We start from the raw sequence: 54365 nt of genomic DNA, 5'->3' as shown, positions 1-54365 counted from the left end.
TCCCGCACATGACCGTACGCAAGAACCAGGCGAACCTCTCCGCCGACGAGAAGCGGCGTTTCGTCGACGCGCTCCTCCAGCTCAAGCGCAGTGGCCGCTACGACGCCTTCGTCACCACGCACAACGCCTTCATCCTCGGCGACACCGACAACGGCGAACGGACGGGCCATCGTTCGCCGTCGTTCCTGCCCTGGCACCGCAGGTTCCTGCTGGAGTTCGAACGGGCCCTGCAGTCCGTGGACGCCTCGGTCGCCCTGCCGTACTGGGACTGGAGCACCGACCGCTCGCCCCGCTCCGCCCTGTGGGCCCCGGACTTCCTCGGCGGCACCGGCCGCAGTCTGGACGGCCGGGTGACGGACGGCCCCTTCGCGGCGGCCACGGGCGACTGGACGATCAACGTGCGCGTCGACAGCCGTACGTACCTGAGACGTTCGCTCGGCACCGGTGTCCGGGAGCTGCCGACCCGTGCGGAGGTGGAATCGGTGCTCGGGATGGCCACGTACGACATGGCGCCGTGGAACAGCGCCTCGGACGGCTTCCGCAACCATCTCGAAGGCTGGCGCGGGGTCAACCTCCACAATCGTGTGCACGTCTGGGTCGGCGGCCAGATGGCTACCGGCGTCTCCCCCAACGACCCCGTGTTCTGGCTCCACCACGCCTACATAGACAAGCTCTGGGCGGAGTGGCAGCGCCGCCACCCCGGCTCCCGCTACCTGCCGCGGTCCGGCACGCCCGACGTCGTGGACCTGGGCGAGACGATGAAACCGTGGAACGACGTGCGCCCCTCGGACCTCCTGGACCACACCGCGTTCTACACGTTCGACGTCGCCTGAACCGAGGGACCGCCCGGCCGCGGCACTCCCCTGCCGACGCCGGGCACGGTGCGGTGGCCCCGCCTATTCCGGGGCCACCGCGTCGCCCGCGTCACGTCTGCGGGCGTCTCGGCGTTACTGAGCGTCGCTGGTCTCGGACGCGCGGCACTCGGGATGTCCCCAGCTCTGGCCGTTCTTGGCGATGGACTCGCCCGCCGCGTACGAGCGGCCACAGAGGCAGCGGCCGGGGAACTTGGCCTTGATCGTCCGCGCCGGCGCGCCCTGCCGTGCGGCGGGTGCGCCCTGGCGCGGCGTCCTGGCCGGGGCACGGCGCCGGGCGGCGCCCGCGGGCGGGGTGTCGGGGGACGCGGGGGGTTCCGGGGAGCCCAGGTCACTGCCCGCCGGCTGCTGGACGACGGCCGCCTGGCTCGCGGCCCGGTCGGCGAAGTCGTTCAGCCGGTCACCGTCGACCTGGTGGGCGGGGACGTAGCGGAACTCCACGCTGCGGCCGTCGAGGAGCTCGTCGATGCGCGCGACGAGCTCCTGGTTGGCGACCGGCTTGCCGGACGCCGTCTTCCATCCCTTGCGCTTCCAGCCGGGCAGCCAGGTCGTGACGGCCTTCATCGCGTACTGGGAGTCCATCCGGATCTCCAGTGGGACCTCCGGCGCCACCGCCGTCAACAGGCGCTCCAGCGCGGTGAGTTCGGCCACGTTGTTGGTAGCCCTGCCCAGCGGCCCGGCCTCCCAGCGGGTGGGCGTCTCCTCGCCGTCGGCGACGACCCACGCCCATCCGGCCGGTCCCGGGTTTCCCTTCGAAGCCCCGTCACAGGCGGCCACCACGCGTTCAAGCATGGCCCCGATCATGCCACGCCGCGGCGACCGCCCCCCGCACGGGTCGCTGCTCCCGCACCCGGATCCGCGGGCCGGTACCGAGCAGCCGCAGGCCCAGCAGGGTGGCCGTGTGCAGGACGTACTTGCCGTCGCGGTGGCTGGCCACCAGCCCACCGTCGCGCAGCACGCCGATCTGGTAGCTGGCGCTGGGCAGCGCGATCCCCACGGCCTCGGCCACCTCGGAGGTGGTGCGGGCGCTCTGCCCGGCGACCTCGGTCAGTACGGCCGCGCGGGTGCGGCCCAGCAGACGCCGGACTCCGCCGTCCGTGCCGTCCGCGACGGCGAGCGGTGTCTTCGCCACCGGGTAGACGAGCACGGGATCGAGTCCCGGGTCGGCGAGCGCGGTGGGCCTGCGCCAGCAGAAGAAGGAGGGGACGAGGAGCAGTCCGCGGCCCTCCAGATACAGGTCGCGCTCGACGGGGTAGTTCACTTCGAGCACCGGCGCGTTCCAGCGCGCCATCGGGCGCAGCCCTTCGAGCAGCGACTGGGTTCCGCCGTCGAGCAGGGCACGGGAGCGGACGCCGACATCGTTGCCCACCGCCGAGCGGATGTGCGGCCAGTGCGGTTCCAGCAGGGCCCGGAAGTAGACGCCGAGGGCGTTCGCGACCGACTTGAGCGCGTCGCCGCCCGGGCGGCCCAGCGAGGCGGTCCAGGCCGGGACGGGGCGCGACTCGGCCAACCGGGACATCTCACGGACGAGTTGGGCGCGCGGGGTGCGCAGCAGCTGGTCGAGGCCCTCGGACAGTCCGCCGCCGGTGACCGGAGGGGTGAGGAAGTCGGGGATGTAACCGGTGGACGGGATCAGGGTCCGTAAGGGGAGCAGTGCGCGGCCGAGGGTGGCGTCACCGGCGAACCGCTGGGAGACGGAGCGGCGCCAGTGTCCGAATTCGAGTGGTCCCTGGCCGGTCTCCAACCGGCAGACACTGCACATCAGTTCCCACAGGGGATCGGGTTGACGGGCGACTCGGATGTTCTGGAGGTCGTACGAGGTGAAGTGGATGCGGAGCATGCGGTCTCTTTCGCTCGCCATGCCTGTGGGGGGTTCGGCCGCTCGGACGTACCACAGCCACAAGAGGGGACGAATACCGCATGCGCATGGTTGCCCCGGGGCGGAGCGGGCGGGGCCGCTCCGGAGAGAACGCGTCATTCTCGACGCGGCGGTCCGCGCGCCCGCGGCGCGGGCCGTCCGCCGCGCGGCGCGGGCGTGGCGGACCGGGTCACTGGAGCCGCGGCGGAGCGAACGCACCGGCGGCCCGGGGCGTTCCGGAGGCGCCACGGGCCGCCGCACCGGCCGCCGACCTGCGGCGCGGGGTCCCGGACGGCGTGGACCGGCCGGCCCCGGGACGCAGCGGTCCTCGGAGCCGGCCGGCCGGGCCCGCGGCTGTCGATCAGCAGTAGAGGTTGGCGCCCGCGGAGGTGCCCAGGATCTGTACGAACCGCTGGTAGGCGTCCACACGGCTCTGCACCTGCGCGGGGTTCCTGCCGTCGCACTCCAGGGAGCCGTTGATGCTGCGGATGGTCTGGCCGAATCCGGCACTGTTGACCATCGCGTTGTGCGGCGTCATCGTGCCGGGGCCCGACTGCGTGTTCCAGTACCAGAGCCCCGTCTTCCAGGCGACGGAGGCGTCGGTCTGGACGAGGTTGGGATTGTTGAGGAGGTCGATGCCCAACGCGTCGCCCGCGGCCTTGTAGTTGAAGTTCCAGCTGAGCTGGATCGGGCCCCGCCCGTAGTAGGCCGACTGGCCCGCCGGGCAGCCGTAGGGCTGGCTCCAGTCGCAGTAGTGCGGGTAGTTGGCGGTGTTCTGCTCCACCACGTAGACCAGTCCGCCGGTCTCGTGGTTGACGTTGGCGAGGAAGGCCGCGGCCTCCTGCTTCTTGACCGTGTCGCTGCCCGTGTTGGCGAAGCCCGGGTAGGAACTCAGCGCGGCCTTGAGGCCGTTGTAGGTGTAGAAGGAGTTCCGGTTCGGGAACATCTGGTTGAACTGCGCCTCGCTCACGACGAAGCCGGACGGGTTGGTGGAGCCGCCGTCACACGCGTAGGGCTCCCAGTACCAGGTGCTGATGACCGGGTCGTAACCCGGGTTGTCGTGCTCGGCGATGTAGGCCTTGCCGTCGGTGTAGCGGACGATGTTGCCGGTGACGTACGACCTGCCCGGCACCCAGTTCGGGTAGCTCGAACAGGAGGCGGCGGAGGCACCTGCGGCCGGCAGCAGTACGGGTGCGGATGTTCCGACCACGATCGCGGCCAGGAGTGCGGAGAGGCGGCGCTTCGACACAGGATCAGTTCCTTTGCGGTGCCAGGCCGCACCGGAGGCAAGGTCGGAGCCTTGTGCGCACGCGCCGAAGAACTCGGTCACGGCATCCGGGAGGCGGCCACGGTGGGGGGTGTGGGGCCACACTCAACCGCTTTGGTCTGTACCAGTCAAGGGTGTAGACCAGTCGGATCCGACGGCAGCGGTACGGAGGTGCCGCGTGAAGTGCCGTCCGAAGTGCCGTGCGAGGTGTCTTGAGAAGTGCCTTGAGCTGCAGGGAAGTTGGTGATCGTGCCCGGGGCCGGCCGGTGCCGCGCGTCGCGGTGACGGGCCGGGACGCCACCTGCGGGTCGGGCCCGGCCGCTACCGGATGTCCGCCGGCGTCGCCGAGGTGGCGCGGGCCGCCCCCGGGCCGGCCCGCGCACGGCTCAGACCAGGACGCCACCGCCGTCCACGACCACGACGGATCCCGTGCTGTACCCGCCGCGCATCAGGTACAGATAGGCCTCCGCGACCTCCTCGGCGGTGCCCACCCGGCCCACCGGAAGGGACTCCGCCGAAGACCGGAACAGCCCGTCGCGCTCCTCTTCGGCCAGGTCACGCCAGAGCTCCGTGCGGACCACGCCGGGCGACACCGCGTTCACCCGCACCGGCGCCAGCTCCAGCGCGAGGGCCCGCGTCAGCGACTCCATCGCCCCGCACAGACTCGCCGCCACGCTCGTGCCCGGCAGCGGCCGCCGGCCCGCGGTCCCCGTGGTCAGCACCACCGAGCCGCCCGCCCTGATGGAGGCGGCGCCGTGCTTCACCGCCGCATACGCACCCCACAGGCGCGTGTCCAGAAAACGCCGGGCCCGCCCGAGATCCGCCTCCGCGAGGCTCCCCATCAGCAGGGACTCGCCGGCCGTGTAGACGAGGTGGTCGAACTCCCCGACGCGCGCGAAGAACGCTTCGAGCGCCTCCTCGTCGGTGGCGTCGAGCGTGTGCCCCTCGGCCCCTTCCGGCAGCCGCTTCAGCGCCGCGTCCACACCCTCCCGCCGCCGCGAGGCGACGACCACCGCGGCGCCCTCGCGCGCGCTCGCCTCGGCCACCGCGAAACCGATTCCGGCCGTGCCGCCGATGACGACGACGCGCTGCCCTCGCAGGTCCATGACGTTTCCCTTCACCATTGATCCGATGTGATCCGGTCACCGTTGATCCGATGTGATCCAGCCTGCGCCCACCTCCCCGCGGCCGTCCAAGACCTCTTTCGGTGCCGGCGATACCCTGGAGGCATCGCCGTCGGCGGGCTCGTACGACGAAAGGACCGCCATGGACCTCGACCTGCGCAAGGTCCGCTACTTCGTCACGGTCGCGGAGCTGCTGCACTTCGGACGCGCCGCTGAACGGCTGCACATCTCCCAGCCCGTGCTCAGCCGCCAGATCCGGGCGCTGGAGAAGGACCTGGGCGCCGAGCTGTTCGTCCGCGACAGCCACACCGTGACGCTGGCCCCCGCGGGCGTCCAACTCCTGGATGACGCCCGCCTGTTGCTCGCGTCCGCGGATGCCGTCCGGCAGCGCGCCCGGCAGGCCTCCCGCTCCCCCCGGCGCCTGGTCGTGGGCTTCCGCGCCGGGATCGTCGTGACTCCGGCGCTCCGCGCGTTCGGCGCCCTGCACCCGGAGGTGGAGGTCAAGGCGCGCCGGGTCGAATGGGACGACCAGGAGCAGCTGGTCCTGGACGGCTCGGTCGACCTCGCCTATGTCCGCAGGCCGATCCGCGACGAGGGCCTGACGCTGCTCCCGCTGTACACCGAGCCCCGGGTGGCGATGCTGCCGGAGGGCCACCGGCTCGCCGGCAAGCAGGAACTCGCCCTCGCCGACCTGGCCGACGAGAACTGGCTGCGCTACTCCGACCCGCGCCCCGGTGACGTGCCGATCCGCACCATCGAGGAGAAGTTCGAGTCCGTCGCCGCCGGGACGGGCATCACCCTGGTCCCGCGCTCGGTCGCCGAGCAGTACTCGCGGCCGGACATCACCTACGTACCCGTGCCGGACGCCGAGCCCGACCAGGTGCTGCTGGCCTGGGACTCCGGCCGCCGCTCACCCCTGGTCGCCGCGTTCGGCGAGGTCGCAGCGGACTCCGCGCCCCGGGACCGAGCGCGCCCGTCCCCGCCGCCGGGGACCGGTGCGGCGCGGCGTGACATGGCGTGACGCGCCGGGTCAGTTCACCGCCGGGGCCGGACGACGGCGCGCTCCCGCGAGGACCCCTGCTCCGAGGGCGAGCACGAACAGCGTGAGGCCCAGGAAGATCACCGGATTCACCCAGCCCGGCACCAGCTCGCTCCCCACGCCGTCCGACGTCACGCATTGCGCGCTGACCGGCAGTGTCCACCGCGTCAGGACGTGATCGCCCGCCACGCCCTTCGCCGCGCACATCTGGTCCGGGTCCAGTACGTAGAAGCCCGACATCACGCCCCAGGCGTACGCGCCGCACATGGCCGAGCCGGCCATGACCGCGACCAGCGCGCACGTCGAGCCGCTCGGCGGCCGCCACCCGCTGTCGCGCGGCTGCCTGCGAGCCCGTACGGCGAGCCGCACGGCCGCGGCCACGAAGAAGCAGGGAGCCACGATCGGGGCGAAGGCCAGGAACAGGAACAGGAGGCTTGCCATGTCTGCTCAGACAGCGCGGAGCGGAGATCGGTTCCGCCCGCGGCGCGCGCGGTTGACGGACGCCATCGCGGATCCCCCGTGGCAGCCCTCCGCCACGCACGAGGGTCCCCGGCCCGCCTCCGTCCTCGCCCCTCGCCGGGCTCAGGTCACCTCGGTCGCCTCCGGCATCGTGCCCTCGGTCGTTCCGACGTCGATGACCGAGAACGCCGCGCCCTGCGGGTCGCTCAGCGCGGCGAACCGCCCGAACGGACTGGTCATCGGGCCGAAGCGGACGATCGCGCCGCGCTCGGTCGCCTTCGCCACCGCCGCGTCGCAGTCGTCGACGGTGAAGTAGACGTTGACGTACGACGGCACCTCGGGCGGGAACTCGTCCGTCATCCCCATCCGGCCGAGGACGGGGTCCCGACCGAGGTCGTAGACCCTGAAGTCGACCGCGGAGTCCTCCAGCTGCTTCGCGCGGTAGCCGAAGACCGCGGGGAAGAAGGCGTCCGTCCGCTCCGGGTCGCGGGTGAACACCTCCGCCCAGCAGTAGGCACCGGGCACGGCCCGCGCCTCGAAGCCCTCGTGACGGCCGGCCTGCCACACGCCGAAGACGGCACCGGCCGGGTCGCGGGCGATCAGCATCGACCCGAAGTCCCCCACCTTCATCGGGTCCATCAGGACGTCGCCCCCGTGGGAGCGGATCTTCGCGGCGGTGGCGTCCGCGTCCGGTGACGCGAGGTAGAGGCACCAGGCGGACTGCCCCTCCTGGCCGGGCATCGGCGGCACGACGGCGGCCACCGCCTTGCCGTTCGCGTAGGCCTGCGTGTAGTTGCCGTACTCGGAGGACGACTCGCCGAACGTCCAGCCGAGCACGTCACCGTAGAAACTCTTCGCTCCCTCGACGTCACTGAACATCGCGTCCGCCCAGCAGGGCGTTCCCTCGGGCTGTACGGCCATGGCGGTCCACTCTTCCTGGTACGGCGGGTTCCGGGGGCGCCTCTCGCGCGTTCTGTCGCCCTGCCACGCTAGCCAGGCTCCGCGCCCGCCGCGCGCCGGACGGCGAAGCGTGGACGACACTGGAGAGGGCGCTCGGGTGGTCGTCGAGGGGACGGAACACGGGATGATGCACGCGTGGGAGGTGGCCCGCCCCGGGCCGATCGAGACGGAACCGCTGCGCTTCGTGGAACGGCCGCTGCCGGTACCGCGGCCCGACGAGCTGCTCGTGCACGTGCGGGCCTGCGGGGTGTGCCGCACGGACCTGCATGTCGGCGAGGGCGACCTGCCGGTGCACCGGCCGCACGTGACACCCGGCCACGAGGTCGTCGGCGTGGTCGTCACGGCGGGTCCGCGGGCGCACGGCTTCGCCCCCGGTGACCGGGTCGGCGTCGCCTGGCTGCGCCGTACGGACGGCACCTGCCGCTCCTGCGCGCGCGGCGCCGAGAACCTCTGTCCGGCCTCGGAGTACACCGGCTGGGACGCCGACGGCGGCTACGCGGAGTACACGACCGTACCGGCGGCCTTCGCCTACCGGCTGCCCGAGGGCATGGACGACGTCGCGGCGGCACCGCTGCTGTGCGCGGGCATCATCGGCCACCGCGCCCTGCTGCGGACCGCGCTGCCGCCACGCGGCCGGCTCGGACTGTACGGCTTCGGCGGCAGCGCCCACCTGTGCGCCCAGATCGCACTCGCCCGGGGGGCCACCGTGCACGTCCTGACCCGTGACCCCGCGGCCCGGCGGCTCGCACTCGGTCTCGGGGCCGCCTCCGCCCGCGGCGCGTACGACGAGCCGCCCGAGCCGCTGGACGGCGCGATCCTGTTCGCGCCGGTCGGCGACCTGGTCCCGGTCGCCCTGCGCGCGCTCGACCGGGGCGGGATCCTGGCGGTCGCCGGGATCCATCTGAGCGACATCCCGCCGCTGCGCTACGAGACCGAGCTGTTCTACGAGAAGGAGTTGCGCAGCGTCACCTCCAACACACGGGAGGACGGCCGCGACTTCCTGGCACTCGCGGCCCGGCACGGGGTCCGTGCCACGACGCACACCTACCCGCTGTCCGAGGCCCAACGGGCCCTGCGGGACCTCAAGGCGGGCCGGTTCGACGGGGCGGCCGTACTCGTGAACGACCTGCCGCCACGGCACTGAGCGCGGACCGCGGACGTGGCGGCTCTCCCCGCCCGGACGGGTCCCGGCCACGGAGGCGGTGCGCGTCCCCGGTGGCCGGCCCGGCCGTCCGGAAGGGCGCCCCACGAACGGGCGCGGCACCCGGGCGCGTGGCGGGGCGGTCGGCCCGGTCCCCGGGAAGGAACGCGGGCCGGCCGTCGCCCCCCGCGCGCTACTCCCCCGCGTACGCCTTCTCCAGGGCGCCGATGTCCAGCTTGGACATCCCGAGCATCGCCTGCGTGGTGCGGGCGGCCTTGACCGGGTCCGAATCGCTGATCAGATCGATGAGCCGGGACGGGACGACCTGCCAGGACAGGCCGAACTTGTCCTTGACCCAGCCGCACGGCCCGGCCTCGCCGCCGTCCTCGACGAACCTGTTCCAGTAGTGGTCCACCTCCGCCTGGTCGTCGCAGTGGATCTGGAACGAGATCGCCTCGTCGAAGGTGAACTGCGGGCCCCCGTTCAGCGCGACGAACCGCTGCCCGTTGGCCACGAACTCGGCGGCCAGCACGGAACCGGCCGGTCCCGGCCCGGCCTCCGTGTAACGGCCGATCCTGCCGAGCCGCGAGTTCTTGAAGAACGACACGTAGTAGTGGGCGGCCTCCTCGGCCTGGCCGTCGAACCACAGACACGTGGTGAAACCCTCGGCGCTCATGCGTACCTCCTCGGACGGGAAACGTCGGTCACCTGTACAGACCGATCGTCACCGCGGAACTCATCGCCGGCCCGCTCCGACCGACCGGAGGACGCGGATCCCGCCGTCCCGCGCCGCGTCCGCCACCCGTACGGCGGCGGGCGCCCCCGAGCGGGAGGCGCGGCACGCCGTGCGAAAACCGGCGGCCCCAGCGGCGGGCCCGGCGTTAGGCTGCGCGGCCATGACCTCCGCAGATTCCGCCCGCATCGAACCGTTCACCGTCGGCTTCCCGCAGAGCGACCTCGACGATCTGCGTCAGCGCCTCGACCGTGTCCGCTGGCCCGACGAACTCCCCGGGGTCGGCTGGGCCTACGGCGTCCCCCTGGCCTATCTGCGGGAGCTCGTCGAGTACTGGCGGCACACGTACGACTGGCAGGCGGCGCAGGACCGGCTGAACGAGTGGCCGCAGTTCACGACGGAGATCGACGGCGCCACGATCCACTTCGCGCACATCCGCTCGCCCGAACCCGCCGCGACCCCGCTGATCATGACCCATGGCTGGCCCGGCTCGATCGTCGAATTCACCGATGTCGTCGGCCCGTTGACCGATCCGCGCGCGCACGGCGGCGATCCGGCCGACGCGTTCCATCTGGTGGTGCCGAGCATTCCCGGCTTCGGGCTCTCCGGACCGACCCGGGACACCGGCTGGGAGTTCCGGCGCGTGGCCGCCGCCTTCGCCGAACTGATGACGCGGCTCGGCTACCCGCGCTTCGGCGCCCAGGGCGGGGACTGGGGCGGCGCCGTCTCCCGTGAGCTGGGCCGCGCCTTCCCAGAACGGCTCGTCGGCGTCCATCTCAACCTGCTGCCCGGCTCGTCCGCGCTCACCGAGCCGACCGAGGAGGAACTGGCCGCACTGAGCCCCGCGGAGCGTGAACGCACCCTCGTCTCGTGGCACCGGGGCGAGGCCTGGCGCCGGGACGAGGCCGGGTACGCCGAACTCCAGTCGACCCGCCCGCAGACCCTCAGTTACGCGCTCACGGACTCCCCGGTCGGTCAACTCGCTTGGATCGTCGAGAAGTTCAGACAGTGGACGGATGCCGAGGAGCGTCCGGAGGAAGCCGTCGACCGGGACCTGATGCTGACCAACGTGATGCTGTACTGGCTCACCGGCACGGCCGGGTCCTCGGCCCGCATCTACTACGAGCGGGCGCACGCGGACCACCGGGTCGCCCGGCCCGGCGTCTCGACGGCGCCGACCGCGCTGGCGGTCTTCCCGCACGAGCCGCAGGTACCACTGCGGCACATCGCGGACCGTACGAACAACATCGTGCGGTGGACCGAGTTCGACCGCGGCGGCCATTTCGCCGCGGCCGAGCAGCCCGAGCTGCTGGTCGAGGACGTACGGGCCTTCTTCAGGTCACTGCGCTCCTCTGCCCACGGCGAATCTGCCGGGGGCAGAGAAAGCTGACCCGGGCGGGGCTCCGGTCCCAGGGTGGAGAGCGCGGCACCACCCGCCGCGTCACCACGAGGAGGACCGATGACCGTATTCGCCAACGGCTGGAGCCCGTCCCGGGCACCCCGGGCCGAGGAGGGCGACACCCCGCCGACCCGCTTCGACGACCACCTCGCGGCGCAGCTGCTCGCCCAGCGGATCGTCCTCCTCGGCACCCAGGTCGACGAGGTGTCCGCCAACCGGGTCTGCGCCCAGCTGCTCGTCCTCTCCGCGGAGGACCCCCGCACCGACATCAGCCTGTACATCAACAGCCCGGGCGGGTCGGTGACCGCGGGCCTCGCGATCTACGACACCATGCGGCTGATCCCGAACGACGTGTCGACGCTCGCGATGGGCTTCGCCGCGAGCATGGGGCAGTTCCTGCTCAGCGTCGGCACGTCCGGCAAGCGGTACGCGCTCCCCAACGCGCGGATCATGATGCACCAGCCGTCCGCGGGCATCGGCGGGACCACCGCGGACATCGAGATCCAGGCGCAGAACCTGGAGTTCACCAAGAGCGCGATCGAGCGGATCACCGCGGAGCACACCGGCCAGAGCGAGGAGACGATCTCCCGGGACGGCGACCGCGACCGCTGGTTCACGGCCGAACAGGCCCGCGAGTACGGCATGGTGGACCGGGTCGTGGAGTCGCTCGCCGACGTCCGCCCGGCCGCCTCACGACGACGGATGGGGCTCTGACATGGGTACGTACACGATTCCGAACGTCGTCGAGCGCACCCCGCAGGGGGAGCGGTCCTACGACGTCTTCAGCCGGCTGCTCTCGGAGCGGATCATCTTCCTCGGCACCGAGATCGACGACGGGGTCGCCAACGTCGTCATCGCCCAGCTCCTGCACCTGGAGTCGTCGAGCCCGGAGAGCGAGATCGCGCTCTACATCAACTCGCCGGGCGGCTCGTTCACCTCGCTCATGGCGATCTACGACACGATGACGTTCGTCCAGGCGCCCATCTCGACCTTCTGCGTCGGGCAGGCCGCGTCGACGGCCGCGGTGCTGCTGGCCGCGGGCGACCCGGGGCGGCGGTTCGTGCTGGAGCACGCGCGGGTGCTGCTCGGCCAGCCCGCGAGCGGTGGCCGCCAGGGCACCGTCTCGGACCTCGCGCTGCAGGCCAAGGAGATGCTCCGGATCCGCTCGCAGGTCGAGGAGGTCCTCTCCCGGCACACGGACCACGACGTCGCCACGCTGCGCGCGGACATGGACCGCGACAAGGTCTTCACCGCGCGGGAGGCGGTGGCGTACGGAATGGCCGACGAGGTGCTGAGCCGACGGCTCGCGGCGGTCTGAACCGGCCCGCCGCGAGCGTCCGTCCGCGCGTCAGGCGGCGAGGCACATGCCGTCGTGGCGCGGGGACGGCGGGGTGCCGCGCCGGGCCGGGCGTACCTGGGCGGGGCGGGTGAGCTCGTCCTGCGCCAGCGAGAGCAGGTCGGTGAGGCCGAGGCCCAGGGCGCGGGCAGCGGCCGCGAGGACCTCGGAGGAGGCCTCCTTGCGGCCGCGCTCCAGCTCGGACAGGTACGGCATCGAGATCCGGGCCGCGTCGGCCACCTCCTTGAGCGTGCGTTCCTGCGCCAGCCGCTCCCGGCGCAGGACGCCACCCACGAGGTCGCGCCAGAGCGGCTCCGCGCGTGCGGGGGCGGCGGGCGTCCGCCGGGGGGCGAGGGCCGGGACGGGCCGGCGCGGGACGCGGTCCGCGGGGGTCGCGGCCCCCGGCGGCCTGCGGGTGGCCGGATCCGGCGCGCCGGCCGGGCGCAGCGGGATGACACGGGCTTGGTTCGGCGCTTGGTCGCTCACCCTCCCAGCCTAGGAGGGCCGGGGCGCACGGGAAGGGATCGGCGTTCCGCTCTCGGGGGAATCGGTCCGGCCGTACGGGACTCGCGGGGTTCGCTGCGGGTGCCGGTGTCGTTCGTCCGCCGGGGGGAAGGGGCGCATCTAGGCTGGGTGCGTCACGGGTGGAGGTGCGCGACGGTGCTGCGGGACACGTTCGACGAGGCGGCGGAGCTGTACGACCGGGCCCGCCCGCGCTATCCGGCGGCGCTGGTGGACGAGCTGGACCGGCGGGTGGGGCTCGGGCCCGGTGTGCGCATCCTGGAGATCGGTCCGGGAACCGGGCAGCTCACCGTTCCGCTGGCGCAGCGGGGATGCGACGTGACGGCCGTCGAGCTGGGTCCCGCGCTGGCGGCGGTGGCGCGGCGCAATCTGCGCGACTTCCCCCGGGCACGGGTGGAGGTGGCGGAGTTCGAGCGGTGGCCGCTGCCGCGCGCTCCCTTCGACCTCGTGGTGTCCGCGACCGCGTTCCACTGGATCGATCCGGCCGTACGGGTGGTCAAGGCGGCCGAGGCGCTCGGCCCGGACGGAGTCCTCGCGGTGGTCACCACCCACCATGTCGCGGGCGGCAGCAGGGACTTCTTCGCCCGGGTCCAGGAGTGCTACGAGCGCTGGGACCCGGCGACCCCGCCCGGGCTGCGGGCGTCGGACGAGGCGGACGTGGCCACGGACACCGGCGAGCTGGAGCGGTGGGGCAGGGTCGCCTCGTACCGTTTCGCGCGGGAGATCACCTACTCGACGCGGGAGTACCTCGATGTGCTGCTGACCTACTCCGGGCACCGCGCCCTGGACGCGCCCGCGCGACGCGGTCTGCTGCGGTGCGTGGCGGACCTGATCGAGACCCGCCACGGGGGCTCGGTCACCAAGCGCTATCTGCACGAACTCCTTCTGGTCCGGCGGGAGTCGGCCGCGGGCGCCGGCCGGTGAGCGGGCGCTCTCACTGGCCGACCCTGCCGTCGATCCGCTCGCGCAGGAAGTCCGCGTGGCCGTTGTGCCGGGCGTACTCCTCGATCATGTGCACCAGCACCTCGCGGAGCGGGACCGGTTCGTCGCCGTCCGTCCCGGTGACGTCGAAGTCCCTGGCCCCGTCCACGAACCGTTCGGCGAAGGCCACTTCGGAGCGCCAGGTGGCCCAAGCCTCCACCACCACGGCGGCGTCCGGCACCGCGCCGTCGAAGTCGCCGTTCGGGGCGTCCTCGGACCGGTGGTGCCGGGGTACGTCCCGGCCGGCCATCACCCGCCGGAACCAGGTCTGTTCGACCCCGGCCAGATGGCGCACCAGACCGAGCAGGGAGAGGTTCGACGGCCCGACCGAACGCCTGGCCATCGCCTCCGCGTCCGGACCGGCGCACTTCATCTCCCACGTCAGCCGCTGGTCGCGGAGATACCCGACGAGCGTGTCCCGCTCCCCCACGAACCCCCCTTCGGTGCGCGGATCGTCGTCGGGACGGACGAACATGTCCCACCAGGCGAAGCTCCGACCGGACCGGGGACTCGGTGACTGCGCGGAGTCGGTGTCGGCCATGTCCCCGAGCATCGCGCCGCCGGCCGGGGTCCGCCACCGGTTTTCCGGCCCTCGCGGAGCCGGATCGACTACGCCCGCGGGGACGGGGTAGCCGACGGCGGAGACCCGCCGACCTGTCGGCCCACCCGTCCGGAGGACACCGTGCTGATGGCCCACCCCGTGGTGCTGCGCAACCTCGTCGAGCAGTACCTCACCCTGCGCGCGCTCCATGCCGAGAACGGCGGCGCGGAGGTCCGCCGGCGCCTGGAGGACCTGGCGTACACGCTCTGCGTCTCGACCGGTACGAAGGATGTCGACGCCGCGCTGGTCGCGGCCCGTCACCGGCTGCCGGGGGCCCGGACGGCCGACGACTCCGTACTCGCCGGCTGACCGCCGCCCGCCGCGGGCGCGACCGAGGGGTGCCGACGCTCTCCGTCCCGGAGGGGGTCGGCACCCCTCGCGTCGTCCCTCACCCGGGGAGACCCGCGCGGTGGACGCGCCTCAGCGCAGCCACTGGTCCTTCTCGGCGGGCCGGTACAGCGTCACGGCCCGCGTCACCTTGTCCAGCACCAGCCGGCCGGACGCGACCCGGGTGACCTCGCCGTCGTAGGAGAACTGCGGGTCTCCGTGCAGCACTTCGAGGCGCAGGGCGCGCACCTGCGCGGTGGTCAGGACCCGGCTGTTGTGCAGGGTGCCGGTCAGTACCGCGAGCAGGAGGCGCGTCCGGGCCAGCGGGGTGCCGGCGTCCACGGCGCGGACGTCCAGCAGACCGTCGTCCAGCTGGGTCCGGTAGGTGGGTGCGAATCCGGCCGGGTGGTATATGCCGTTGCCCGCGAAGAGCAGCCACAGGCGCTTGGGGCGGCCGTTGACGGAGACGTGCACGGGGCTGCCCTTGGCGAGGACTCCGGCGAGGCCCACCACGAGCGCCGGCCACTTCCCGATCCGTTCCTCCAGCTTCTCGCGGGCGCCCACCAGTTCGGAGTAGACGCCGAGGCTGAAGGTGTTGAGGAACACCTGCTCGGGTCCGCCGGGCACGCGGGCCCGTCCGAGGTCGGCGACCACGGCCTCCCCCGCCTGTACGGCGCCCACGACGTCCTCCATGGACTGGTTGCCCAGATCCACGGCGAAGTGGTTGAAGGTGCCGCCGGGGAAGACCGCGAGCGGGACGCCGAGCCGGGCGGCGATCTCGGTCGCCGCGTTGATCGTCCCGTCGCCGCCGCAGGCGCCGAGGGCGCCGCCGTGCTCCTTCGCCCGCCGGGCGGCCTCCTCCAGGAGTTCCGCGAGGTCCTGTCCCTGCCGGGCGACCGTGACGTCCGCCTTGGGCAGCGCGGTGCGCAGGTACTCGCCCGCGTCGGGGCTGTCGGCGCTCCACGACAGGCCCGACGACGGGTTGACCACGATGTACAGCCCGGCGCCACCGGGGAGGGCGGGTGCGGGGCGGCGCGGGGGCGCCGCGGCCGCGGCGGCCTCGGGTTTGACGGGCCACCAGCGGGCGGTGAGGGCCGCGGCACCGGCTCCTATCGCCATGCCCACGGCCACGTCCCCCGGGCGGCGGACCTCCGCGCGCAGGCGGGCCGCCGTCAGAGCGGCGGCGCCCGGCACCACGAACAGGCCGTACCGGGGGGCTTCGAGGAGCACCGCGGCCGCGAAGGCGGCCGCGGAGGCGATCCGGCCGGCCGCGTCCAGCGGCTGCCCGGACCTGCGCACGGCGGGCCGGGCGACGGCGCGGGTCACGGCCGAGGCGATCGCGACGGTGCCGATGCCTCGCAGGGCCGCCCGCCGTGCGGTCCGGTCCCCGGACGCGCCGAGAGCCGCGGCCGCGCCGGCCCACAGGAGACCGCCCGCCACCGTGCGGCGCCACCCGGAGGCGCCGGCCGACAGCACCGGTCCGAGGTCCGGCAGCCTGGCCGTCCCGGCGCCCGTTCGCCGCCCTGTCCTGCGCCTTCTCATGGGAAGCCCACCCTCGCGTCTCGACAACTGATTCCGCTGGTCGGCAAGGTCGGTGCCGCCCCTGTCCCTCTTCCCCGACTTCGCCCGTTCATGGACGGGCGGGTGCGGCGGTGGTCAGGAGCTCTTCGGCAGCTTCACCACGGAAACGAAGAAGTCGTCGATCTGCCGCACGGCGGCGATGAACTGGTCGAGGTCGACCGGCTTGGTGACATAGGCGTTGGCGTGGAGCTTGTAGCTGCGCAGGATGTCCTCCTCGGCGGAGGAGGTGGTGAGGACGACGACCGGGATGTGCGCCAGTTCGTCGTCCGACTTGATGCGCTCCAGCACCTGACGGCCGTCGTACTTGGGCAGGTTGAGGTCGAGCAGGATCAGGTCGGGCCGCGGCGCGTCCACGTACTGGTTGACGCGGTAGAGGAAGTCGAGGGCCTCCTCGCCGTCCCGTACGACGTGCAGGGCGTTGCGGATCTTGTTGTCCTCGAACGCCTCCCGGGTCATGAGCTCGTCGCCGGGGTCGTCCTCGACCAGCAGTACCTGAATGGGTTCGACGGGGCTGGTCACGTACGTGCTCCTTCGGCTGGGCGCGCTGTTTCGTCGACCCGGGGATCGGGTTCGGGCCGCGCCATGGGCAGGGTGAAGGACACGTCCGTGCCCTCGCCCGCGGCGCCGTCCAGGGTGATGGTGCCACCGTGATGCTCGACGATCTTCCGGCAGACGGCAAGCCCGATCCCGGTGCCGTCGTACTCGTCACGGCCGTGCAGCCGCTGGAAGATGACGAAGACCTTCTCCCTGAACTCGGCGTCGATGCCTATCCCGTTGTCGCGCACTCCCAGCCGCCACTGCCCGTCCGCCGCCTCGCAGTGGACGACGATCTCGGGTTGCCGCCCGGGGTCGCGGAACTTCACGGCGTTGCCGACCAGGTTCTGCCAGAGCATCGTGAGGGTGGTCGCGTCGCCCGTCACGGTGGGCAGCGGCCCCTCGCGCACCACGCGGGCGCCGGTCTCGTCCAGGGCCACGCTGAGGTTGCCCAGTGCCCGGTCCAGTACGTCGTCGAGCGCGACGGGCACCAGTTTCTCGCCCACGCGGCCGACCCTGGAGAAGGTCAGCAGGTCGTTGATGAGGGTCTGCATGCGCTTGGCACCGTCGACGGCGAAGTCGATGTACTGCTTCGCCCGGTCGTCCAGCCGGTCGCCGTAACGCTTCTCCAGGAGCTGGCAGAACGACGCGACCTTGCGCAGGGGTTCCTGCAGGTCGTGGGAGGCGACGTAGGCGAACTGCTCCAGTTCGGCGTTGGAGCGCTTCAGCTCCAGCGTCTGGCTGTCGAGCTCCGCGGTGCGTTCCTCGAGGAGGGTCTCGCGCGCCATGGAGGCGGAGAGTTCCTCGACGATGCGGCGGCGCATCTCCTCGACGGCCCGGGCCACCGACTCCAGGTCCCTGGGGCCGTGGAGCCGGATCGTCCGCTCGAAGGCTCCGCCGCTGACGTCGACCGAGGCGGCTTCGAGGGTCCTCAGCGGCCGTCCGACGATGCGGCGCAGCATCAGGGTCAGTGCCAGTCCGGCCGCGAGGAACGCGGCGAGTGTCCCGCCGAAGAACAGGTTGCGGGACTGCCGGCTCTCCTCCACCGAGGCGCGGGTCCGGTCGCGCACCTCACCGAGGTGCGTCTCCATGGTGGACAGCAGGTCGCGGGTCCGGTCGAACTGGGCCTTGCTCGCCTCCAGCCCGGGGACACCGCGTCCGCCGCCACGGACCGAGTCGATCAGGGGCCTGGCGTAGTCACGGCGCCACGCGTCCCCGGCCCGCTGGACGGCGCGCAGGTCGGCCGCGATCCGGGGCTGGTCGGTGAGCAGCGTGCTCAGACGGGCGCGCAGTGTCGCCTCGTCGCGTCCTCCGGACTCGTACGGCTCCAGGAAGCTGTCGTCCTTGCTCAGTACGTAGCCCCGTACGCCCGTCTCCTGGTCGACCAGCGAGGTCTCCAGCTGGAAGGCGGTGGAACGGGCGGGCTGGATGCGGTCGGTGAGCAGGTCGGTGCGGTCGTCGGCGCGGGCCTGGAGGACCCCGCCGGACACCGCGAAGACGATCACCAGGAGTACGTTGACGGCGAGGACGACATGGATCCAGCCCTGCACGGTCAGCCGGGCGACTCCGCCGGCCCTGCGCGGCGCGGCCTCGTCGGCGGGCTCCGGGTTCCTCGGGGTACGGGTCACGACCTGCCGTCCGTCGCCAGGTGCAGGACCGCCACGTCGTCGGCGAGGCCTCCGTGGAAGGTGCTCTGCGCGGCCACGTCCTCGACCACCGCGTCGACGAACGGGCGGCCGTGCAGATCCATGTGTTTCCTCGCCACCGCGAGCAGTCCTTCCTCGCCCAGCCGTTGGTCCGGGCCCACGACGCCCTCGAAGAGACCGTCGGTGAACAGTGTCACGGCGCTGATGTCGTGCGCGGGCAGCTCGGTCTCCGGCCAGTGCGCCCCGCCCGGGACCAGTCCCAGCGCGGGTCCCACCGGAGGCTCGAACAGTTCGATGCCGTGGGAGGTGCGGACGAGCAGGCCCGGATGTCCGGCACGGATCACGGTCAGCCGGCTGTGGTCCGGGGACAGCCGGAGGATCGTGAGGGTGGCGAAGATGTAGTCCTCGGCGCGTTCGGCCTCGAGGATCTCCTCCAGGAGACGGACCTGCGCCGGACCCACGCAGCCCGAGAGCACGGCGGCGCGCCAGGCCACCCGCAGACAGACCCCGAGAGCCGCCTCGGCGGCGCCGTGGCCGGACACGTCCCCGATCACCGCGTGGACCGTGCCGTCCTCGCTCTCGACGACGTCGAAGAAGTCGCCGCCCAGCAGGGCGTGGTCGCGTCCCGGGCTGTAGCGGGAGGCGACCTGGCAGCGGTCGCCGCGCAGCAGGGGCGTGGGCAGCAGCCCGCGCTCCAGCCGGGCGTTCTCCTGGGCCAGCAGCCTGCTCGCCTGGAGCTCGGCGCTGGAGCGCTCCACCTGCTTGCGCTGGAGGGCGTACCGGACGGCCCGGCTCAGCTCCTCCGGGTTCAGACCGTCCTTGGAGAGGAAGTCCTGGGCTCCCTCCGCGACCGCGGCGAGGCCCGCCTCGTTCTCGGCGAGTCCGGTGAGCACGACCACGGCCGCGTCCGGTGAGGCGTCCCGGACCAGGCGTACCGCGCTCAGTCCGTGGGTGTCAGGCAGGTGCAGGTCCAGCAGCACGCACACCGCGTGCTTGGAGGATTCCAGGAACGCGCGCGCCTCGGCGAGGGACTTGCACCAGGTGACGTCCATCGGCAGACCGCTGTCGGCCAGAACTTCCCGCACCAGCAGGGCGTCGCCGGCGTCGTCCTCGACGAGCAGCAGCGCCGCGGCGGCGTCCAGGCCCCAGCGGGGGTCGGAGCTGATCTGGTGCGGTACCGCGGTACGTTCACCGATCCGCGGCAGGGGATCCGCCACGTTCGTCCCCCTTGAGTGACCGACGCCGACCATCGACTGTGGCGAGCCTACTGGTATCCCGTCCCGGTTCGTGCCTCGGGCGGTCGGCTCGGCGGCCCCACGGCCTGTCGGACCGTCGCACCCGCTCCGTTCCCGCCGCGCGGGCGGCCGGGTCAACGGCGCAGGTCGAGCTGTGCCTTGACGCACTTGCCGACCGGAACGCGCCCGACGGTCACCTCCGTCGCCAGCGCGTGGACGATCTCCAGTCCGTGCCGCCCGATGCGCTGCGGATCACGCGGGTAGCGCCGCGGCAGGGTGGCGCTGCTGTCGTAGACGGTGACGGTGACGGAGACGTCGGTCCCCTCCAGCTCCAGGATGTACGGCCCGTGGCTGTGCCGGTCCGCGTTGGTGACCAGTTCGCTCACCACGAGCAGGAGGTCGCCGTCGGCCCGGGCGTCGATCTCGGCGCACCACTCCGACCGGAGCTGTTCGAGGAACAGCTCCGCGAAGGCGCGCGCGTCGGCGATGCACCCCGGTTCGCCGGTGTAGTGCGCCGCCCGCCGGAGCGGGTCCACGGGCACGTCGAAGCCAGGCGGTATCACTGCTCCGTCCAAGTGCTCGATCATGTGGTTCTCTCTCGGATGCCGATATGTCCGCCGGCCGCGCGTCCGGACGCCGCCGCACAGGAGCGCATACCCCGTGGCGCCCTCCGCACTCACCCCGATGCTCCCGCGCCGCGCACCGCGTCCGGGGCCCGCGCCGCGGACCGCCGTCGCCCCCTTCGGCACACGATCCCCACACCGTACCGGTGTCATACCGGCGCGAAGGGGCAGGGCCAACATTCGGAGGGACTGACGGGTCACCGAGTCTCCGGTACGAGCAAAGGGTGCGGACGGATGGATGGACAGACCCCCGAGGGACGGGACGGCGGGCCGCCCCGGGGACGGCACGACGGCTCCCCGCGGGGGACGGACGAGGACACGGGCTCGCCCCGCGGTCCGGACGCGGAGCCGGGCGGGGGTCCTCCCGGCGGACCGGGGAGCGACGGAAGTCACGGCGGCGGGAAACGCGGTGGAGCGCACGACGAAGGGGAGGGCGGAGGACCGTTCCGGGGACCGGACGAGATCTTCCTCCCGGTCCGGGACGAGAGCACCGTGCCGGTTGCGGAAGAGGGCCTCCTCCGGCCCGCTCCGGACGAGAGCTTCCTTCCCACACCGGGGGGACACCTGCCCCTGACCGCGGACGGGCGTTTCCCGCCGACAGTCGGCGAGAGCTCCGTGCCGGGCAGCGACGGACGCCTCTCCCGGACCGCGGACGAGGACTCCCCGCCGGCTCCGGACGGGAGCTTCCTTCCCGGTCCGGACGGCCGGGCCCCGCGGGTGCCCGCGGCGGACACCGCACCGCCCCGGGTCCGGGACGACGTACTGCTCCGCGCGGCCGACCAGCTCGCGGCCGTGGCCGAGATCCTGGTCTCCGTGTCCGCCCGTACGGCGGTCGCCGTCGACGGCCGGCTGTCGCCCTCGCTGCTGCGTGCGCTGTCCCTGGTCGGCGCGTCGCCCGGGCTGAGCCTCGCCGCGCTCGCCGACCGGGCGCGGATCAGCCGCTCCCGGGCCAGCAGGGTGTGCGACACGCTTGAGGACGCGGGGCTGCTGGCCCGCGTGCCCCTTGCCGCGGACCGCAGGGGCGTCGGCCTGAGCCTGACGCGGCACGGCCGGTCCGTGCTCGGCCGGGTGCGCGAGCGGCGCGACGACTGGATCCGGAACGCCCTGCTGCGCATGCCGGACGGCGATCTGGACGGCCTGCTGAGCGCGCTGCGCTCGCTCGGTCCGTCGCTGGCCGACGGGTATCAGGCCCTTCCCGGGCCCGGCCACTCCGTCTGACCCGCTCTCAGACCGCATCGCTCTCCAGCGCCTCGGCCACGGTACGGAAGACCGGCACCACCTCGGAGACCCCGGTCACACTCAGCACCCGTTCCAGGATCGGGGTGAGCGTGGCCAGTCTCAGCCGGTCGCCGAGGACGCCGTAGGCCCGCAGGACGACGTTGATCGTGGTCGAGTCCGCAAAGGTCAGCTCCGCCAGGTCCAGGACCACCGGCCCCGCGGGAGTGCGTGCCGCCGCGTCGAGGGCGCTGCTGAGCCCTCCCACGTTGTCGAGATCCGCCTCTCCGGCGACCGCTATCACGGTTCCCGGACCGACCTCGCGCGTCGACAGCGAGAGGACTGCCTGACCTGGACTCCGGCCTGAATGCACAGCGATCCTTCGGGATGTCGTCGGTACGTACGGGTACAGAGGGACACGTACGCGGGGTGGAACGCCCGCAGCGCCGCACGGAAGCCGCGCCGGGTCCCACCGTATCCGATCGTTGTCATTTGACAACAATTGCTGTCAGGCAACAATCTGGTTCCCCTGTGACCCAGAGTCAGACATCCCTGGGGGCTGTTTGTCGCGGTGGAGGGACCTCAATGGAGCAGGCCGGTACGCAAGGGAACCTATCCGGTACCGGTCGCGCGCCCCGGCTCCCGGTCGGAGCCGGAGCCGCCGCCCCGCTCGTCGAGCTGCTCCAGCGCGGTCGCCCGGAACGCTTCGAGCCCCTCGGTGAGCCGGGCGACGTCCGCGGACGACATCTGCTCCAGGACGGCGCGCACCTCGCGGGCGCGATGGTCACGGAGTTCGCGCAGCACCTGCTCCCCGAGCGGGCTCAGCACGACCTCGACCTCGCGCCTGCTCGTCGTGCTCGGCGCCCTGCGGATCAGCCCGACTGCCTCCATCCGGTCACACAGACGGCTGACGGAGGAGGGACGCGAGGCCAGGGCGTCACCGAGCGAGCGAAGATTCATCGAACCGCCCTGCTCGATCACGATCAGGGCCCGTAGCTGGGAGGGCGGCACCGGGCCGGACGGCGCGGCCTCCTGCCCTCGGCCCCACAGAAGTTCGAGAAGTTCCGCGACGGCGTCCAGCGTTTGCGCGGCATCGTCTCGGGACACGGGTGGACGGATCGAGCGCGGCACCGAACCACCTTGTCATCTCCTGCTGGGCTTCGCCAGCCATGCCGGGCCGTCCGGCCGGTCTCAGCACCGGCCGGGGTGGACCGACAGGACCATCCGTACGACTACCGCACGAGAACCGCACGAGAAAGCCACCACGACCGTGACCTCTGTGAACGACGTCGACCGAGCCCTGCGCGCGACACCTCCGCACGCGCTGCTCGGCACCCTGCGCACTCTCCTGACGGACGCCTGGGGAGCGACCGGCGCCGATCTCCTCATGGCGGACTACGGGCTGACCGTGCTCCAGCCGGTCGAGGCACCCGACGACCCCTCGCGTTCCGTCTCCCTGTACAACAGCCCCGAGGGCCGCGCGTTCGGCAGCCAGGAGCCGCACGAGGAGCACCCGCGGCACGGGGAGCACGTACGTCTCCATCTGCCGGTCACCGCCCGCGGCGAGCGCCTCGGTGTGCTCACCGTGCGGCTGCCGCCGGAATCCGTGGGCGCCGAGGTGACCCAGCAGCTCGCCCAGGTGGCCGAGCTGCTGGGCCACGAGATCGTCGTGGCCGAACGCGACACCGACGTCTACCGGCAGGCGCGCCGGGTCGGCCGGCTGACCCTGGCCGCCGAGATGCAGTGGGAGCTTCTGCCCGGCCGGGCCAGCACCCGCGAGGAGTTCTCCATCGGCGCGCAGCTGGAGCCCGCCTACGCGGTGCGTGGGGACAACTTCGACTGGTCCTCGGACGCCGAGCGGCTCTCCCTGTCGATCCTCAACGGCATGGGGGACGGCATCAACGCCTCCCTGCTGACGCTCCTCGCCGTCGGCTCCCTGCGCAACGCCCGGCGGGCCGGGGTGCCGGTCGCCGACCAGGCCAGACTCGCCGACCAGGCGATCTACGCGCAGTACCACGGCGACCAGCACGTCTCGGCGCTGCTCCTCTCCTTCGACCTGGCCACCGGACGGGTGCTCGCCGTGGACGCGGGCTCGCCTCGGCTGTGGCGCAGGCGCGGCACGAGCGTGGAACGGATCGAGTTCGAGGCACAGCTGCCGCTCGGCATGTTCGAGGAGTCCGACTATCTGCCGCAGGAGTTCGACGTCCTGCCCGGCGACCGGCTCCTGGTCGTCAGCGACGGTGTCTACGACGCCCTGTCCCCGCTCGGGGAGGCCTTCGGGGAACGGGCGCTGGCCCGGGCGGTGACCGCCACGGCGCTGCTCCCCGCGGCCGACGTGCCGCGCGCCGTTCTCGACGAGCTGGCCGCCTACCGCGTCACCGAGCCGCTGGACGACGCGCTGATCGTCTGCCTCGACTGGTCCGGGAGAAGGCGCGGGGAGAACGGGCCGCAGGCGGACTGAGCGGGGGGCCGTCCTCGCGCCCGGTGCGGGGCACGCCGTCCGGCGGGACCCCGGGGAGGGCATTGTCCAGCCCTCCCGGGGAACCCGGACGGAGCCGGATCCGGTCGACCGCGATCGCGACCGGGCGGGAAGTCCGGAGGTGGACGGTGATCTGGTGGATGTGGCCGGTCGTCGTGGTCGCGGCCCTGGCGTTGCTGGGCGGGGTGGTGGTCTGGGTGCAGTCGCGCCGGCGCTCGGGGACGGTCATCGCCGTGCAGCGCGGGCGGCGGTTCGGGAAGCGGGACGTGCGATGAGCGAGCTGACGGCCGCGCGCAGCCTGGGCGGACGACCGGTGGTCACCCTGGGGGGTGACGTGGTGGCGCAGATCAAGGACACCGTCTTCGACGGGCCCGCGGGACGCGTCACCGGATTCACGCTCAGCGGCCGGGGGTTGCTGGCCGGCCCCCTGAAGCAGAGTCTGCCGTGGAGCGCGGTGCACTCGGTGGGCCACGACGCCGTGATGGTGCGCGGGCGTGAGGTCCTCGCCGAGCCGGCCGCGGTGGTCGCGCGGGGCGAGGCCGCCCACGGCCGGGTGGTGGGCGCCAAGGTGCTCACGGACGCGGGCGCGGAGGTCGGCACGGTACTGGACCTCGTCGTGGAGGCGGGCGTCAGCGGGCGGGTGGTGGGGTTCCGGATCGCCGCGCGCGAGACGCGGGTGTCCGGTTCGCGACGTCGGCGCCGCAAGGTGTTCGTCCCCCGGGGCGAGACCCTCGCCGTGTCCGGGCAGGCGCTCGTCATTCCCGCGGACGCGACCCGGTTCGTCGCCGACGACCTGGCCGGTTTCGCGGCCCAGGTCGACGCGTTCCGCGCGACGGGAGAGACGCCGTGACCCTGTTCTCCGAGATCAACGGCCTGCCGGTGGTCACCCTCGGCGAGGCGGCCCGGATCGGTGTGGTGAAGTCGCTCACAATCGACGCCGGGACCGGGCGGGTCACCCGGCTGCGGATCGCGCGGGCGCCCGGGCGCAAGGAGACCTCACTCGCCTGGGACGTCCTGCACGCGGTCGGCCCCGACGCGGTGCTGGTCCCTTCGGAGACGGTCCTGGACGCCGTCCCGCCGGAGTCCCCGCCGCATCGTGAGGCGCTCGGCGCGCGGGTCCTGACCGAGAACGGCGACGGACGCGGGACCGTGCGCGACATCGCCTTCGACCCCGCCGACGGACGGATCGAGGAGATCCTCACGACCTCGGGATCGTTCCCCGGCGACCTGCTGATCGGGCTCGGGGACTACGCCCTCGTCGTACGCGCGGGCTGAGCCCCGCCGGCCGGACACCGGGGCTCCGCCGAGGTCCGCGGCCGTACCGCGATCCGTACCGAGGGGGGCGCCGGGCCTGGTCCGGGGCGGTGACGACGTGGTGCCGCGGATCGTCCCGGGGCCGGTTGCGCGCCCGCCCGTATCGGGGCCGGTGCCACGTCGCCGCGGATGCCGTACGGGCGGACGCCGTGCGGGGCGGCGTGGTCGCCGTACGAAGGCCGGTACCCACCGCGTCCGGGCGGGCCCCGGGGCAGTGTCGGGCGGAGGAAGGGGCGGCACCGGACGTCGTGGGGGCGAAGCAGGACGCGGTCCCCGGTGCGGCCCGTCGCGGCCTGCCCGCCGGCGCCGTGCGGTCAGGCGGCGGAGGTGCCGAGCACGGCCGCGGTGCGCTGCATGCGCAGCGCGTCGACGGACTCGGCGAGCAGCTCGTACTCGGTGGTGTCGTCGCTCGTGGCGATCCGGACGAGCTTCCCGGCGGCCAGCTCCTCGGCGACGAGCTCCTGCTGGCCGGTGTCCCCGCACCACGCGCGCAGCATGCTGGGCACGTCCGGCACGGTGTCCGAGACCGGGGCGATCGAGTTCGGCGGGAAGGTGGGGTCGTCCGGCTGCGGGTCGAGCCGTTCGGCCATCCAGGAGGCGCGGTCGCGCATCCACCACAGGGCCAGCGCCAGGGTGGGCGCGCGGTACGTTCCCAGGGGGACGCCGACGCGTCTTCCCCCGCACACTCCGTACGCGGTGACGTGGCACAGGAATTCGTCGTGCACGATCACTCCCCCATTGCAACGCTCGCTGCCGGGCCGGCCTCACTTTCCTTGCGGCTCGTTCACTGCACACGGCTCGTCCGCGGTCGACGGTCGTACCGGGCACCGGTGGTACACGTGGTACACAGTGGTGCTGCGCCAGGGCGTGGCTGAATCGCCCTCCTCATCGAGTATCGCCACTCCTGACACTCTGTCACCATGTGATTCCAGCCAGTCTCTTGGCATATTCATCCGACCCTTTGGCCGAAACGCGACCGATCGTCCCTACCCGGGAGGTAATCGACGCCGCCAGGGGCCGCGGGGCATCGTCGTGGCACCGGATGACGGCGCGCAGGCGCACCCCGCATCCGGTCCGCGACCCCGTCATCGGAGGCTGATCGACCATGTCCGAGAACACCGACCGTCACGAGTCCGCCGTCGCCCGCTACCTGGAGGCCTGGAACGAGGGTGAGCCGGACGCGCTCGCCAAGGCGGTCGCCGTCGCCTGGAGCCCCGACGGCGGCTACACCGACCCGCTGGCCGAGGTGCGCGGGCACGAGGGGATCGCCGCTGTGATCGCGGCGGCGCACGCGCGGTTCCCGGGGTTCTTCTTCCGGCTCACGGGTACGGTCGACGGCCACCACGACACCGCCCGGTTCGGCTGGGAGCTGGTCGACGGCGCGGACGGGTCGGCGCCGGTCGCCGGATTCGACGTGATCACGCTGGCCGAGGACGGCCGCATCCGCGACGTGTACGGGTTCCTGGACCGCGTACCGGCCCCGGCCGGTGACTCCCCTCTCGGTTGACGCGGGATCCGCTCCGGGCTGTCACGGGTCCCCGTCCCCCTTCCGGCCGCTCGGGCCCGCGACGGTCCGGCGGGGCGGCCGGCGGGGAGGAGGCCCACCGGGTCGCGGTCGGCCCGGCGGGCGTCAGCCCGTCAGGGCCGCCCGGGCGGCCTCCCGGTAGCGCCGCGGAGCCACCCCGGTCGTCCGCTTGAAGGCGTTGCTGAAGGCGCTCTCGGAGGTGTAGCCCACCTTCTGCGCCAGGGCCGACACGGACGTCTCCCCGTCCCGCAGCGCGCGCCGGGCCAGACTCATGCGCCAGTCCAGCAGGTAGGCCAGGGGCGGCACGCCGACCACCGACCGGAACCGCTGGGCGAAGCTGGTGCGGGACATGGCCGCCGCCCTGGCCAGTTCCTCCAGCCGCCAGGGACGGCCCGGATCGGCGTGCATGAGACGCAGCGCCGGGGAGATGCGTTCGTCGGCGAAGGCCCTCAGACGTCCGGCGGGCAGCGCGTCGGCGTCCGCGAGACAGGCGCGCAGCACCTGGACGAACATCAGCTGGGCGAGCTGGTCGGCGGCGAAGTCGGCACCCGCCCGGCCGGCCGTGAGTTCACGCAGCAACTGATCGAGCAGCCACCGCAGCACCGGGGCCTCCTCCGCGGCGGCCCGCACATGCAGCAGCGGCGGAAGGGCGTGCAGCAGCAACTCCTCCCCCGCCCGGCCCAGTTCGACATGGCCACCGACAGAGACGACGTCCTCGCCGGCGCCGTGGTGGATCATCGGCCCGGCGGTGTCGGCGAAGAGCGTCGTCGCGTCCACCGGGTCCGGCGCGGGATCGCTCGCGACCACGATCGCCCGGCTGCCGTCGAACACGGCCACATCGCCGCGCTCCAGCCGGACGGCGTCCGGCAGCCCCTCGACCGCCACCCACATGCTTCCCCTCACCACCGCGGTGATCTTGAGCCGGTCCGGCCGGGGGAAGCGCAGCGCCCAGTCGCCCCCGGCGGTGAATCCGCCGGAGACGACACAGCGGGCGTCCATCAGGCCGAGGGTGTCGGAGAGCGGGTCGAAGGGCATGTCCGTACTATCGCGCAAGTCATGCGCACTCTCAAGCATTCATCGTACGGACGTCCGGTCCTACGGTGGTCGGGAAGGCACACACGAGGAGATGCGAACCATGCCCACCACCGTCCAAGAACCCCTGCGCTCCGGCTTCGACGCCGCCTCCACCGCGGAGGACGTCGTCAGGGGAATCGATCTCACCGGCAAGGTCGCCGTCGTCACCGGGGGCTACTCCGGCATCGGTCTGGAGACCGCGCGCGTCCTGCGGGCCGCAGGTGCCGAGGTCGTCGTGCCGGCCCGCGACACCGGGAGGGCCGAGGCCGCGCTGAAGGGGATCGACGGCGTCGGGATCGAGGCCATGGATCTGCTCGATCCCGCCTCGGTCGACGCCTTCGCCGAGAACTTCCTCGCGTCCGGCCGCCCGCTGCACATCCTCGTGAACAGCGCGGGCGTCATGGCGACCCCGCTGACCCGGGACGCCCGGGGGTACGAGGTCCAGTTCGCCACGAACCACCTCGGCCACTTCCAGCTGGCGGCGCGTCTGCGGCCCGCCTTGCGCCGGGCGCAGGGGGCCCGGGTCGTATCGGTGTCCTCCTGGGGCCACCGGTTCTCGCCCGTCCGCTTCGACGACCCACACTTCGAGCACAGCGCGTACGACCGGTGGGTCGCCTACGGACAGTCGAAGACGGCCAACATCCTCTTCGCGGTCGCGCTCGACGAGCGGGGCAGGGCGGACGGCATCCGTGCCTACTCCCTGCACCCGGGCAGCATCGTCGACACCAACTTGAAGAAGTACCTCGCCGAGGAGGACCTGAAGGCGGCCGGCGTCCACGACGCGGACGGCCGGACGGTCCTGGATCCGACGCGGCAGCTCAAGACCGTGGAGCAGGGGGCGGCCACCAGCGTGTGGTGCGCGACCAGCCCCCTGCTGGCCGGGAAGGGTGGTGTCTACTGCGAGAACAACGACATCGCGCCCCCGATGTCGGCGGCGGAGGGCCGTGAGTGGACGCTCACGACCCGGACGCCGAAGCCCGGCGTGCTTGCCTACGCCCTCGATCCGGAGGCGGCCGACCGGCTGTGGGAACTCAGCGAGCGCCTCACGGCCTGACCGGCCGGACCCGGGACCCGGCAGGTGCGCGTCACGCCCTGATGATCGCGTCGATCCGGGCCAGCTCCTCCTCGTCGAAGTCCAGCGCGTGGGTGGCCGTCACGCTGTCCTCCAGCTGCTGGGTGCTGCTTGCGCCGATGAGCGCGGAGGTCACCCGGCCGCCGCGCAGCACCCAGGCCAGGGCCATCTGCGCGAGGGACTGACCGCGGGCCTCGGCGATCCCGGCGAGGGCGCGCAGCTGTTCCACGAGGTCCTCGGTGACCGTGTCCGCGCTCAGGAAGGGGCTGTCGCTCGCGGCCCGCGACCCTTCCGGGATGCCGTCGAGGTAGCGGCTGGTGAGCAGCCCCTGCTCCAGCGGGGAGTAGGCGATGGAGCCGACCCGCAGCTCGTCCAGTGTGTCCAGCAGCCCGTCCTCGGGGCGGCGGTCGAGCATCGAGTAGCGCGGCTGGTGGATGAGGAGCGGGGTGCCCAGCTCACCGAGGATGCGGGCGGCCTCCCGGGTCTCCTCCGGCGAGTAGTTGGACACGCCGACGTACAGCGCCTTGCCCTGCTGGACCGCCGAGTGCAGGGCCCCCATCGTCTCCTCGAAGGGGGTCTCCGGGTCGGGGCGGTGCGAGTAGAAGATGTCCACGTAGTCGAGGCCCATCCGGGCCAGGCTCTGGTCCAGCGAGGACAGCAGGTACTTGCGCGAGCCCCATTCGCCGTACGGGCCCGGCCACATCAGGTATCCGGCCTTGGTCGAGATGACCAGTTCGTCGCGGTAGGGCGCGAAGTCGGCCTTCAGGGCCTCACCGAGCGCCGATTCGGCGGCACCGGGCGGCGGCCCGTAGTTGTTGGCCAGGTCGAAGTGGGTCACACCCAGGTCGAACGCGCGGCGCAGGATCGCCCGCTGGGTCTCCGCCGGCCGGTCGGGGCCGAAGTTGTGCCACAGACCGAGGGACAGCGCGGGCAGTTTCAGGCCGCTGCGTCCGGTGCGCCGGTAGGGCATGTCCGCGTAACGGTCGGGGTGTGCGGTGTACAACGCGTGCTCCTGGAAGGCCGGGAAAACAGATCCCCACTCTCGCGCGCGCACGGTGCAGAGGTCCAACGGGAGAATCGGATCGGATTGAGCGACGGGGACGCTCAATCAGCCAGTACGCTTGTCCCCCATGGAACTGCGCCATCTCCAGCACTTCGTCGCCGTCGCGGAGGACCAGCACTTCACCCGTGCGGCCGAGCGTCTGATGGTGTCGCAGTCGGGTCTGTCGTCCTCGATCCGCGCGCTGGAACGGGAGCTCCAGGCCCCCCTGTTCGTCCGCACCACCCGCCGGGTCACGCTCACGGAGGCCGGCCGCGCCCTGCTCGGGGAGGCGGAGCGGGTGCTGGCCCAGGTCCGCGCGGCCCACGACGCCGTCGCGGCCGTCCAGGGGCTGCTGCGCGGCACGCTCTCGCTGGGCACCGAACAGTGCATCGCCGGAGTGCACGTGGCCAAGCTGCTCACCGCGTTCCGGCGGCGCCATCCCGACGTGGAGATCCGCTTGCGGCAGGCGGGCTCCGGCGCGCTCGCCGAGGAGGTCGCGGCCGGGCGGCTCGACCTGGCCTTCGGGGTGAAGACACAGCCGGACGGCGACCAGCTGCGCTCCGTCCCGCTGACGAGCGAGCCCATGACGGTGCTCTGCCATCCGACCCACCATCTCGCGGCCTCCGCCGTGGTCACCCCGGAGGAACTGGGAGGCGAGGCCTTCGTCGACTTCCACCCCGACTGGGGGCCGCGCCGCATCACCGACGCGGCCTTCGCCGCGGCGGGCGTCCGGCGGACCGTGACCCTGGAGGTCAGCGACGTGCACAGTCTCCTGGAGCTCGTCGACGAGGGCCTCGGGATCGCCGTCGTGCCACGGCACTTCGGTCTCAAGCGCCAGGCCGGCGGCCTCACCTCGCTGCCGCTGAAGGGCGCGGGCGACGCACCGTACGAGACGGTCGCCATGCTGCCGACGCCGGACGCCACCAGCCCGGCGGCCCGCGCCCTGATGCTCCTGCTCGACACCTCCGCCACCTCCGAGCAGGAGCACTGACGGCCCGGCAGCGGCACCCCACCGGGCGCGAACCGGCACCGCCGGGCGAGAACCGGCACGGCCTGACGCATGCTGACAGACTGACGCCGACCCACGAGCACGGGCCGTGAGCGGCGCGGCCCCTCTCGTACTCCTCCGTACCACCGTCCCCCCGGCCCCCGTCATGCCGTTCACGCGCGTGTGGCATCCCGGAGCGGGGGCAACCGGACTCCGGGAGGTCTACATGAACGCGAGTACGACGACACGGACCGGAGGCGTCCAGGCCCGGCGCGCGGCGCGGGGCCCGGTGACCGAGTACGCCGCCAGGGCCGGCCTGGCCGCGCGGGGCGTGATCTATCTGCTGGTCGGTGTCCTGGCGCTGCAGATCGCCTTCGGGGACGGCGGCAAACAGGCGGACCGCGGCGGCGCGCTCGCGGAGATCGCGCAGAAGCCCTTCGGCGCCGTGCTGCTGTGGGCGCTGGGGCTCGGGCTGGTGGGCATGGCGCTGTGGCGTCTGTCGGAGGTGGTCTTCGGGGCGGCCGGAGCGGACGGCGGCGACGTCAAGAAGCGGCTGACGGCCGCCGCCCGGTGCGTCTTCTACTCCTTCGTCGCCTACTCCGTACTGTCGTTCGCGGTGGGCTCGCGCGGCAGCGGGAGCGGATCCAGCGACCGGCAGTCGCAGGACGTGACCGCGAAGGTGCTGGGCCTGCCCGCGGGACAGTGGATCGTGGGCGTGGCGGGCGCGGGCATCGTGGCGGCGGGCGTGTGGATCGGCACCCGGGCCGTGCTGCGCAAGTACCACAAGAAGATGAAGCTCGGCGAGATGTCGGCGCGGACCCGGCGGCTGGTGGACGTCACCGGCGTGGGCGGCGGCGCGGCGCGCGGGCTGGTGTTCGCGGTGGCGGGGGGCTTCGCGATCCGCGCGGCCGTCGAGTTCGAACCCGACAAGGCCAAGGGGATGGACAACACGATCCGCTCGTTCGCCGACACCCCGGCGGGACCGTGGCTGCTGGTGTGCGTCGCCGCCGGACTCGTCCTCTTCGGCCTGTTCTCCTTCGCCATGGCCCGCTGGCGCAGGATCTGAGACGGGCGGTCCTTGTCGGTACGGGCAGGTGCGCGGGGCTCGCGCGCCTGCCCTCCGGCGTCTCAGGGGTCACGGCGCCGTGCGCGCCCGGAAACCGGTTTCCGGGCGCAGGGGAGGGCGGTATGCGCGAGGGTGGACCCATGCATGCGAAGGACATCCTCATCGACGCGTTCGGCCGTATCCAGGAAGACGTCCACGCCGCGGTCGAGGGGCTCCCCCCGGAGATCCTCGACGCGCGTCCCAACGACAGCGTCAACTCCGTGTCATGGCTGGTCTGGCACCTCAGCCGGGTCCAGGACGACCATGTCGCCGCGGCCGCCGGGCTCGACCAGGTCTGGCTGACGCAGGGCTGGGAGAAGCGGTTCGGGCTCGGCCTGCCCCGCGAGGACACGGGGTACGGGCACAGCCCCCGGAAGGTGGCCGCGGTCCGCGTGGAGTCGGGCGACCTGCTGCTCGGGTACTACGACGCCGTGCACGACCAGACCCTGGCGTTCCTGCGCGGGCTCACCGCCGGGGATCTCGACCGCGTCGTGGACGAGCGCTGGACCCCGGCGGTCACCCTCGGCGTCCGGCTGGTGAGCGTCCTGGCCGACGATCTGCAGCACGTCGGCCAGGCCGCCTATGTCCGGGGGCTCCTTCAGAGCGCCGCTTCGTAACCGGGCAGGACCACGTCACGGATCAGCGCGGTGCGCTCGCCGAAGGGGATGAACGCGCTCTTGAGGGCGTTCACGGTGACCGTGCGCAGATCCTCGACCGTCCAGCCGGCCTCCTCGACCAGCAGCGACATCTCGCGGGTCATCGTCGTACCCGAGACGAGCCGGTTGTCGGTGTTGAGGGTGACGCGGAAGCCGAGGTCGCGCAGGGCCGTGATGGGGTGCTCGGCGATCGACTTGGCCGCACCCGTCTGGAGGTTGGAGGTGGGGCACATCTCCAGGGCGACACGGCGGTCGCGCACCCAGCCCGCGAGGCGGCCGAGCTTGCCGTCGACGATGTCCTCGGTGATGCGGACACCGTGGCCGATGCGCTGGGCGCCGCAGACCTGGAGGGCCTGGTGGATGCTGGGCAGTCCGTGGGCCTCGCCTGCGTGGATGGTGAAGGGCACGCTCGCGGCGCGCAGGTACTCGAACGCCGCGAGGTGGTCGGCGGGCGGGAAACCGTCCTCGGCACCGGCGATGTCGAACCCGACGACCCCCGCGTCCCGGAACGACACCGCGAGACCGGCGATCTCACGGGTGCGGTCGAACATGCGCATCCCGCACAGCAGGGTGCCGACCCGGACCGGGGTGCCCGCGGCGGCGGCCTTGGCCATGCCGGCCGCCAGGCCCTCCTGCACGGTCTCGACGACCTCGGGCAGGCTCAGCCCGCCGTTCACCATCAGCTCGGGCGCGTAGCGCACCTCGCCGTAGACGACTCCGTCCGCGGCCAGGTCGAGGACGTACTCCTCGGCGGTGCGCAGCAGTCCCTCACGGGTCTGCATCACGGCGAGGGTGTGCTCGAAGGTGGCTATGTAGCGCACCAGGTCGCCGGAGTTGGCGGCCTCGTAGTACCAGGCGGCGAGCGCGTCCGGGTCGGTGGTGGGCAGCGTGTGGCCGACGGTCGCGGCGAGTTCCACGAGGGTCGCCGGGCGCAGACCGCCGTCGAGGTGGTCGTGCAGCACGGCCTTGGGGAGACGGCGGACGGTGTCGATGTCGATACGGGGCACGGTCATGCTCTTCTGTTTCCTCGGCAGGTCGGTTCTCGGGGTGCGGCGCGGCGCGGACGCCATGGGATGTCACGCGCGGACCAGGTGGCAGGGCGTCGCGCGGCGGGGGTGCGGACGGGCGCGGTCCCGTGCGGCTACGTGGCGGGCTGGAGGAGGTCCCAGCGGTTTCCGTACAGGTCCTGGAAGACGGCGACCGAACCGTACGGCTCGTGGCGCGCTTCCTCCAGGAAGGTCACGCCGGCGGCACGCATCCGGGCGTGGTCGCGGGTGAAATCGTCGGTGTGGAGGAAGAAGCCCACGCGCCCCCCGGTCTGGTCCCCGACCCGGGCACGCTGCGACTCGTTCTTGGCGCGGGCCAGGAGCAGTCCGCCGCCGCCCTCCGCGGCCGGCTCGACGACGACCCAGCGGGAACCGTCGGGCCGGGGCTCGTCCTCGGCCAGCCGGAATCCGAGCGCCTCGGTGTAGAAGCGGATCGCCTCGTCGTAGTCGTCGACGACGAGGGTGACCAGGGCGATGCGTCTCATCGGGGCCTCTCCGGAGGTACTCGGGTTATACGTAACACGTAGGGTACGACATCCCGCCCCCTCCGCCACGCCTCGTCCGCCCCTCCCGCCCCCTCCTCCACGCCCCTCCGGTCCGCGCGGGCGCGCCGGCCGCTCGCGGCGCAAGGTGGGAAGGGTCCGGCCGGCTTCACAGGTCCCCTCGGGAACGATCCCCGCCGGTTTTACGTCTACAGTTATGTAGACCATCCTGGTTCGCATCGGCGCGAACGCCACCACCCGTGCGTCCGCGCCCCGTCAGGGAAGGGGTGTCCCGCGATGTCCGCAGCACCGCACACCGTGCCCGCGCGTCCGGCCGGTGGTCCCGGGGTGCCGTCGTGAAGCGCTCGGACACCGCCGACCTCGCCGGATCGACCGCCGTGGGCAGCCTCGTCGCCTTCGTCCTGCTCACCCTGGTCGTGACCGGCCGGGACGGCGGCACGCTCTTCGGCGACGAGGGGCTCGTCACCTGGTCGGCCGCCCATCGTCCGGCCGTCGCCCTGGCCCTGGCCCGCGCGGTCACATACACCGGGACGGGCGTGGTGCCCTACGCGCTGGTCGTGCTCGCCGGTGTGGTGGCGGGACGGACGGCGCGGGAGCGCGTCGTGCGCGCCCTCTGCTGTGTCGGCTGCCTCACCGCCGCCCAGGCCGTGCGGTACACCGTGATGACCCTCGTCTCCCGTCCCCGTCCTCCCGTCGCGGAGTGGGCCACGCACGCGACCGGCTGGTCCTTCCCCTCGGGGCACACCACCACGTCGGCCGTCAGCGGCGGCCTGCTGGTCCTCGCGCTCCTCGCGCGCGCCCCGCGCGGCGGGCGGCCCCTCGCCCTGGTCGTCGGCTGCTGGTCCGTCCTCGTCGGGCTGAGCCGGGTCTATCTGGGCGTCCACTGGTTCTCCGACGTCCTCGGCGGATGGCTGCTCAGCCTGTGCTGGCTGAGCCTCACCGTCTACGTCGTCGCCCGCTTCCTCCCGTCCGCGGGCTCCTCCATACCGGCGCTCCGTCCCCGCCCCGACGCCCCGCCGACGGAAGAGCGCCCCGGTGAACCCCACTCCCGACGTACGATCCCCCCTCAGTCGCCTCCGTAGCCACCTCGGCTGGGCCGTCTGCGCGGCTTACCTCGGGGCCGCGACCGTGTCCGCGCCGGGCCTGTGGCTGCGCCGCCCGCACGTCCTTCTCGACGGCGGTGTCCCCGGGACCGTCCTGCGGGCGCCGCACCTCCTGCTGGCCCTGGTGCTCTTCACCGCCGGCCTCCAGGTGCCGGTCCGTGAACTGCGGGCGCTGCTCACCCGGCCCACCGCGCTGCTGACCGGCCTGGCCCTCCATCTGCTCGCGCCCCTGCTGATCATCCCGGGCCTGGCCTTCGCCCTGCACCGCACCCCGGACAGCGACGGGGGCAGCGGACTGATCGCGGCGATGATCCTGGTCGTCTCGATGCCCGTGGCGGCCGGCGCCACCGTGTGGACGGGCAGGGGCGGCGGCGACCAGCCGACCGCCGTGGGCCTCGTGCTGGCGTCGACGCTCGTCGGACCGCTCACGATCCCGCTCACGATGACGGTCCTGTGCCCGTTGCTGCGCGGCGGCTACGGGGAGGCGCTGTCGGAGGCCGCCCGGACCGCCGGGAACGACTTCGCGCTGACCGGAGTGCTGCTCCCGTGCGGTGCGGGCATCCTCGTTCGGCTCTCCGTGCCCGCCCGCCCGCTGCGCGCGCTGCTCTCCGCCGCGCCCCCCGCCGCCCTGCTGGGCTCGTTGCTCCTGACGTACATCAACGCGAGCGGTGCCCTGGGTTCCTTCCTCACCCGTCCGGAGCCGGTGCTGACGGCGGCCGCGCTGGCCGTCGCCGCCCTCGTGTGCGGGCTGTCGTTCGGTCTCGGCCGGATCGCCGCCAGGATGCTGCGCCTGGACCCGTCCACCGGGGCCTCGGTGACGCTGGCGTGCGGGATGAACAACAGCAGCGCGAGCGCGGTCCTCGTCTCCACGGCCCTGCCCGACCGGCCCCATGTCCTGCTGCCCGTGCTGGCCTACAGCCTGCTGCAGAAGGTGGCCGCGGGCCGCGTCGTGCGGGCCGGAGCCGACGACCGCGCCCGCGCATGACATCGTTGGCGGTGATCCGGGACCGGCTCTCCGCCGGCCCCCTGACAAGCGCTGTCCTCACAGGAGTTGAGTGCCATGTCCGAGCTGCCGAAGCCGACCGGAGCGCCGGCCCATCAGAACGTGACCTTCCCCAGCGCCGGAGCCACCGCGCACGGCTATCTGGCGCTGCCGCCGTCCGGCCGGGGGCCCGGTGTGATCGTCATCCAGGAGTGGTGGGGCCTGACCGACCACATCGCGCAGGTCGCCGACCGGCTGGCCGCCGAGGGCTTCGTGGCCCTCGCACCCGACCTGTACGGCGGCAACGTCGCCCATGACAGCGCCGAGGCCTTCCGGATGATGCAGGAACTGCCCGTCGCGCGAGGCGTCGAACTGCTCTCCGGCGCGGTCGACCATCTGCTCGGCCTGTCCGAGGTCACCTCGGACACGGTCGGCGCGGTCGGCTTCTGCATGGGCGGCGGCTTCGTCCTGTACCTGGCGGCAGCCGATCCGCGGGTCAGCGCGGCGGTCCCGTTCTACGGCGTGATCCAGGGTGAGATGCCCGACTTCTCGGGCCTCAAGGCGGAGATCCTCGGCCACTACGGCGAGCTCGACACCAGCATCCCCCAGAAGAGCCTGGAGCAGCTGGGCGAGGCGGTCCAGCGGCAGTCCGGGATCACCCCGGACCTGCGCCTCTACCCCGCCGACCACGCCTTCTTCAACGACGGCCGCCCGGAGACGTACGACGCCGACTCGGCCGGGCGCGCCTGGGAGAGCACGGTCCCCTTCCTGCACGCGCGGCTGGGCTGAGCCCTCCGGCCACGACGGCTCCGGCCCGGGAGACCCGGACCGGGGCCGGCCGGTGCCGGCCGGTGCCGGTCACTGTGCCGGTGAGGGTCCGCCGCCCGGCACGACGGCGGACCGCCCGTCCCGCTCCGTCCGTCTCACTCCCCCGCCCGGTGGACCGCGTCCAATCGGGCCGTCTCGCCGTCGGTGAGCCGGAGCGCGCCCGCGGCGACGTTCTCGGCGAGGTGGTCCGGGTCGCCGGTGCCGGGGATGGCCAGCACGTGCGGCCCCTGCCGCAGCGTCCACGCCAGCCGGACCTGGGCGGGAGTGGCACCGTGGGCCTGTGCGACGGCGAGCACCGCGCTCTCCGTCCCGCCCTTCCCCGCGGCTCCGCCGCCGGGTCCCCGCGCGCCGCCCTTGCCTGCGATGGCGAAGAAGGGCACGAACGCGATGCCCGACTCCCCGCAGATCCGGATCAGTTCGTCGGTCCCCGGCGCCGTGGAACCGAGACCGTACCGGTTCTGGACGCACACCACAGGTGCGATGGCTTGTGCCTCCGCCAGCTGACGGGGGTCGACGTCGGAGACACCGAGGTGCCGGATCAGGCCCGCGTCACGCAGTTCGGCGAGCGCGCCGAAGTGTTCCGCGATCGAGTCCTGGCCCATGCGCCGCAGATTCACCACGTCGAGGTGGTCGCGCCCGAGCTGCCGCAGGTTCTCCTCCACGTGGGACCGGAGTTGGTCGGGCCGGGCCGCCGCGCCCCACTCCCCCGCGTAGTCGCGGTACGGGCCCACCTTGGTGACGATGACGAGATCGTCGGGGTACGGGGCCAGCGCGCTGTTGATCAGCTCGTTCGCGGACCGCAGCGACGAGAAGTAGAAGGCTGCGGTGTCGATGTGGTTGACGCCGAGTTCGATCGCGCGCCGCAGCACGGCGATCGAGCGGTCGCGGTCGCTCGGGGTCCCCAGATGGAAGGCCGCGCTTCCGGTGAGACGCATCGCACCGAACCCGATGCGGTGGACGTCGAGGTCCCCCAGTCTCCAGACACCCGACGCCGCCGCGCTGATCATCTCCGAGGTCATCGTGGCAGTTTGGCACACGGTCCTACGGACACCCGCCCGCGGCCCCGAGAGGCGGACCGGCCGCCGAACCCGGCCCGGGAACCCGGTCCGGGGCCGCTCGACGCCCGTGCCCGGCCCGACTCCCCACGCCGGGAAGGTCAGGCGTGGTCGTACCAGGAGAAGGCCGAGATGCGCCAGCCGTCGGGGGTGCGGACGAACTGGATGGTCTTGACCCCGCCGCCCTCGAACGGTTCGCCGTCCAGGACACCGGACTTGCGGTACTCGCCGAACCGCGAGGCGACGTCGCCCGCGATGTCGGTCCGTTCCGAGGTCTCCCACTCGCTGAACTCGGTCAGACGTCCGTCGCCCAGCAGCGTCCGGCGCGGCGCGATGAACTCCTCCACCGTGTACACGGTGAACTCCGGGCCGGTCTTGACGATCACGCCGCCGGGGAGGACCAGTCGGCGGATGCGGTCGAGGTCGGCGGTCCGGCCGCCCCGGTTGTCGAACGCGCCGAAGAACTCGGCGGTCACCACGTCGATCTCGCTCTGGGACACGGCGCGACGGTAACACGGGCCGACGCGTCTCCACAGGGTCGGCCGGAGCCCTCCGCGCGGGGCACGTACGGGGTCGGTGCGCGGGTCCGTCACGGTCGCCCGGTCTGTCCGGCCGGCGGACGGGCCGGACGGACCGAACGGACGGGACGGACCGAACGAGTCGAACACCCTGCTGGATGGGCCTGCTTGACGGACCGGTCGGCCCGGGGACGGTCCTTCCGGACCTTCCCCCGGACCGTCGGGACGGGCGAGGCGGACAGGGCTCCTTCCCGCTGGTCGCCGGGAACCGCGCCCGGCTCAGCTCAGCGGCTTCTCCAGCACCGCCTTGCGGTGGCTGAACGTCTCGATGGAATAGCGGCCGTGGTAGCTGCCCATGCCGCTCTCACCGACGCCGCCGAACGGCAGGTCGGAGACGGTCAGATGGGCGAGTGGCAGTCCGAGGCCGAGACCGCCGGACGAGGTCTCGGCGGCCAGCCGCTCCCGGGTGGTGTCCGACTCGGTGAAGGCGTACAGGGCCAGCGGCTTGTCACGGTCGTTGATGAAGTCGACGGCCTCGTCCAGTCCGGACACCGTCACGATCGGCAGGATCGGGCCGAAGATCTCCTCGCGCATGACGGGCGCCGCGGGGTCGACGTCCGCCAGGACGGTCGGGGCGAGGTACTTGGCGGCACGGTCGCCGCTGCCGCCGACGACAGTGCGGCCGGAACCGAGCAGGGAGCTCAGCCGGTCGAAGTGGCGTTCGTTGACGATGCGCCCGTACTCGGTGGACCGCCGCGGTTCGGTGCCGAAGAGTTCCTCGACGGCGCGGACGAGTTCCGGCTCCAGAGCGCGGGCGGTCTCCGGGTCGGTGAGGACGTAGTCGGGCGCGACACAGGTCTGCCCGGCGTTCAGGAACTTGCCGCGGGCGAGCCGGTCGGCGACGACGGCGAGGTCGGTGCCGCGATCGACGAACGCCGGTGACTTTCCGCCCAGTTCGAGGGCGACCGGGGTGAGGTGTTCGGCGGCGGCCCGCATCACGATCCGGCCCACCGTGCCGTTGCCGGTGTAGAAGATGTGGTCGAAGCGCTCCGCCAGCAGCGCGGTGGTCTCCTCGACGGCGCCCTCCACGACGGCCACGGCGTCGGTGTCGAGATACCGGGGCAGCAGCCGTGCGACGGCCGCCGAGGTGGCGGGGGCGAGCTCGCTGGGCTTGACGACGACGGTGTTGCCCGCGGCCAGCGCGCCGAGCATCGGCGTCAGGAGAAGCTGGACGGGGTAGTTCCAGGGCGCGATGACCAGGACCACGCCCAGCGGGTCGTAGCGCGTCCACGCGCTCGCGTCCGCGCCGAGGAACGCCGGGACCGGGGCGGTCTGCGGGCGCAGCCACTCGTCGAGGTGCTCCAGGGTGTGGTCGATCTCGCGGACGGTGAAGTCGATCTCGGTGCGGTGGGCCTCGGTGGGGCTCTTGCCGAGATCGGCGTGGAGCGCCGCGGCGAGGTCCTCGCCGTGCGCCGTGAGCATCTCGCGCAGTCCGCGCAGCTGGGCCGTGCGCCACTCGACGGGCTTGGTGCGGCCGGAGCGGAAGGTGGCACGCAGCCGGGCCACGAGATCGGCGGGCTGCTCGGGGATGGGGTGGGTCACGGTGCCCTCGCTGGTCGGAGCGGGCCGGGTGGTCCGCTTGCTGGGGTCGGCACGGCCTCTCGGCGCGCGTCGGCCTTCGTCCTCCGTCGACCCTACGGGATCGATGCAATAACCAACCTTTCAGGTTCCCAAGTACATTCCGGCTACGTGAAGAGCATCCGGGGGACCGCGCGAGCGGCTCTGTCGCCCGTCGCCTGCCGGGCCTCGACCCAACGGCGGCTCGGTCCGCCCGACGGACCCGGACGCGACGGCGGGGCGGCTCGGTCACACGCCGCCCACCGGCCTCGACGCGATGGCGAGGCGCGGAGGACCCACGACGTCCGCGACGCCCCGGGCTGCCGGCCCCGCCCGTCGCGGCACGGCGTCAGCGGGCGGAGGTCGCCGCGCCGGACCCGGCGGGACCCTTCGCGAGGGTCCGGGCCGTGCCGGTGTCCGCGGCCTGCTCGATGGCGTCGACCAGCCGGTGACGCGCCAGGGCATGTGCGAAGTCGGGCACGGTGCGGGTCCCCTCGGCCAGATCCCGCGCGAGGTGCCCGTACAGCCGTGCCACGTTGGCGGCCGGCGAGGAGACCAGATCCGTGGGCAGGTCACCCGTGTACGAGGCGGGCACCGGGAGGGGTGCGACCGCCGTGTCGGCGCCCCGGCCACCCGCCAGTGCGAGCCGCGCGACCTGCATGTTGCCCCAGTCGGCGGTCAGGACGAGATCCCCTTCGGTGCCGTTGATCTCCCAGCGGAAGTCGCCGGCCCGCGAGCTGCCGCCGCGGTAGAAGACCGAGGCGGAGGCACCGCCGGCGAGCGTGCCGATCACGGAGACCTGGTCGGCGGCCGTGACGGGGACGCTGCGACCGTCCTCGGCCACCGTCGCGCGAGTGCGGCCCACCACGAGGTTCGCGGCCACCGACTCGAACTCGCCGAGTACGTGGTGCAGGGGATCGAGGGCGTGCAGGGTGGGTGAGGTGAGGGGTGTCGCGCCGTTCGCCTTGTCGTACCAGTACGCCTGCTGATGGTTGGCGACCTCGGGGCCCCAGACCATGCCGGAACCGGAGAGGGTGGTGCCCAGCACCCGGCCGACGTATCCGTCGCGGATCAGGTCACGGGCGAAGCGGACCTCGGGGGCGTATCTCCCCTGCAGTCCCACGACGGTACGGACCCCGGCCGTCTCGGCACGAAGGGTCAGCTGTTCTGCCTCGGCCAGGCCGTTGCCCAGCGGCCATTCGCAGTAGACCATCTTGCCCGCGTCGAGGGCCGCCGAGACCAGTTCGAGGTGCTCGGTGACCTTCACCGCGACGACGACGAGATCGACGCCGGGGTGTGCGATGAGGTCCCGGTGGTCGTCGTAGCCCGCCACCCCGTACGCGGCCGCCGCGGCCATGGCCGAGCTGCGCCGGGAGGTGCTGACGGCGCGCAGTTCGAAGGCCGCCGAGGCGCCGATCGCCGGGATGTGCGAGAGGGACGCCCACCCGCTCGTGCTGCCGCCGATGACACCCACGCCTGTCGGTTCCATGATGCTGGTCCTTTCTCGATACTTTCTTTAACGTATGTTACATAATTCGGATACACGGATGCCCCTCACCGGAGAAGCGTCCGCGTGCCGGACCCGTTCAGTCCAGGCAGCTCAGCGCGACCTCGGCGGACCGCATCAGGGCGGCACGGTCGGAGTCGATCGCGCCCATGACCCGCAGCCCCTGCAGGCTCGTCACCAGGAAGGCGGCGAGGTCCTCGGCGGCGCGCCCGGACGGGATCCGGCCGCGCGACTGCCCCTCGGCGATCACGTCGAAGAGCGCGAGCTCCAGCGTCCGGGTCGTGGAGCGGAGCCGCCGGCCCACCCGTGCGTCGTCACGGGCCCGCTCCATCGCCCCGGCCACGATCAGACACGCCAGCCGGCTGCCGTCGCGGGCGATCTCGTCCACCGCGCCCACGAACACCTCGCGAATCACCTCGCGGGGGTCGCCGCCGGAGCGGAGCAGTTCGGTCAGCGGTACCGCGTAGCTCCGGCGATAGAGGTCGAGGGCGGCCAGATACAGACCCTCCTTGCTGCCGAAGGCTGCGTAGAGCGAGCCGCTCCCGAGCCCCGTCGCCTCGGACAGGTCCCGCATCGAGGTGCCCTCGTATCCGGTGCGCCGAAACGCCTCCATCGCGGACGCCACCACGGCGTCCGTGTCGAACTCTCGGGTACGTGCCATGGGAGCACCGTACACGCTTCTGGAACGAACGCCAAAGAATCGGTCGGTCGGTCAGCGTCGGTTCCGGCGCCGTCGACGGACCGGAGCTTCACCGTGTCCGCCCGCCCTCTCATCCGCCCCGCCCCGCCGGAGGTGCGTCCGGAGCCGCCCGGGGCCGACTCACCCCTGCCGCGACGCGCTGTCGCGCAACTGCTGGATGCCCAGGTCGAGGGCCGCCTCCAGATGGGTCGTCCGTCCGGTCGAGAGCAGCACCACGACACCGCCCTGGATCCCCGCCAGCAGCGCGGCCGCCGAGCGGTCCGCGTCCACGCCGGGGCCGATCTCCCCCTGGCGTTGCATCGCCCGGACGCCGTCCGCGATCTCGCCCTGCCACTTCCCCAGCAGTTCGGCGACGACCGCCTGGGCACCCGGGGTGCTGCGTCCCAGCTGCGACATCAGCATGTTGAGCGGGCACGTCTGCCCCTGCCCGCGATACCGGGCCACCACGGTGTCGCGCCAGGCCTGCCAGGCGCCCCACGACGTGAGGTCCCCCAGTTCGGGCCGCTGGTCGGCCAGCACCTGGTCGGCCTCGAAGCGCGCCACCGCGAGCAGCAGTTCTTCCTTGCCGCCGGGGAAATAGTGGAACAGCTGGCTCTTGCTGGTACCGGTCCGGGCGCGCACGTCGTCCAGGGTCGTGACGGCGACGCCCCGCTCCCGCATCTCGGCGGCCGCACCCTCGATGATCCGTCCACGCGTGGCCGTCCCCTTGGCGGTGAGCTTCACGTCCACTCCCTCTTGTCCGGACCCCGAATCAGACGCCGGTGGTCCGGAGCCGCGCGCATCCGCCGTCCGGGGCGGCCGATCCTGAACTCGCCAGCCCCCTTCTACCGTGCCATGTCGTCTACCGTGCCACGTCCGCGCACCCCCACGATCGCCGGCCGTCCTCCCGTCAACCGCCGCCGAGCGCTGCCCGGTTCCGTTCGAGGTGGGCACGCTCCGCCGGGCTGGTGGACAGCGCGGCGGCCGCCTCGTACGCCCGTACGGCCTCGGCGGTCCGGCCGAGGCGGCGCAGTAGATCGGCTCGTACGGCGTGGAAGGCGGGATAGCCGCGGAGGCCGAGCACGTCGACCAGGGCGAGCGCCGGTCCGGGGCCTTCCGTCTCGGCGACGGCGACGGCCCGGTTGAGGGCGACCACGGGGCTCGGGGCGAGTTCCGTCAGCTGGTCGTAGAGCCGGAGGATCTGGCTCCAGTCGGTGTCGGCCGCGGTCGGGGCGTCGCTGTGGACGGCGTTGACGGCGGCCTGGATCTGGTACGGGCCGGGCCGGCCGCGGCGCAGACAGCGGCGTACCAGGTCCTGCCCCTCCGCGATCAGGTCACGGTCCCACCGGGAGCGGTCCTGGTCCGGGAGCGGGATCAGCGTGCCGTCCGGTGCGGTGCGGGCGGGCCGGCGGGACTCGACGAGGAGCATCAGCGCGAGCAGCCCGAGGGTCTCGGGCTCGTCCGGCATCAGCCCGGCCAGCAGCCGGCCCAGGCGGACGGCCTCGGCGCAGAGGTCCTCCCGCCCCGCGTATCCCTCGTTGAAGACGAGGTAGACGACGGCCAGCACACCCCTGACCCGGTCCGGGAGGTCCGCGTCGCGCGGGATGCGGTAGGGGATGCGGGCGTCGCGGATCTTGGCCTTGGCGCGGACGATCCGCTGGGCCATGGTCGGCTCGGGGACCAGGAAGGCGCGGGCGATCTGTGCGGTGGTCAGACCGCCGAGGAGCCGCAGCGTGAGGGCGACCTGGGCCGGGACGGCGAGTGCCGGGTGACAGCAGGTGAAGATCAGCCGGAGCCGGTCGTCGCGCACGGGGCCCTCCTCGTCCGGTCCCTCCCGCGCGTGGAGCCGCTCGGCCTCGGCGTGGCGGGACTCGCGGGTAGATTCGCGGCGCAGCCGGTCGATCGCGCGGTTGCGGGCGGTGGTGATGATCCAGCCGGCCGGGCTCGGCGGGGTGCCGGAGCGCGGCCAGGTCCGCAGGGCGGTGGTGAAGGCGTCCTGGACCGCTTCCTCGGCGAGGTCGATGTCGCCCAGGAAGCGGACGAGGACGGCGACCGCGCGACCGTATTCGGCGCGGAAGACCCCCTCGACGTCCAGGGGCATCAGGCCTCGCCCATGAAGGGCCGCACCTCGATGGGGAGCGTCGTCGCCAGGGTCGCCCTGCGGCCCCACTCGAGGGCCGCGTCCAGGTCGGGCGCCTTGATCAGGCAGATCCCGCCCAGGTACTCCTTGCTCTCGGCGTAGGGGCCGTCCGTGATCAGTACGTCCCCGGCCTCGGCCCGGACCACCGTGGCCGACTCGGGCCCGTGCAGTCCCCCGGCGAAGACCCAGGCCCCGGCCTCCCGCAGGTCCGCGTGGAGGACGTCGAGACGACGCGTGATCTCCTCCAGCACCTCGGGCGCGGGCGGCTCTCCCTGCGGCTGCATCACGCTCAGCAGGTAGTACTTCATGGTGTGCTCCTCGGGTGGCTCTCGCTCCGGATGGTCTTCACTGACTACACGAACGGGAGAGCCCGGGATCGACACACGCCACGACGACCGAGGGAGATTCTTTCGATGACCGCCCCATCGCACCCGCTCGTCTCCCGGGCCGGACGGCTGGCGTCCGAGGTGCTCGCGCCGCGCGCGGAGCGCGTCGACCGGGAGGGCGTCCCGGCGAGTTCCATCGAAGCGGTCAAGCGGTCGGGACTGCTCGGGGTGAGCGCCCCGGTCGCCTACGGCGGATCCGCCGCGCCCGCCGCGGTCGTCCGCGAGACCGCGGAGATCCTGGCCGGGGCCTGCTGCTCGACCTGGTTCGTCCAGGCCCAGCACCACACCCCGGTCCTGACCCTGGCCCGGTCGGATTCCCCGCTGCGGGAGCGGCTGTTGGGTCCGCTGGCGCGCGGAGAACTGCTGTCCGGCGTCGCCTACGCCCAGTTGCGCGCCCATCCACGCGTCCCGGTACGGGTCACCCGCGAGCGGGGCGGCTGGCGCTTCGACGGAAGGGTGCCTTGGTACACCGGCTGGGGGCTCAACGACATGATGCTGCTGGCGGGGATCACGGACGCCGGGGAGGCGCTGTTCGCGTTCACCGAGGCGCGCGAACAGCCCGGTCTGCGGCCCTCGCCGCCGATGCGGCTCGCCGCGCTGACGGCCGCCCGGACGGTCTCCCTGGACCTGGACGGACTGTGGCTGCCCGACGACTCGGTGGCCCTGCGGACGCCCTACGAGATCTGGGCGGCGGGCGACCGCCCCAAGAACACCAACGCCTCACCCGCGGTCTTCGGCGTCGCGGCCGCGGCCCTCGACCTGCTGGACACGGATCCGCCCGCGACGGAGACCGCGCGGGCCCTGCGCGCCCGTCTCGACGAGGTGCGGAGGCAGGCGTACGCCCTGGCCGATCATCCCGTGCCGGGCGAGCGGATCGACGAGCGGCTGGCGGCCAAGACACAGGCCTACGACGTGATGCGGGCGGCCACGACCGCGGCGGTCGTGGCCGGGGGCGGCCGTGCCATGGATCTGCACAGCCCCGCGCAGCGACTGGCCCGGGAGGGAATGTTCCTGCTCGTCCAGGGCCAGACGGCGACGGTCCGCACGGCACACCTCGGGGCGCTGGGTGCGACGGGGTCGGCGGCGTGATGGATCGGCCGGGTGGCGGGTTCGGCCCGGTGAGAGGGGCGGCCCGGTGACGGGGTGACCCTGTGCCCACGGGCCGACCAGCAGTACGGGACCGACCGACGTACCGGGTCGGACCGGCGCACGTGTTCGGGCCGCCCCGCCCGAACCGACCGACGCACTCGGCCGGACCGGGGACGGGTCGGACCGACAGCCCGGGTCCGGCCTGGTGCCGTGGGCGCGCGGGGTCCGGGCGGGCGCCGCACCCCGGCCCGCCGTCACGCCCTGGCCACCGGATCGACGGATCCATGGATACCCGGCTCCATGCATCCCCCCGCTTCGTGGGTGCCCGGCCCCGCGGAGTCCGTCGGAACACTCAGGCATCACGCCGCGGCCCCGGCGGAGCCGCGCGTTCAGCTCGTGAAGGGCACCTGGGCCGCGGGCACCGGTGACGTCTCGAACGGGTGGTGCCAGAGGCCGCGCGCGGCGAGGCGGGGCAGGACGTTCTCGCCGAACCAGTAGGCCTCCTCCAGGTGGGGGTAGCCGGAGAGGACGAACTCGTCGATGCCGAGGGCGTGGTACTCGGCGACCCGCTCGGCGACCTCCTCGTGGCTGCCGACCAGGGCGGTGCCCGCACCGCCGCGGACCAGCCCGATGCCGGCCCACAGGTTGGGGTGGACCTCCAGGCTCTCGCGGCTGCCTCCGTGGAGTGCGCGCATACGGCGTTGTCCCTCCGACTCGCTGCGCGCGAGCCCGGCCTGCACGGACTTCACGGTCTCCGGGTCGAAGCCGTCGAGGAGCCGGCCGGCCTCCGCCCAGGCCTGTTCGGAGGTGTCACGGGTGATGACGTGCAGCCGGATGCCGAAGCGGAGGGTCCGCCCCTCGGGCTCCGCGAGGCGGCGGGCCCAGGCGATCTTCTCGGCCACCTGGGCCGGTGGTTCCCCCCAGGTGAGGTAGACGTCGGCGTGCCGGGCGGCGACCTCGCCCGCGACCGGCGAGGACCCGCCGAAGTAGATCTCGGGCACCGGGTCGGGGACCTGGGCCAGCCGGGCGTCCTCGACCCGCAGATGCTCACCCGTCAGGTCGACGGTCTTGCCGTCCCACAGGTCCCGGACGATCCGCAGGAACTCGCCGGTACGGCGGTAGCGGGCGTCCTTGTCGAGGAAGTCGCCGTAGGCGCGCTGTTCGTGGCTCTCGCCGCCGGTGACCACGTTGAGCAGCAGCCGGCCGCCGGTCTGCCGCTGGAAGGTGGACGCCATCTGTGCGGCGAGCGTGGGCGAGACGAAGCCGGGCCGGAACGCGACCAGGAACTTCAAACGCTCGGTGTTCTGGCTGACCATCGCGGTGGTCAGCCAGGCGTCCTCGCACCAGGCGCCCGTGGGTGTGAGCGCGCCGACGAAGCCGAGGTCCTCGGCGGCGCGGGCGATCTGGCTCAGATAGGCGACCGTGGGCGGCCGGTCACGGCCGGAGCCGGTGGCCGGGGTGCCGTGGCCGCCGCCGACGACATGCCGGCTGTCTCCGTTGGTGGGCAGAAACCAGTGGCAGGTGAGGGACACGCGGGGGTCTCCGTTCAGAGCAGGCCGTGCCGGGGTGGCTTGGTGCCGTTGAGCGCGTACCGGCCGATGTGCTGGATCTTCCAGCGGGCCGGGTCGTGCAGGGTGTGGGTGCGGGCGTCGCGCCAGTGGCGGTGCAGGTTGAGGGAGTCGAGTGCCGACCGGGTCCCGGCCAGTTCGAAGAGGGCGCCCGCCACCTCCACGGCGGTGGCGGAGGTGTGCACCTTCGCGGCCGCCACGGCGATCGACGCCTCGGCCGCCGAGTCCTCGGTGAGGTCGTCGCGGGCCGCGTCGACCGCGCGGGCGGCGGCGCCGAGCAATGCCTCCGACGCCCTTATCCGAAGGGCGAGTTCACCGAAGTGCTGGACGAGCAGCGGGTCCTCGGCCGCGGTCTCCGCACCGCTCTCGAACCACGGCCGGCTCTTGGTACGGACGAATTCGGCGGCCTCGGCGAAGGCGCCGGCCGCGATCCCCGCGTCGATGGCGGCGTGCAGCAACTGGGCCACGGCGCCGTGGAGCTGGGGCCCCTGGAAGGTGAGGTGGTGCGGGACGACCCGGTCGGCGGGCACGGCGACGGCGTCCAGGTGGACGGTGCCGCTCGCCGTCGTGCGCTGCCCCATGCCGTCCCAGTCGTCGACGACCCTGACCCCCTCGGCGTCCCGGGGCACATAGGCGACGTGCAGGTTGTCGTCCTCGGCGCGGGCCAGGACGGGGATCCAGTCGGCGAAGAGCGCGCCCGTGGAGTAGTGCTTGACGCCGGTCAGAAGGTACGAGCCGTCGGGCCGGGGGTCCAGACGGGTGCGGATGTCCTGGACGTGCCGGGTGCCCGCCTCCGACTGGGCGTTGCCGAACCGCCGTCCCGCCAGTACCTCCCCGAAGAAGAACGCCCGCTGTTCCGGCGTGCCCTGACGACGTATCACATTGACGTACACGAAGTGGTTCTGCGGGATCTGGGCGAGGCTGGCGTCGGCCGACGCCAGCAGCCGGAAGATCTCCGCGAGGGTCTCCTGCCGGACATCCGCCCCGCCGTACGGGGCGGGCACGGTGACGGCGAGCAGTCCGGACGCCGAGAGCCGGTCCAACTCTGCTCGTGGCAGGCGCCGTTCGGCGTCGCGTGCGGAGGCTCCGGCGCGGAACTCCGCGGCGAGCGCGGCGGCGACGGCCAGAGCCCCGGCGTCGTCGGCGATCACCTCGGCGGGCGGACGGGCGGCTGTCCCGCGGCCGGCCGTGTCCTCGGGCGTCGTCTGCGCGGTCACGGCTCAGCCCGCCGCGGCCAGCAGCGGAGTGCGGCCCAGGGCCGCCGAGAACTGGTCGACCACCTGGGCCAGTGCCTCGGCGGTGCCGAGTGCCAGGGTGACGCCGCCGTCCTCCCCGGTGGTGATGTCCTTGTCCAGGGTGAACCAGCCCTGGACGATGTGCGCGGCGCCCATGGAGTTGAGCACCGGCCGCAGGGCGTAGTCGAGGGCGAGGACGTGCGCGGTGCTGCCTCCGGTGACGAGCGGCAGCACGGTCTTGCCGGTGAGCGCGTACTGCGGGAGCAGGTCGAGGAGTGCTTTGAGGACGCCGGAGTAGGCGGCCTTGTAGACGGGGGTGCCGATGACCACGCCGTCGGCGCGGGCGAAGAGCTCGGTCGCCTCGATGACGGCGGGGTGCCGGAAGTCCGCGCCGAGCAGGGCCTCCGCGGGGATCGTGCGGACGTCGAGCGGGATCACCCGGTGCCCCTGGGCGGCCAGCCGGGCGTCCAGGTGGCGCAGGAGTTTCGCGGTGCGTGAGGAGACGGAGGGACTTCCTGAGACGGACAGGACGGTGGCCATGGGCCCTCTTTCGTGAGCGGCGGTCGGGAGGGGTGTCAGACGTGCGCGGGGACGGGCCCGGGCTCGCCGTCGGGCTGTTCGGCCTCCAACTCGCGCACGAGGGGCAGCACACGGCGGCCGAAGTACTCGACCTCCTCGTGGTAGTGCAGAAAGCCGAGGAGGAGAAGGTCCACGCCGAGCCGCTTGTAGACGACGATCCGTTCGGCGATCTGCTCCGGGGTGCCGATCAGCCCGGTACGGAAGCCGTCGTTGTACTGGATCAGGTCCTCGAAACGGGAGTCCTGCCACATGCCCTTGCCGTCGGCGGTGGACTGTCCGGCCTGCTTCACCGCGGCTCCGAACCCTTCCACGGCCTCGGTGTCGGCCCGGGCGACGATCTCGCGCAGGGTGTCGCGGGCCTCGGCCTCGGTGTCACGGGCGATCAGGAAGCCGTTGAGGCCGAACCGGGGTGGCCGGCGCCCGGCCTGTTCCGCCGACGCCCTTACGTCCGCGATCTGTTCGACGACTCCGTCGAAGTCCTTGCCGTTGGAGAAGTACCAGTCGGAGACCCGGCCCGCCATGGCTCGGGCCGCGGTGGAGTTGCCGCCCTGGAAGATCTCCGGGTGCGGGCGCTCGGGGGTGTTGAGGGGCTTGGGCTTCAGGGTGAAGTCGCGCAACCGGTAGAAGTCACCGGCGAGTTCGGCGTGGTCCTCGGTCCAGATCCGGCGCAGGGCCTCGATGAACTCCTCCGAGCGGCGGTAGCGCTCGTCGTGCTCCAGCCAGGGTTCACCGAGCGCGGTGAACTCTCCCTTGAACCAGCCGCTGACCACGTTGACGGCGAACCGGCCGTTCGAGAGGTGGTCGGCGGTGGCGCCGAGTTTGGCCAGCACACCCGGGTGCCACAGGCCCGGGTGGACGGCGGCGATGACCTTCAGCCGGCGGGTGGCGAGCAGCAGGGCGAGGCTGAAACTGGTCGATTCGTGCTGGAACTCGGCGCCGTAGCTCGCCATGTAGCGGACCTGGCTGAGCGCGTAGTCGAAGCCGTTGTTCTCGGCGAGGACGGCCAGTTCGCGGTTGTAGTCGTAGCCCCAGTCGGTGCGCTGCTCGACGGTGCTGGTGACCAGGCCACCGCTGACGTTGGGGACCCAGTAGGCGAAACGGACGGGTTCGGTTGCGGACACGGAGAACTCCCGGTGTACGAAGAGAGGGCACGACGCGTGCAGGCCCGGCGTGTCACGGGGAACGCGGGCGGAGAACGGCATGCGGCAGGGAGCGGCGAAGGCAGCGGCGCGCCCCGCGGGGGAAGTTCACCTGCGGGCGGGCGGCCTGTGCGAAGGGGACCCTACCGTCGGGACCGTCAGGCTTCGCGACAACAGAAGGCGCTGGAGACACGCGCGAGATCGACGTGGCGTCGTCGCGTGAGGTCCGGTCGCTTCTTCATGTGGCCGATCGTGGCAGCCACCGGTCGGGACCGTCAAGGAACGGCGGGCCGGTCTCGCATCCCGGACCGGCGAATTTCACGAAGGCGTGACAGGGCAGCCCTTGAACCGACCGTGGCGGCGGCCGCATGCTGCTGCGGTGCGCACGGAACAACTGGAGTACATCGCGGCGGTGACCCGGCTCGGCTCGCTGCGCCGGGCTGCCGAGGAACTGCACCTCTCACAGCCCGCGCTGAGCGAGACCGTCCGGAACCTGGAGCGGGAGCTCGGGGTCGACCTGCTGGAGCGCAAGCGGTCCGGGGCCCGGATGAGCGCCGAGGGCCGCGAACTGCTGCCGCACATCATCAACGTGCTGGACGCGGTCGACCGGCTGCGCGGCGCGGCGGGCGAGCAGCACCGCATCAGCCGGATGGTCCGGGTCGGCACGGTGAACGCGGCGACGGTGCCGCTGCTCATCCCGGTCGTCCGGGGCTTTCGCGCGACGCACCCGCAGACCCAGGTCGAAGTGGTCGGTGCCCAGCAGTCGGAGATCCACCGGGCCCTCGCGGAGGGCGGTCTCGATCTCGGTCTGGTGAACCACCTGGACGGCGACGACATGCCCGCCGACTTCGAGACGACGGAGCTGCTGCGCGGCCGACCGGTCGTGTGCGTCCGCCCGGACAGCCCGCTGGCCGCTTCGCCCACCGTGGCCCCGGACGACCTTCTCGACGGGCGTGAGCCCCTGATCGCGATGCGCTCCGGCTATGTCATGCACCGCTACCTGCACCGGTTCCTGGAAGGCCGAGAACCGGCCCTCTCGTACTCGACGGACGGTGCCGAGATGGGCAAGCTCATGGTCGCCGAGGGTCTCGGCGCCACGCTGCTGCCCGACTTCAGTGTCATCGGCGACCCCCTGGAGCGGTGCGGGGCCCTCACGTACCGGCCGCTCACCGACGACGCCACCCGTGTCCTGCTGATGCTCCGGCGCCGCAGGGCCGAGTCCGTCCCCCGCGCTGCGGGCGACCTGCACGACGCGTTCGTGCGCAGATCCGCGGAGCTCGGCGGCAGCCTGACGACGACAGCCTGAGCCGGCTGAGCACGGCACCCAGGAAGGCCATCCGGGCCCATTCCACACGGAGCATGCGGAGGAGGAAACGGGACGAAGGCGCGTGAGCGCCTTCGTCCCCGCACCCACTCGCCACTCCAGCAGGCGTCCGCAAGGGTGCCTGAAAGGCCACCGGGGGCCCCGGGCATCCAGCGCGTCGACCGGCGCGCCGCGCCACCGTCAACCCGAACCCCGCCCGATCCCCGAGGCCGCCACCCGACCACACCCCGCCCCCATTCCTTACTCGATCTCGTGCGGTGCGGCATAGTGGCTGCTGAGGGGACGCCAGCGGGCTGACAAGGGCTCACACATCATCTGACCTGCGGTGCTCCGCGCCCGGCCCGACGCGTCCTTCGCCAGCACGCTCGCCGCCGTCAGCTCCCCCGGCGGCATGACGGAACAGGCGCCGGCGTGGTCGCCGGGGCCGTTGCCGTCGGATTCCCGACGGCACCGACCACGCGGGCGCCATGGCGAACCTGCCGTTCGAGGTCAGCTCGGCCCGAGAGACCCCTCAGGCCGCCGTCAGCGCCGCCAGGGCACGGTCCATCGCGGCGTTGAACTCATCCGGCGTCAGCGGCAGCCGGGACTTGACGTCCCGACTCCACTGGTCGGCCAAGACCTCGGCGGAGCCGGCCTCGACGCCGTCGAGCGCCGCGGCGGCCAGGTCCGACGGCGCGATCTTGTCCACGGGCCAGCCCGCGGCCATGTCGGTGTCGGCCAGACCGAGGTGCACCGCCGTGACGAGCGTGCCCTGCTCGGCGAGCTCCAGACGGACTCCGTTGGTCATGGCCCACGCGGCAGCCTTGCTCAGGTGGTAGGCACCTGCACCCCTGCCCCCGAACCATGACATGGCGGAGAGGACGTTGACGATCGCGCCCCCGCCGTTCCTGGCGAGCGCCGGCGAGAACTCCCGGATCATTCCCAGGTGGCCGAACACATTGGTCTCCATCTCGTGCCGCACCGCGTCCAGCGAACCGGTCACCAGGTCAGTCCCCGTCTGGATCCCCGCGTTGTTGACGAGCACTGAGATGTCCGGGGCTGCCTCGGCGGCGGCCCGCACGGATGCGGGATCGGCGATGTCGAGGGACAGCACCTCAACCCCGGGCAGCTCCACGGACTCCGGTCGGCGGGCCGTCGCGTATACCTTGTGAGCGCCCCGTTCGAGCAGGCACTGGGCGAAGGCGCGGCCCAGACCACGATTGGCTCCGGTGACAAGGGCAACCGAGTTGTTGATATCCATGTCCGGTAGGCTAAAACCTGACGTTAACGTCAAAGGCAAGTGCTGGCCGTCAGAACCGGGGTGAGGGGTATCACCATGACCGTCACGGAGACCGCGGCCGACCGGCTCGTCCGTATCGGCGAGGTGGCGCGGGCCGCCGGTGTCTCGACACGCGCCGTGCGCTACTACGAGCAGCAGGGGCTGCTCATCTCGGAGCGCAGTCCATCCGGCCAGCGCCTCTACCGGCAGGACGCCGCTACCCTGGTTCGCTTCTTCCAGCAGATGTTCGCCGCCGGCCTGACCAGCCGAAGGATCGCGGAACTCCTTCCGTGCTGGAACTCCGGGCACACCGACGCCGAGCAACGGGCCATGCTGCGCGCTGAGCGCGACCGCATCCAGGCCAAGGTCGACGACCTGCAGACCACCCTGGACCGCCTCGACGAAGTCATCGCGATCACGGACACGCACCCGTAGGCGAGGCTGGTCGGACGTCGTAGCAGCGATCTGCGGCCGGGGTACCACTGAGGTGGGGACATCGTGCCGTCAGAGCCGGTGACCGCGTCCCTCCAGCCGGCTCGGGCGGCGGCGTTCCGGCCGTGAACGTCGGTTTGGTCTCCCCCGGAGACGGCGGCCCGAACGCGGTTGTCCACGTCTGCTCTTCACACTTCACCCGCAGGTGCGGCCTTCCCGCGATTTCTCCTTGTCGACTCGGACGGCGGGTCCATCTCCCGCAGACGTGCCGGACAGGCGGATATCGCGCAAGCGCCCGGCACGGTTCAGCCCCACCCTCAGCGACCTGATGGCCGGCATGCCGACGGCTCGGTAGGGATAGACCACCGTCCACGTCTCCGCAGACTCCGATTCCGGCTCCTCCACCCGCGGGCGCGTCGTGTCGGTCCCGGCGCGAAAGCGGCGCGACACATAGATGCCGGCAACGCGGCGCGCAGCGGCGGCGGAGCTTACTGGCTCACTCGCTCCCGCGATGGGGTAACCGCTCGGTGGCGTGGTGAGGGACGTGATCCGTCCCGGCAGGTCGATGTGAACCATGTTCTGGTCCGGCCAGGACATCTCGGCCTGGCCAGCCGGTTGCAGGGCGGTCCAGATCTCTTCGTCGACGCCGTCCACCCCGCAGGGAGTCCA

60 protein-coding genes (1 of these 60 only partly in view) are annotated in these 54365 nt (G+C 72.7%); 24 read left to right on the top strand and 36 right to left on the bottom strand.

Translation table 11 applies throughout. The features are described from left to right. Positions 1-8 precede the first annotated feature (8 nt). Positions 9-833 carry a tyrosinase MelC2 gene (gene melC2 / locus OG776_RS37705; RefSeq protein ID WP_148011902.1) on the top strand — a complete coding sequence of 275 codons (825 nt, stop codon included), beginning with the start codon at positions 9-11 and terminating at the stop codon, positions 831-833. Positions 834-947: 114 nt separating this feature from the next. Here melC2 and OG776_RS37700 read toward each other — a convergent pair whose 3' ends face one another. The 4 genes from OG776_RS37700 to OG776_RS37685 all read right to left on the bottom strand — a co-directional run bounded on the left by OG776_RS37700 (position 948) and on the right by OG776_RS37685 (position 5103). Beyond that, complete coding sequence (locus OG776_RS37700) at positions 948-1676, bottom strand: ribonuclease H family protein (RefSeq protein ID WP_329323327.1); 729 nt, start codon at positions 1674-1676, stop codon at positions 948-950. Continuing rightward, positions 1657-2712 carry an ArsR/SmtB family transcription factor gene (locus tag OG776_RS37695; RefSeq protein WP_148008404.1) on the bottom strand — a complete coding sequence of 352 codons (1056 nt, stop codon included), beginning with the start codon at positions 2710-2712 and terminating at the stop codon, positions 1657-1659. The genes OG776_RS37700 and OG776_RS37695 overlap by 20 nt, the downstream gene beginning before the upstream one ends. Before the next feature lie 379 nt (positions 2713-3091). Continuing rightward, positions 3092-3979: a glycoside hydrolase family 19 protein gene (locus tag OG776_RS37690; RefSeq protein ID WP_329323326.1), complete on the bottom strand. Its 888-nt coding sequence runs from the start codon at positions 3977-3979 to the stop codon at positions 3092-3094. A 404-nt stretch (positions 3980-4383) separates the two neighbouring features. Continuing rightward, positions 4384-5103 carry an SDR family oxidoreductase gene (locus OG776_RS37685; protein WP_148008402.1) on the bottom strand — a complete coding sequence of 240 codons (720 nt, stop codon included), beginning with the start codon at positions 5101-5103 and terminating at the stop codon, positions 4384-4386. Positions 5104-5263: 160 nt separating this feature from the next. Between OG776_RS37685 and OG776_RS37680 the strand changes: the two genes are divergently transcribed. Then, complete coding sequence (locus tag OG776_RS37680; protein WP_329323325.1) at positions 5264-6142, top strand: LysR family transcriptional regulator; 879 nt, start codon at positions 5264-5266, stop codon at positions 6140-6142. A 9-nt stretch (positions 6143-6151) separates the two neighbouring features. Here the strand turns inward: OG776_RS37680 and OG776_RS37675 are convergent, their stop codons facing one another. Next, complete coding sequence (locus OG776_RS37675; RefSeq protein WP_187285550.1) at positions 6152-6601, bottom strand: hypothetical protein; 450 nt, start codon at positions 6599-6601, stop codon at positions 6152-6154. 141 nt (positions 6602-6742) lie between these two features. Then, entirely contained in the window at positions 6743-7540 is a 798-nt protein-coding gene (locus OG776_RS37670; RefSeq protein WP_148008400.1) for a VOC family protein, read from the bottom strand. 166 nt (positions 7541-7706) lie between these two features. On the opposite strand from OG776_RS37670, the gene OG776_RS37665 reads away from it, so the two are divergent. Further along, positions 7707-8723: a zinc-binding alcohol dehydrogenase family protein gene (locus OG776_RS37665; protein ID WP_148008487.1), complete on the top strand. Its 1017-nt coding sequence runs from the start codon at positions 7707-7709 to the stop codon at positions 8721-8723. 190 nt (positions 8724-8913) lie between these two features. Here the strand turns inward: OG776_RS37665 and OG776_RS37660 are convergent, their stop codons facing one another. Continuing rightward, a complete protein-coding gene (locus OG776_RS37660; RefSeq protein ID WP_148008399.1) occupies positions 8914-9396 on the bottom strand; it encodes a VOC family protein in 483 nt (160 codons plus the stop codon). Between the two features lie 220 nt (positions 9397-9616). On the opposite strand from OG776_RS37660, the gene OG776_RS37655 reads away from it, so the two are divergent. From OG776_RS37655 to OG776_RS37645, 3 genes are all read left to right on the top strand, one after another. Then, positions 9617-10843 carry an epoxide hydrolase family protein gene (locus OG776_RS37655; RefSeq protein ID WP_148008398.1) on the top strand — a complete coding sequence of 409 codons (1227 nt, stop codon included), beginning with the start codon at positions 9617-9619 and terminating at the stop codon, positions 10841-10843. A 69-nt stretch (positions 10844-10912) separates the two neighbouring features. Beyond that, positions 10913-11566, top strand: a complete 654-nt coding sequence (locus OG776_RS37650; RefSeq protein ID WP_148008397.1) for an ATP-dependent Clp protease proteolytic subunit — start codon at positions 10913-10915, stop codon at positions 11564-11566. Between the two features lies 1 nt (position 11567). Next, a complete protein-coding gene (locus OG776_RS37645; RefSeq protein WP_148008396.1) occupies positions 11568-12170 on the top strand; it encodes a ClpP family protease in 603 nt (200 codons plus the stop codon). Positions 12171-12200: 30 nt separating this feature from the next. Here the strand turns inward: OG776_RS37645 and OG776_RS37640 are convergent, their stop codons facing one another. Next, positions 12201-12674: a helix-turn-helix domain-containing protein gene (locus OG776_RS37640; protein WP_329323324.1), complete on the bottom strand. Its 474-nt coding sequence runs from the start codon at positions 12672-12674 to the stop codon at positions 12201-12203. Between the two features lie 174 nt (positions 12675-12848). Between OG776_RS37640 and OG776_RS37635 the strand changes: the two genes are divergently transcribed. Next, positions 12849-13634 carry a class I SAM-dependent methyltransferase gene (locus OG776_RS37635; protein WP_329323322.1) on the top strand — a complete coding sequence of 262 codons (786 nt, stop codon included), beginning with the start codon at positions 12849-12851 and terminating at the stop codon, positions 13632-13634. 10 nt (positions 13635-13644) lie between these two features. Here OG776_RS37635 and OG776_RS37630 read toward each other — a convergent pair whose 3' ends face one another. Further along, the gene (locus OG776_RS37630) at positions 13645-14166 is read right to left on the bottom strand and encodes a DinB family protein (protein WP_329323810.1); all 522 of its coding nucleotides are present in this window, start codon (positions 14164-14166) and stop codon (positions 13645-13647) included. A 207-nt stretch (positions 14167-14373) separates the two neighbouring features. Here OG776_RS37630 and OG776_RS37625 point away from each other — a divergent pair, with 207 nt between their 5' ends. Further along, the gene (locus tag OG776_RS37625) at positions 14374-14601 is read left to right on the top strand and encodes a DUF5133 domain-containing protein (RefSeq protein ID WP_148008394.1); all 228 of its coding nucleotides are present in this window, start codon (positions 14374-14376) and stop codon (positions 14599-14601) included. 111 nt (positions 14602-14712) lie between these two features. On the opposite strand, the gene OG776_RS37620 is transcribed toward OG776_RS37625, so the two are convergent. The 5 genes from OG776_RS37620 to OG776_RS37600 all read right to left on the bottom strand — a co-directional run bounded on the left by OG776_RS37620 (position 14713) and on the right by OG776_RS37600 (position 20202). Further along, a complete protein-coding gene (locus OG776_RS37620; RefSeq protein WP_329323320.1) occupies positions 14713-16161 on the bottom strand; it encodes a diacylglycerol/lipid kinase family protein in 1449 nt (482 codons plus the stop codon). Positions 16162-16275: 114 nt separating this feature from the next. Continuing rightward, a complete protein-coding gene (locus OG776_RS37615; RefSeq protein WP_148008392.1) occupies positions 16276-16719 on the bottom strand; it encodes a response regulator in 444 nt (147 codons plus the stop codon). Then, the gene (locus OG776_RS37610; RefSeq protein ID WP_148008391.1) at positions 16716-18362 is read right to left on the bottom strand and encodes a sensor histidine kinase; all 1647 of its coding nucleotides are present in this window, start codon (positions 18360-18362) and stop codon (positions 16716-16718) included. Before OG776_RS37610 ends, OG776_RS37615 begins: the two co-directional genes overlap by 4 nt. Further along, complete coding sequence (locus OG776_RS37605; protein WP_148008390.1) at positions 18359-19630, bottom strand: PP2C family protein-serine/threonine phosphatase; 1272 nt, start codon at positions 19628-19630, stop codon at positions 18359-18361. Before OG776_RS37605 ends, OG776_RS37610 begins: the two co-directional genes overlap by 4 nt. Positions 19631-19749: 119 nt before the next feature. Then, positions 19750-20202, bottom strand: a complete 453-nt coding sequence (locus tag OG776_RS37600) for an ATP-binding protein (RefSeq protein WP_148008389.1) — start codon at positions 20200-20202, stop codon at positions 19750-19752. 528 nt (positions 20203-20730) lie between these two features. Between OG776_RS37600 and OG776_RS37595 the strand changes: the two genes are divergently transcribed. Beyond that, complete coding sequence (locus tag OG776_RS37595) at positions 20731-21456, top strand: MarR family winged helix-turn-helix transcriptional regulator (RefSeq protein WP_329323319.1); 726 nt, start codon at positions 20731-20733, stop codon at positions 21454-21456. A gap of 7 nt (positions 21457-21463) precedes the next feature. Here the strand turns inward: OG776_RS37595 and OG776_RS37590 are convergent, their stop codons facing one another. Next, positions 21464-21757, bottom strand: coding sequence for an STAS domain-containing protein (locus OG776_RS37590; RefSeq protein ID WP_187285547.1), 294 nt, complete (start codon positions 21755-21757; stop codon positions 21464-21466). A gap of 308 nt (positions 21758-22065) precedes the next feature. After that, on the bottom strand, positions 22066-22584 hold the full coding sequence (locus tag OG776_RS37585; RefSeq protein ID WP_148008387.1) for a MarR family winged helix-turn-helix transcriptional regulator: 519 nt from the start codon (positions 22582-22584) through the stop codon (positions 22066-22068). 139 nt (positions 22585-22723) lie between these two features. Between OG776_RS37585 and OG776_RS37580 the strand changes: the two genes are divergently transcribed. From OG776_RS37580 to OG776_RS37565, 4 genes are all read left to right on the top strand, one after another. Further along, positions 22724-23914 carry a PP2C family protein-serine/threonine phosphatase gene (locus OG776_RS37580; protein ID WP_410093162.1) on the top strand — a complete coding sequence of 397 codons (1191 nt, stop codon included), beginning with the start codon at positions 22724-22726 and terminating at the stop codon, positions 23912-23914. Positions 23915-24060: 146 nt separating this feature from the next. Then, positions 24061-24207: a hypothetical protein gene (locus tag OG776_RS37575; RefSeq protein WP_187285546.1), complete on the top strand. Its 147-nt coding sequence runs from the start codon at positions 24061-24063 to the stop codon at positions 24205-24207. After that, positions 24204-24782, top strand: coding sequence for a PRC-barrel domain-containing protein (locus tag OG776_RS37570; protein ID WP_148008386.1), 579 nt, complete (start codon positions 24204-24206; stop codon positions 24780-24782). The genes OG776_RS37575 and OG776_RS37570 overlap by 4 nt, the downstream gene beginning before the upstream one ends. Beyond that, positions 24779-25207: a PRC-barrel domain-containing protein gene (locus OG776_RS37565; RefSeq protein ID WP_148008385.1), complete on the top strand. Its 429-nt coding sequence runs from the start codon at positions 24779-24781 to the stop codon at positions 25205-25207. The genes OG776_RS37570 and OG776_RS37565 overlap by 4 nt, the downstream gene beginning before the upstream one ends. A gap of 353 nt (positions 25208-25560) precedes the next feature. Here the strand turns inward: OG776_RS37565 and OG776_RS37560 are convergent, their stop codons facing one another. After that, the gene (locus OG776_RS37560; protein ID WP_148008384.1) at positions 25561-25971 is read right to left on the bottom strand and encodes a hypothetical protein; all 411 of its coding nucleotides are present in this window, start codon (positions 25969-25971) and stop codon (positions 25561-25563) included. A gap of 380 nt (positions 25972-26351) precedes the next feature. On the opposite strand from OG776_RS37560, the gene OG776_RS37555 reads away from it, so the two are divergent. Continuing rightward, positions 26352-26753 carry a nuclear transport factor 2 family protein gene (locus tag OG776_RS37555; RefSeq protein WP_148008383.1) on the top strand — a complete coding sequence of 134 codons (402 nt, stop codon included), beginning with the start codon at positions 26352-26354 and terminating at the stop codon, positions 26751-26753. A gap of 123 nt (positions 26754-26876) precedes the next feature. Here OG776_RS37555 and OG776_RS37550 read toward each other — a convergent pair whose 3' ends face one another. Then, the gene (locus OG776_RS37550; protein ID WP_148008382.1) at positions 26877-27806 is read right to left on the bottom strand and encodes an AraC family transcriptional regulator; all 930 of its coding nucleotides are present in this window, start codon (positions 27804-27806) and stop codon (positions 26877-26879) included. 100 nt (positions 27807-27906) lie between these two features. Here OG776_RS37550 and OG776_RS37545 point away from each other — a divergent pair, with 100 nt between their 5' ends. Continuing rightward, positions 27907-28899 (top strand): oxidoreductase, encoded by a 993-nt coding sequence (locus tag OG776_RS37545; protein WP_148008381.1) that lies wholly within the window; start codon positions 27907-27909, stop codon positions 28897-28899. 31 nt (positions 28900-28930) lie between these two features. Here the strand turns inward: OG776_RS37545 and mgrA are convergent, their stop codons facing one another. Beyond that, entirely contained in the window at positions 28931-29920 is a 990-nt protein-coding gene (gene mgrA, locus OG776_RS37540; protein ID WP_148008380.1) for an L-glyceraldehyde 3-phosphate reductase, read from the bottom strand. A 127-nt stretch (positions 29921-30047) separates the two neighbouring features. Between mgrA and OG776_RS37535 the strand changes: the two genes are divergently transcribed. The 3 genes from OG776_RS37535 to OG776_RS37525 all read left to right on the top strand — a co-directional run bounded on the left by OG776_RS37535 (position 30048) and on the right by OG776_RS37525 (position 32669). Continuing rightward, on the top strand, positions 30048-30950 hold the full coding sequence (locus OG776_RS37535; protein ID WP_148008379.1) for a LysR family transcriptional regulator: 903 nt from the start codon (positions 30048-30050) through the stop codon (positions 30948-30950). Positions 30951-31173: 223 nt separating this feature from the next. Further along, complete coding sequence (locus OG776_RS37530) at positions 31174-32013, top strand: DUF1206 domain-containing protein (protein ID WP_148008378.1); 840 nt, start codon at positions 31174-31176, stop codon at positions 32011-32013. A 140-nt stretch (positions 32014-32153) separates the two neighbouring features. Continuing rightward, positions 32154-32669, top strand: a complete 516-nt coding sequence (locus OG776_RS37525) for a mycothiol transferase (protein WP_148008377.1) — start codon at positions 32154-32156, stop codon at positions 32667-32669. Here the strand turns inward: OG776_RS37525 and OG776_RS37520 are convergent. Both OG776_RS37520 and OG776_RS37515 read right to left on the bottom strand, forming a co-directional pair. Further along, positions 32651-33721: an adenosine deaminase gene (locus OG776_RS37520; RefSeq protein WP_148008376.1), complete on the bottom strand. Its 1071-nt coding sequence runs from the start codon at positions 33719-33721 to the stop codon at positions 32651-32653. The genes OG776_RS37525 and OG776_RS37520 overlap by 19 nt on opposite strands. 128 nt (positions 33722-33849) lie before the next feature. Continuing rightward, the gene (locus OG776_RS37515; RefSeq protein ID WP_148008375.1) at positions 33850-34239 is read right to left on the bottom strand and encodes a VOC family protein; all 390 of its coding nucleotides are present in this window, start codon (positions 34237-34239) and stop codon (positions 33850-33852) included. A gap of 353 nt (positions 34240-34592) precedes the next feature. Here OG776_RS37515 and OG776_RS37510 point away from each other — a divergent pair, with 353 nt between their 5' ends. The 3 genes from OG776_RS37510 (at position 34593) to OG776_RS37500 (ending at position 37131) form a co-directional block, all read left to right on the top strand. After that, positions 34593-35339 carry a phosphatase PAP2 family protein gene (locus OG776_RS37510; RefSeq protein ID WP_329323317.1) on the top strand — a complete coding sequence of 249 codons (747 nt, stop codon included), beginning with the start codon at positions 34593-34595 and terminating at the stop codon, positions 35337-35339. Next, entirely contained in the window at positions 35293-36345 is a 1053-nt protein-coding gene (locus OG776_RS37505; RefSeq protein ID WP_329323316.1) for a bile acid:sodium symporter, read from the top strand. Before OG776_RS37510 ends, OG776_RS37505 begins: the two co-directional genes overlap by 47 nt. Before the next feature lie 75 nt (positions 36346-36420). Next, the gene (locus OG776_RS37500) at positions 36421-37131 is read left to right on the top strand and encodes a dienelactone hydrolase family protein (protein ID WP_148008374.1); all 711 of its coding nucleotides are present in this window, start codon (positions 36421-36423) and stop codon (positions 37129-37131) included. Positions 37132-37265: 134 nt separating this feature from the next. Here the strand turns inward: OG776_RS37500 and OG776_RS37495 are convergent, their stop codons facing one another. The 8 genes from OG776_RS37495 to OG776_RS37460 all read right to left on the bottom strand — a co-directional run bounded on the left by OG776_RS37495 (position 37266) and on the right by OG776_RS37460 (position 44994). Further along, the gene (locus tag OG776_RS37495) at positions 37266-38189 is read right to left on the bottom strand and encodes an oxidoreductase (protein WP_148008373.1); all 924 of its coding nucleotides are present in this window, start codon (positions 38187-38189) and stop codon (positions 37266-37268) included. A 137-nt stretch (positions 38190-38326) separates the two neighbouring features. Further along, the gene (locus OG776_RS37490; protein ID WP_148008372.1) at positions 38327-38725 is read right to left on the bottom strand and encodes a DUF4440 domain-containing protein; all 399 of its coding nucleotides are present in this window, start codon (positions 38723-38725) and stop codon (positions 38327-38329) included. 297 nt (positions 38726-39022) lie between these two features. Beyond that, positions 39023-40345 (bottom strand): aldehyde dehydrogenase family protein, encoded by a 1323-nt coding sequence (locus OG776_RS37485; RefSeq protein ID WP_148008371.1) that lies wholly within the window; start codon positions 40343-40345, stop codon positions 39023-39025. A 364-nt stretch (positions 40346-40709) separates the two neighbouring features. After that, positions 40710-41849 (bottom strand): Gfo/Idh/MocA family protein, encoded by a 1140-nt coding sequence (locus OG776_RS37480; RefSeq protein ID WP_148008370.1) that lies wholly within the window; start codon positions 41847-41849, stop codon positions 40710-40712. Between the two features lie 97 nt (positions 41850-41946). Next, positions 41947-42528, bottom strand: coding sequence for a TetR/AcrR family transcriptional regulator (locus OG776_RS37475; RefSeq protein WP_148008369.1), 582 nt, complete (start codon positions 42526-42528; stop codon positions 41947-41949). 159 nt (positions 42529-42687) lie between these two features. Further along, a complete protein-coding gene (locus OG776_RS37470) occupies positions 42688-43296 on the bottom strand; it encodes a TetR/AcrR family transcriptional regulator (RefSeq protein ID WP_148008368.1) in 609 nt (202 codons plus the stop codon). Positions 43297-43456: 160 nt separating this feature from the next. Beyond that, on the bottom strand, positions 43457-44647 hold the full coding sequence (locus tag OG776_RS37465) for an RNA polymerase sigma factor (RefSeq protein WP_148008367.1): 1191 nt from the start codon (positions 44645-44647) through the stop codon (positions 43457-43459). Next, complete coding sequence (locus tag OG776_RS37460) at positions 44647-44994, bottom strand: YciI family protein (protein WP_148008366.1); 348 nt, start codon at positions 44992-44994, stop codon at positions 44647-44649. Before OG776_RS37460 ends, OG776_RS37465 begins: the two co-directional genes overlap by 1 nt. Before the next feature lie 105 nt (positions 44995-45099). Here OG776_RS37460 and OG776_RS37455 point away from each other — a divergent pair, with 105 nt between their 5' ends. Continuing rightward, positions 45100-46161, top strand: coding sequence for an acyl-CoA dehydrogenase family protein (locus OG776_RS37455; protein WP_148008365.1), 1062 nt, complete (start codon positions 45100-45102; stop codon positions 46159-46161). Positions 46162-46550: 389 nt separating this feature from the next. Here OG776_RS37455 and OG776_RS37450 read toward each other — a convergent pair whose 3' ends face one another. The 5 genes from OG776_RS37450 to OG776_RS42545 all read right to left on the bottom strand — a co-directional run bounded on the left by OG776_RS37450 (position 46551) and on the right by OG776_RS42545 (position 50924). Further along, positions 46551-47693 carry an LLM class flavin-dependent oxidoreductase gene (locus tag OG776_RS37450; protein ID WP_329323315.1) on the bottom strand — a complete coding sequence of 381 codons (1143 nt, stop codon included), beginning with the start codon at positions 47691-47693 and terminating at the stop codon, positions 46551-46553. A gap of 14 nt (positions 47694-47707) precedes the next feature. Beyond that, positions 47708-48880 (bottom strand): SfnB family sulfur acquisition oxidoreductase, encoded by a 1173-nt coding sequence (locus OG776_RS37445; protein WP_329323809.1) that lies wholly within the window; start codon positions 48878-48880, stop codon positions 47708-47710. Positions 48881-48949: 69 nt separating this feature from the next. After that, positions 48950-49504, bottom strand: a complete 555-nt coding sequence (gene ssuE / locus OG776_RS37440) for an NADPH-dependent FMN reductase (protein ID WP_329323314.1) — start codon at positions 49502-49504, stop codon at positions 48950-48952. Positions 49505-49539: 35 nt separating this feature from the next. Continuing rightward, entirely contained in the window at positions 49540-50664 is a 1125-nt protein-coding gene (gene sfnG, locus OG776_RS37435) for a dimethylsulfone monooxygenase SfnG (protein ID WP_329323313.1), read from the bottom strand. A 176-nt stretch (positions 50665-50840) separates the two neighbouring features. Then, a complete protein-coding gene (locus tag OG776_RS42545; protein WP_351633613.1) occupies positions 50841-50924 on the bottom strand; it encodes a putative leader peptide in 84 nt (27 codons plus the stop codon). A gap of 137 nt (positions 50925-51061) precedes the next feature. Between OG776_RS42545 and OG776_RS37430 the strand changes: the two genes are divergently transcribed. Continuing rightward, positions 51062-51988, top strand: coding sequence for a LysR family transcriptional regulator (locus tag OG776_RS37430; protein ID WP_187285545.1), 927 nt, complete (start codon positions 51062-51064; stop codon positions 51986-51988). Between the two features lie 529 nt (positions 51989-52517). Here the strand turns inward: OG776_RS37430 and OG776_RS37425 are convergent. Beyond that, complete coding sequence (locus tag OG776_RS37425) at positions 52518-53246, bottom strand: SDR family oxidoreductase (protein WP_329323312.1); 729 nt, start codon at positions 53244-53246, stop codon at positions 52518-52520. Positions 53247-53321: 75 nt separating this feature from the next. Here OG776_RS37425 and OG776_RS37420 point away from each other — a divergent pair, with 75 nt between their 5' ends. Then, complete coding sequence (locus OG776_RS37420) at positions 53322-53699, top strand: MerR family DNA-binding transcriptional regulator (protein WP_148008359.1); 378 nt, start codon at positions 53322-53324, stop codon at positions 53697-53699. A 192-nt stretch (positions 53700-53891) separates the two neighbouring features. On the opposite strand, the gene OG776_RS37415 is transcribed toward OG776_RS37420, so the two are convergent. Beyond that, a protein-coding gene (locus OG776_RS37415; protein WP_329323311.1) for a VanZ family protein crosses the window boundary here: on the bottom strand, positions 53892-54365 show its final stretch. It continues 636 nt past the right edge of the window; the window shows 474 of its 1110 coding nt (coding positions 637-1110); its start codon lies off the right edge, out of view; it ends in the stop codon at positions 53892-53894.

Source organism: Streptomyces sp. NBC_01689 (assembly GCF_036250675.1).
GTDB lineage: Bacteria > Actinomycetota > Actinomycetes > Streptomycetales > Streptomycetaceae > Streptomyces.
This window is presented reverse-complemented; position numbering and strand designations above follow the sequence as displayed.

Bases quoted from the DNA above. Each gene is read 5' to 3' on its own strand.
- OG776_RS37655 (WP_148008398.1), top strand. From the start codon at position 9,617: ATGACCTCCGCAGATTCCGCCCGCATCGAACCGTTCACCGTCGGCTTC.
- OG776_RS37460 (WP_148008366.1), bottom strand. From the start codon at position 44,994: ATGAAGTACTACCTGCTGAGCGTGATGCAGCCGCAGGGAGAGCCGCCC.
- OG776_RS37660 (WP_148008399.1), bottom strand. From the start codon at position 9,396: ATGAGCGCCGAGGGTTTCACCACGTGTCTGTGGTTCGACGGCCAGGCC.
- OG776_RS37650 (WP_148008397.1), top strand. From the start codon at position 10,913: ATGACCGTATTCGCCAACGGCTGGAGCCCGTCCCGGGCACCCCGGGCC.
- OG776_RS37525 (WP_148008377.1), top strand. From the start codon at position 32,154: ATGCATGCGAAGGACATCCTCATCGACGCGTTCGGCCGTATCCAGGAA.
- ssuE (WP_329323314.1), bottom strand. From the start codon at position 49,504: ATGGCCACCGTCCTGTCCGTCTCAGGAAGTCCCTCCGTCTCCTCACGC.
- OG776_RS37555 (WP_148008383.1), top strand. From the start codon at position 26,352: ATGTCCGAGAACACCGACCGTCACGAGTCCGCCGTCGCCCGCTACCTG.
- OG776_RS37665 (WP_148008487.1), top strand. From the start codon at position 7,707: ATGCACGCGTGGGAGGTGGCCCGCCCCGGGCCGATCGAGACGGAACCG.
- OG776_RS37700 (WP_329323327.1), bottom strand. From the start codon at position 1,676: ATGATCGGGGCCATGCTTGAACGCGTGGTGGCCGCCTGTGACGGGGCT.
- OG776_RS37630 (WP_329323810.1), bottom strand. From the start codon at position 14,166: ATGTTCGTCCGTCCCGACGACGATCCGCGCACCGAAGGGGGGTTCGTG.
- OG776_RS37680 (WP_329323325.1), top strand. From the start codon at position 5,264: ATGGACCTCGACCTGCGCAAGGTCCGCTACTTCGTCACGGTCGCGGAG.
- OG776_RS37685 (WP_148008402.1), bottom strand. From the start codon at position 5,103: ATGGACCTGCGAGGGCAGCGCGTCGTCGTCATCGGCGGCACGGCCGGA.
- OG776_RS37480 (WP_148008370.1), bottom strand. From the start codon at position 41,849: ATGGAACCGACAGGCGTGGGTGTCATCGGCGGCAGCACGAGCGGGTGG.
- OG776_RS37515 (WP_148008375.1), bottom strand. From the start codon at position 34,239: ATGAGACGCATCGCCCTGGTCACCCTCGTCGTCGACGACTACGACGAG.
- OG776_RS37475 (WP_148008369.1), bottom strand. From the start codon at position 42,528: ATGGCACGTACCCGAGAGTTCGACACGGACGCCGTGGTGGCGTCCGCG.
- OG776_RS37550 (WP_148008382.1), bottom strand. From the start codon at position 27,806: ATGCCCTTCGACCCGCTCTCCGACACCCTCGGCCTGATGGACGCCCGC.
- OG776_RS37465 (WP_148008367.1), bottom strand. From the start codon at position 44,647: ATGCCCCTGGACGTCGAGGGGGTCTTCCGCGCCGAATACGGTCGCGCG.
- OG776_RS37520 (WP_148008376.1), bottom strand. From the start codon at position 33,721: ATGACCGTGCCCCGTATCGACATCGACACCGTCCGCCGTCTCCCCAAG.
- melC2 (WP_148011902.1), top strand. From the start codon at position 9: ATGACCGTACGCAAGAACCAGGCGAACCTCTCCGCCGACGAGAAGCGG.
- OG776_RS37645 (WP_148008396.1), top strand. From the start codon at position 11,568: ATGGGTACGTACACGATTCCGAACGTCGTCGAGCGCACCCCGCAGGGG.
- OG776_RS37570 (WP_148008386.1), top strand. From the start codon at position 24,204: ATGAGCGAGCTGACGGCCGCGCGCAGCCTGGGCGGACGACCGGTGGTC.
- OG776_RS37605 (WP_148008390.1), bottom strand. From the start codon at position 19,630: ATGGTCGGCGTCGGTCACTCAAGGGGGACGAACGTGGCGGATCCCCTG.
- OG776_RS37600 (WP_148008389.1), bottom strand. From the start codon at position 20,202: ATGATCGAGCACTTGGACGGAGCAGTGATACCGCCTGGCTTCGACGTG.
- OG776_RS42545 (WP_351633613.1), bottom strand. From the start codon at position 50,924: ATGAAGAAGCGACCGGACCTCACGCGACGACGCCACGTCGATCTCGCG.
- OG776_RS37420 (WP_148008359.1), top strand. From the start codon at position 53,322: ATGACCGTCACGGAGACCGCGGCCGACCGGCTCGTCCGTATCGGCGAG.
- OG776_RS37695 (WP_148008404.1), bottom strand. From the start codon at position 2,712: ATGCTCCGCATCCACTTCACCTCGTACGACCTCCAGAACATCCGAGTC.
- OG776_RS37545 (WP_148008381.1), top strand. From the start codon at position 27,907: ATGCCCACCACCGTCCAAGAACCCCTGCGCTCCGGCTTCGACGCCGCC.
- OG776_RS37535 (WP_148008379.1), top strand. From the start codon at position 30,048: ATGGAACTGCGCCATCTCCAGCACTTCGTCGCCGTCGCGGAGGACCAG.
- OG776_RS37500 (WP_148008374.1), top strand. From the start codon at position 36,421: ATGTCCGAGCTGCCGAAGCCGACCGGAGCGCCGGCCCATCAGAACGTG.
- OG776_RS37530 (WP_148008378.1), top strand. From the start codon at position 31,174: ATGAACGCGAGTACGACGACACGGACCGGAGGCGTCCAGGCCCGGCGC.
- OG776_RS37670 (WP_148008400.1), bottom strand. From the start codon at position 7,540: ATGGCCGTACAGCCCGAGGGAACGCCCTGCTGGGCGGACGCGATGTTC.
- OG776_RS37455 (WP_148008365.1), top strand. From the start codon at position 45,100: ATGACCGCCCCATCGCACCCGCTCGTCTCCCGGGCCGGACGGCTGGCG.
- OG776_RS37495 (WP_148008373.1), bottom strand. From the start codon at position 38,189: ATGACCTCGGAGATGATCAGCGCGGCGGCGTCGGGTGTCTGGAGACTG.
- OG776_RS37425 (WP_329323312.1), bottom strand. From the start codon at position 53,246: ATGGATATCAACAACTCGGTTGCCCTTGTCACCGGAGCCAATCGTGGT.
- OG776_RS37620 (WP_329323320.1), bottom strand. From the start codon at position 16,161: ATGAGAAGGCGCAGGACAGGGCGGCGAACGGGCGCCGGGACGGCCAGG.
- OG776_RS37675 (WP_187285550.1), bottom strand. From the start codon at position 6,601: ATGGCAAGCCTCCTGTTCCTGTTCCTGGCCTTCGCCCCGATCGTGGCT.